Source organism: Massilia sp. TWP1-3-3 (genome assembly GCF_049897805.1).
In the GTDB taxonomy this organism is placed as follows: domain Bacteria; phylum Pseudomonadota; class Gammaproteobacteria; order Burkholderiales; family Burkholderiaceae_D; genus Telluria_A.
Map to the genome: position 1 here is coordinate 57,414 of NZ_JAFCWX010000021.1, position 48,822 is coordinate 106,235.

General features: G+C 60.3%; 37 protein-coding genes and 1 pseudogene (1 of these 38 cut by a window edge). 15 read left to right on the plus strand and 23 right to left on the minus strand.

The features are described from left to right. Nucleotides 1–1,263, plus strand: the 3' end of a protein-coding gene (locus ACP7D4_RS19150; RefSeq protein ID WP_426210791.1) for a diguanylate cyclase domain-containing protein. Its footprint begins 1,812 nt before the window's first position; only the last 1,263 of its 3,075 coding nucleotides appear in the window; the start codon falls outside the window, past its left edge; the stop codon is at nucleotides 1,261–1,263. Between the two features lie 248 nt (nucleotides 1,264–1,511). Here ACP7D4_RS19150 and ACP7D4_RS19155 read toward each other — a convergent pair whose 3' ends face one another. Further along, nucleotides 1,512–2,264, minus strand: coding sequence for an anti-sigma factor family protein (locus ACP7D4_RS19155; protein ID WP_426102952.1), 753 nt, complete (start codon nucleotides 2,262–2,264; stop codon nucleotides 1,512–1,514). Then, nucleotides 2,261–2,767, minus strand: coding sequence for an RNA polymerase sigma factor (locus ACP7D4_RS19160; RefSeq protein ID WP_426102954.1), 507 nt, complete (start codon nucleotides 2,765–2,767; stop codon nucleotides 2,261–2,263). Before ACP7D4_RS19160 ends, ACP7D4_RS19155 begins: the two co-directional genes overlap by 4 nt. Nucleotides 2,768–2,963: 196 nt before the next feature. Between ACP7D4_RS19160 and ACP7D4_RS19165 the strand changes: the two genes are divergently transcribed. Both ACP7D4_RS19165 and ACP7D4_RS19170 read left to right on the plus strand, forming a co-directional pair. Further along, nucleotides 2,964–4,202: a S8 family serine peptidase gene (locus tag ACP7D4_RS19165; RefSeq protein ID WP_426210744.1), complete on the plus strand. Its 1,239-nt coding sequence runs from the start codon at nucleotides 2,964–2,966 to the stop codon at nucleotides 4,200–4,202. Between the two features lie 92 nt (nucleotides 4,203–4,294). Next, nucleotides 4,295–4,837, plus strand: coding sequence for a hypothetical protein (locus ACP7D4_RS19170; protein ID WP_426210745.1), 543 nt, complete (start codon nucleotides 4,295–4,297; stop codon nucleotides 4,835–4,837). Nucleotides 4,838–4,883: 46 nt separating this feature from the next. On the opposite strand, the gene ACP7D4_RS19175 is transcribed toward ACP7D4_RS19170, so the two are convergent. The 3 genes from ACP7D4_RS19175 to ACP7D4_RS19185 are packed head-to-tail and all read right to left on the minus strand — an operon-like array spanning nucleotide 4,884 to nucleotide 6,769. Next, entirely contained in the window at nucleotides 4,884–5,501 is a 618-nt protein-coding gene (locus tag ACP7D4_RS19175) for an LON peptidase substrate-binding domain-containing protein (RefSeq protein ID WP_426210747.1), read from the minus strand. A gap of 39 nt (nucleotides 5,502–5,540) precedes the next feature. Beyond that, nucleotides 5,541–6,047: a cupredoxin domain-containing protein gene (locus ACP7D4_RS19180; RefSeq protein ID WP_426210749.1), complete on the minus strand. Its 507-nt coding sequence runs from the start codon at nucleotides 6,045–6,047 to the stop codon at nucleotides 5,541–5,543. Further along, a complete protein-coding gene (locus ACP7D4_RS19185) occupies nucleotides 6,047–6,769 on the minus strand; it encodes a substrate-binding periplasmic protein (protein WP_426102964.1) in 723 nt (240 codons plus the stop codon). The genes ACP7D4_RS19180 and ACP7D4_RS19185 overlap by 1 nt, the downstream gene beginning before the upstream one ends. A 138-nt stretch (nucleotides 6,770–6,907) precedes the next feature. On the opposite strand from ACP7D4_RS19185, the gene ACP7D4_RS19190 reads away from it, so the two are divergent. Then, nucleotides 6,908–7,666 carry a hypothetical protein gene (locus tag ACP7D4_RS19190; RefSeq protein WP_426102966.1) on the plus strand — a complete coding sequence of 253 codons (759 nt, stop codon included), beginning with the start codon at nucleotides 6,908–6,910 and terminating at the stop codon, nucleotides 7,664–7,666. A gap of 249 nt (nucleotides 7,667–7,915) precedes the next feature. Further along, a complete protein-coding gene (locus ACP7D4_RS19195; protein WP_426210750.1) occupies nucleotides 7,916–9,865 on the plus strand; it encodes a prolyl oligopeptidase family serine peptidase in 1,950 nt (649 codons plus the stop codon). Between the two features lie 24 nt (nucleotides 9,866–9,889). On the opposite strand, the gene ACP7D4_RS19200 is transcribed toward ACP7D4_RS19195, so the two are convergent. From ACP7D4_RS19200 to ACP7D4_RS19220, 5 genes are all read right to left on the minus strand, one after another. Beyond that, complete coding sequence (locus tag ACP7D4_RS19200; protein WP_426210752.1) at nucleotides 9,890–10,147, minus strand: hypothetical protein; 258 nt, start codon at nucleotides 10,145–10,147, stop codon at nucleotides 9,890–9,892. After that, nucleotides 10,144–10,488 carry a DUF5710 domain-containing protein gene (locus tag ACP7D4_RS19205; protein WP_426210754.1) on the minus strand — a complete coding sequence of 115 codons (345 nt, stop codon included), beginning with the start codon at nucleotides 10,486–10,488 and terminating at the stop codon, nucleotides 10,144–10,146. Before ACP7D4_RS19205 ends, ACP7D4_RS19200 begins: the two co-directional genes overlap by 4 nt. Nucleotides 10,489–10,536: 48 nt before the next feature. Continuing rightward, a complete protein-coding gene (locus ACP7D4_RS19210) occupies nucleotides 10,537–11,382 on the minus strand; it encodes a hypothetical protein (protein WP_426210756.1) in 846 nt (281 codons plus the stop codon). Next, nucleotides 11,367–18,182, minus strand: coding sequence for a HAMP domain-containing protein (locus ACP7D4_RS19215; RefSeq protein ID WP_426210758.1), 6,816 nt, complete (start codon nucleotides 18,180–18,182; stop codon nucleotides 11,367–11,369). The genes ACP7D4_RS19210 and ACP7D4_RS19215 overlap by 16 nt, the downstream gene beginning before the upstream one ends. Nucleotides 18,183–18,371: 189 nt before the next feature. Continuing rightward, nucleotides 18,372–19,337 carry an extracellular catalytic domain type 1 short-chain-length polyhydroxyalkanoate depolymerase gene (locus ACP7D4_RS19220; RefSeq protein ID WP_426210760.1) on the minus strand — a complete coding sequence of 322 codons (966 nt, stop codon included), beginning with the start codon at nucleotides 19,335–19,337 and terminating at the stop codon, nucleotides 18,372–18,374. Nucleotides 19,338–19,500: 163 nt separating this feature from the next. Between ACP7D4_RS19220 and ACP7D4_RS19225 the strand changes: the two genes are divergently transcribed. Further along, on the plus strand, nucleotides 19,501–20,775 hold the full coding sequence (locus tag ACP7D4_RS19225) for a ferritin-like domain-containing protein (RefSeq protein WP_426210762.1): 1,275 nt from the start codon (nucleotides 19,501–19,503) through the stop codon (nucleotides 20,773–20,775). Between the two features lie 78 nt (nucleotides 20,776–20,853). Beyond that, nucleotides 20,854–22,146, plus strand: coding sequence for an ATP-binding protein (locus ACP7D4_RS19230; RefSeq protein ID WP_426210764.1), 1,293 nt, complete (start codon nucleotides 20,854–20,856; stop codon nucleotides 22,144–22,146). Here the strand turns inward: ACP7D4_RS19230 and ACP7D4_RS19235 are convergent. The 5 genes from ACP7D4_RS19235 to ACP7D4_RS19255 form a co-directional block, all read right to left on the minus strand. Next, nucleotides 22,143–23,648: a tryptophan halogenase family protein gene (locus tag ACP7D4_RS19235; RefSeq protein ID WP_426102984.1), complete on the minus strand. Its 1,506-nt coding sequence runs from the start codon at nucleotides 23,646–23,648 to the stop codon at nucleotides 22,143–22,145. The genes ACP7D4_RS19230 and ACP7D4_RS19235 overlap by 4 nt on opposite strands. Nucleotides 23,649–23,659: 11 nt before the next feature. Next, nucleotides 23,660–24,652 carry a cupin-like domain-containing protein gene (locus tag ACP7D4_RS19240; protein ID WP_426210766.1) on the minus strand — a complete coding sequence of 331 codons (993 nt, stop codon included), beginning with the start codon at nucleotides 24,650–24,652 and terminating at the stop codon, nucleotides 23,660–23,662. Next, on the minus strand, nucleotides 24,645–25,343 hold the full coding sequence (locus ACP7D4_RS19245; RefSeq protein WP_426102988.1) for a SapC family protein: 699 nt from the start codon (nucleotides 25,341–25,343) through the stop codon (nucleotides 24,645–24,647). The genes ACP7D4_RS19240 and ACP7D4_RS19245 overlap by 8 nt, the downstream gene beginning before the upstream one ends. Nucleotides 25,344–25,367: 24 nt before the next feature. After that, nucleotides 25,368–26,879, minus strand: a complete 1,512-nt coding sequence (locus ACP7D4_RS19250; RefSeq protein WP_426210768.1) for a tryptophan halogenase family protein — start codon at nucleotides 26,877–26,879, stop codon at nucleotides 25,368–25,370. A gap of 122 nt (nucleotides 26,880–27,001) precedes the next feature. Then, entirely contained in the window at nucleotides 27,002–29,968 is a 2,967-nt protein-coding gene (locus ACP7D4_RS19255; RefSeq protein ID WP_426210770.1) for a TonB-dependent receptor, read from the minus strand. A 614-nt stretch (nucleotides 29,969–30,582) separates the two neighbouring features. Between ACP7D4_RS19255 and ACP7D4_RS19260 the strand changes: the two genes are divergently transcribed. Further along, nucleotides 30,583–31,512 (plus strand): prolipoprotein diacylglyceryl transferase, encoded by a 930-nt coding sequence (locus tag ACP7D4_RS19260; RefSeq protein WP_426210772.1) that lies wholly within the window; start codon nucleotides 30,583–30,585, stop codon nucleotides 31,510–31,512. Here the strand turns inward: ACP7D4_RS19260 and ACP7D4_RS19265 are convergent. Further along, nucleotides 31,490–31,921, minus strand: coding sequence for a DUF1801 domain-containing protein (locus tag ACP7D4_RS19265; RefSeq protein WP_426210792.1), 432 nt, complete (start codon nucleotides 31,919–31,921; stop codon nucleotides 31,490–31,492). The genes ACP7D4_RS19260 and ACP7D4_RS19265 overlap by 23 nt on opposite strands. Nucleotides 31,922–31,950: 29 nt before the next feature. Continuing rightward, a complete protein-coding gene (locus tag ACP7D4_RS19270; RefSeq protein WP_426210774.1) occupies nucleotides 31,951–33,852 on the minus strand; it encodes a PAS domain S-box protein in 1,902 nt (633 codons plus the stop codon). A 160-nt stretch (nucleotides 33,853–34,012) separates the two neighbouring features. Between ACP7D4_RS19270 and ACP7D4_RS19275 the strand changes: the two genes are divergently transcribed. Further along, complete coding sequence (locus ACP7D4_RS19275) at nucleotides 34,013–34,684, plus strand: tetratricopeptide repeat protein (RefSeq protein WP_426210776.1); 672 nt, start codon at nucleotides 34,013–34,015, stop codon at nucleotides 34,682–34,684. 47 nt (nucleotides 34,685–34,731) lie between these two features. Next, nucleotides 34,732–34,890: a hypothetical protein gene (locus ACP7D4_RS19280; protein ID WP_426210778.1), complete on the plus strand. Its 159-nt coding sequence runs from the start codon at nucleotides 34,732–34,734 to the stop codon at nucleotides 34,888–34,890. 238 nt (nucleotides 34,891–35,128) lie between these two features. Here the strand turns inward: ACP7D4_RS19280 and ACP7D4_RS19285 are convergent, their stop codons facing one another. After that, nucleotides 35,129–36,268 (minus strand): glutathione-independent formaldehyde dehydrogenase, encoded by a 1,140-nt coding sequence (locus ACP7D4_RS19285; RefSeq protein WP_426103002.1) that lies wholly within the window; start codon nucleotides 36,266–36,268, stop codon nucleotides 35,129–35,131. 888 nt (nucleotides 36,269–37,156) lie between these two features. Between ACP7D4_RS19285 and ACP7D4_RS19290 the strand changes: the two genes are divergently transcribed. Together ACP7D4_RS19290 and ACP7D4_RS19295 are read left to right on the plus strand one after the other, a co-directional pair. Next, complete coding sequence (locus ACP7D4_RS19290; protein WP_426103004.1) at nucleotides 37,157–38,227, plus strand: flavodoxin family protein; 1,071 nt, start codon at nucleotides 37,157–37,159, stop codon at nucleotides 38,225–38,227. A 51-nt stretch (nucleotides 38,228–38,278) separates the two neighbouring features. Next, nucleotides 38,279–38,743 (plus strand): EAL domain-containing protein, encoded by a 465-nt coding sequence (locus tag ACP7D4_RS19295; RefSeq protein ID WP_426210794.1) that lies wholly within the window; start codon nucleotides 38,279–38,281, stop codon nucleotides 38,741–38,743. A 497-nt stretch (nucleotides 38,744–39,240) separates the two neighbouring features. On the opposite strand, the gene ACP7D4_RS19300 is transcribed toward ACP7D4_RS19295, so the two are convergent. The 3 genes from ACP7D4_RS19300 to ACP7D4_RS19310 all read right to left on the minus strand — a co-directional run bounded on the left by ACP7D4_RS19300 (nucleotide 39,241) and on the right by ACP7D4_RS19310 (nucleotide 42,373). Continuing rightward, nucleotides 39,241–40,104, minus strand: a complete 864-nt coding sequence (locus tag ACP7D4_RS19300) for a hypothetical protein (protein ID WP_426210779.1) — start codon at nucleotides 40,102–40,104, stop codon at nucleotides 39,241–39,243. Further along, nucleotides 40,101–40,958 carry a hypothetical protein gene (locus ACP7D4_RS19305; RefSeq protein ID WP_426210780.1) on the minus strand — a complete coding sequence of 286 codons (858 nt, stop codon included), beginning with the start codon at nucleotides 40,956–40,958 and terminating at the stop codon, nucleotides 40,101–40,103. The genes ACP7D4_RS19300 and ACP7D4_RS19305 overlap by 4 nt, the downstream gene beginning before the upstream one ends. A 266-nt stretch (nucleotides 40,959–41,224) precedes the next feature. Next, on the minus strand, nucleotides 41,225–42,373 hold the full coding sequence (locus ACP7D4_RS19310; protein ID WP_426210782.1) for a hypothetical protein: 1,149 nt from the start codon (nucleotides 42,371–42,373) through the stop codon (nucleotides 41,225–41,227). A 107-nt stretch (nucleotides 42,374–42,480) separates the two neighbouring features. Between ACP7D4_RS19310 and ACP7D4_RS19315 the strand changes: the two genes are divergently transcribed. The 3 genes from ACP7D4_RS19315 (at nucleotide 42,481) to ACP7D4_RS19325 (ending at nucleotide 46,898) form a co-directional block, all read left to right on the plus strand. Beyond that, nucleotides 42,481–43,635: a tyrosine-type recombinase/integrase gene (locus ACP7D4_RS19315; RefSeq protein WP_426210783.1), complete on the plus strand. Its 1,155-nt coding sequence runs from the start codon at nucleotides 42,481–42,483 to the stop codon at nucleotides 43,633–43,635. Between the two features lie 75 nt (nucleotides 43,636–43,710). Continuing rightward, nucleotides 43,711–44,076 carry a hypothetical protein gene (locus tag ACP7D4_RS19320; protein ID WP_426210785.1) on the plus strand — a complete coding sequence of 122 codons (366 nt, stop codon included), beginning with the start codon at nucleotides 43,711–43,713 and terminating at the stop codon, nucleotides 44,074–44,076. Nucleotides 44,077–44,156: 80 nt separating this feature from the next. Then, nucleotides 44,157–46,898 carry a DNA polymerase gene (locus ACP7D4_RS19325; RefSeq protein WP_426210787.1) on the plus strand — a complete coding sequence of 914 codons (2,742 nt, stop codon included), beginning with the start codon at nucleotides 44,157–44,159 and terminating at the stop codon, nucleotides 46,896–46,898. A gap of 72 nt (nucleotides 46,899–46,970) precedes the next feature. Here the strand turns inward: ACP7D4_RS19325 and ACP7D4_RS19330 are convergent, their stop codons facing one another. Together ACP7D4_RS19330 and ACP7D4_RS19335 are read right to left on the minus strand one after the other, a co-directional pair. Then, nucleotides 46,971–48,182, minus strand: a complete 1,212-nt coding sequence (locus tag ACP7D4_RS19330; RefSeq protein WP_426210789.1) for a tyrosine-type recombinase/integrase — start codon at nucleotides 48,180–48,182, stop codon at nucleotides 46,971–46,973. A gap of 433 nt (nucleotides 48,183–48,615) precedes the next feature. Further along, a pseudogene (locus tag ACP7D4_RS19335) lies at nucleotides 48,616–48,822 on the minus strand (IS4 family transposase); the annotation flags it as partial.

The following is a 48,822-nucleotide window of genomic DNA, read 5'->3' on the forward strand; positions in this document are numbered from 1 at the left end:
GCCATGCGCAGCGACAAGGCCGGCAAGTTGTGGATGAGCACGGCCGGCGGCTTGCTGCGGGTCGATCCCGACTCCGGCAAGGTCAGCCGCTACACCAATGCGGATGGCCTGTCGGAGGGCTATTCGGTGTCCACCGCCTACGCCGCGCCCGACGGCAAGCTGTATTTTGGCGGCGTCAAGGGCATGACCGGCATCACCCCTGAACTGGTGCGCAGCGACTCGGTCAAACCGCAGGTGGCCTTCACCGACATTGGCGTGTTCAACCATTCGCTCAAAAATGGGCAGCCGGTGCCCGGCATCAAGCTCGAAGGCGGCGTCACGTCGCCGTCGGCGCTCACGCTGTCGGTGCAGGAATCGGTGTTCACGATTGAATTTGCGGCCTTGCATTACACCGATCCGGCGCGCAATACCTATGCCTACCGGCTCGACGGCTTCGACCGCGACTGGGTGCGGACCGACGCCACGCGGCGCAGCGCCACCTATACCAATCTGGATCCGGGCCGCTACACCTTCATGGTCAAGGCCGCCAATCACCAGGGGGTGTGGAATGACGAGCCGACCAGTTTGAGGATCGAGATTTTGCCGCCCTGGTACCACACCTGGTGGTTCCGCCTGCTGGCCAGCTTTGCGGCAGTGAGCCTGCTGTCGACGGCTTACCGCGCGCGCGTGCGGCACCTGACGCGGCGCCAGGTCCAGCTCGAAGCGATGGTGGCGGCCCGCACGCACGAACTGGAAGACAGCAATGCCAAGCTGGCTGAACTGTCGAGCACCGACGGCCTGACCGGCATTAACAACCGGCGCGGTTTTGATGCCGCGCTTGAGAGCGAATGGCGGCGCGCGGCCCGCAACGGCTATCCGCTGGCGCTGGCAATGCTCGACGTTGACCATTTCAAGGCCTATAACGACCATTATGGCCACCAGGCGGGCGACCGTTGCCTGCGCCGCGTGGCGGACCTGATTGCCGCGCACGGACGGCGCACCAGCGACCTGGTGGCCCGTTACGGCGGCGAGGAATTCGCCTTGCTGGCGCCGGCGACCGATGCCGCGCACGCGCTGGCGATCGCCCAGGAAATTTGCGAAGAGCTGGCGCGCCTGGCGCTGCCGCATGCCAAGTCGCCACATGGCGTGGTGACGATCAGTATTGGCGTGGCAACGTCGATGCCGGATGAAGCGCTCAGCTGGAGCACGCTGATCGAGCAGGCGGACAAGGCGCTGTATCGGGCCAAGCAGGCGGGGCGGAACCGGGCGGTGCTGGGGGAGTGATGCTGAAATCACCCGGGAGCGCCGTCGAGACGCATGGCGCAATGCGGGCTAGCCCTTTTCCGCCCTACTGCCCTTGGCAGTGCAAAGTATCCTCCCACAATCCTTGTGCAACGGCCACAACCGCGGGGACGATGCAGTGTGGGGTTTGCACATTTCGTGGTGTTTGTGCAGTCAACTGGTGGCAAAACGCTTTGCAACATCCGCGTTCGCGACACCGCTGTAGCATTATTTTTGCATGCCTATCCCATTCAGCGCTTCCAGAGCTGCGCCGCCGCCGCGCGCTCGCCCGCCGCATCGAGCGCCTTGCCGGCAATGCGTTCATCGATCGCCTCGAGCACTGCCGGCGGCAATTGGCTCCCGGCTTGCCGGTACGCCCCGGGCGCGACTGCAGCGGCGCCCGCCATCACGGGAATGCGCCATTCGTCGCCGCTGCGGCAGGCCAGCCCCGCCATGTTGGACAGCATGAAACTGCGGCAATAATGACCATCCTTGGCCACGAAGCTGAGCCCGACCCGTACCGGCGCATCGGCCGCCACCGGCCCGGCCTGCGCAGTTAGCGCCTGCGCCAGCCGGCCTTGCGCCTTCAGCGCCCCGCTGCCGGCGTCCAACCCGGCCAGCTGCGCGCCACCGCCCAAGCCTTGCGCACCAAACACCCCGGCCAGTACGCCCACCACCAGCGTGGCCGCCAGCGCACCCCATTCGGGCCAGCGCCAGCCGTGCTTGTCGGGCGCAGGCCGCGGCGGCGGCGGCGTGCGCAACTGGCGCACGCTGTCGAGATGGATCACCTTGCCCGAGCGCGTGGCCGCCTGCAGCCGCTGGGGCACCTCCTCGGCCAGCGTGCCGGCAAAGGCGCCAAACACGTGCGACCGCAGCACCTGGTGCTGGCGGATCTTTTCGGCCAGGGCCGGGTCCTGGCGCATGGCCAGCTCCACCTGGAACCGCGTTGTGTCGTCGAGCTCGCCGTCGGCGTAGGCCATTATGATTTCTTCGGTAAATCTCATGCTACAGTCCTCGCTTGATCTGACAACAATCCCTGCAGCGCCTCGCGCGCTCGCGCCAGCCTGCTGGTCAGGGTACCCATGGGAATTTCCAGGACCTCGGCCGCTTCCTTGTAGGCCATGCCGTCCACCAGCACCAGGGCGATCACGACCCGGTGGTCGTCCGAGAGCAGGCTGATCGCTTTGCGGATCGCCAGGCGCTGCTGGTGCGCCTCGGCGGAATTGTCGCCCACATGCTCGCCCGACTCTTCGGGGGCGAACACCTGGTCGCGCCGGATCCGGCTGCGCACTTCGTCAATCCAGGCATTTTTCATGATGCGGAAAAGCCAGCTGTCCAGGCGCGTCCCCGCTTCCCATTGTTCGCTGCGCTTGAGCGCGCGCTCCACCGCCACCTGCACCAGGTCGTCGCCATCTTCCGTGTTGAAGGTGATGGAACGCGCAAAGCGGCGCAGCCGGGGCAGCAAGGCCCCGATGTCAGCGTGGATGGTGGTGGCGTCAAGTGTCATAAACATTCATAGATAGCGGGTAAACGTTGGGGCGAGGGATTTTAATCCCAGTCCCGTTCGTTTAATTAACAAGACCATGAATCCCTATACTATCATCCGACGAATGAAGACAAAATCCCCGTTTCGTGCGCCTCGCGCCTGGCGCCTGGTGTTAGCGCTTACTCTCGCGGCGACTGCCTCCCGCGCTAGCGCCCAGTTGCGCCTTCCCTCACTGGCCTTGCCGCACCCTCAGGCCGGCTTGCCCTGGGGCAGCGGTCTGCCGGGCATTGCCGCGGCAAGCCCGGGTCCGCTGCGCGCCCTGCCCGACTTGCGGCACGTGCGCTTGGACCAGGTAAAAATCTTGCTCGGACAACATCGCGATGTGCTCGAAGCCGACCCGCGCGGCGAGCCCGTCGTGCGGCGCGAGATTTTGGCCTGGTCGCCCGGTCCGGCAGGCCTGGCGGCGGCGCAGGCAGCCGGCCTGACGGTGCTGCGCGAGCGGCGCCTGGGCGGCCTGGACGAAGTGATCGTGGTGCTGGGCGTGCCCGAACAGGCCGATACCGCGCGCGTGCTGGAGCAGTTACGCGCACTGGACCCGGACGGCGCGTATGACTTCAACCATCTGTATATGGGCAGCGGCGGCGCAAACGCGGCAGCCGCGCCGGCGGAGGCCGGGTCCGAGTCCGGGTCCGCAAGCGCTTCGCTCGGCGCGGTCAGCGTGGGTCTGGTCGACAGCGGCGTCGACACGCGACACGATGTGTTTCGCGATGCGCGCATCCGGCGCTGGGGCTGCGGCGATGTGGTGCGCCCCGCTGCCCACGGCACTGCCGTGGCGGCGTTGATGGTGGGCCAGTCGCCCCGCTTTCGCGGCGTGGCGCCGCAGGCGCACTTGTTTGCCGCCGATATTTATTGCGACAGCGCCAGTGGCGGCTCGGCCGACAAGATCGCCGGCGCGCTGGCCTGGCTGGCCACGGAACAGGTTGGCGTGATCAACCTGAGCATCGTCGGCCCCGCCAACCGGACGCTCGAACGCGTGGTCGCGGCGATGGTGCGGCGCGGCCACCTGCTGGTGGCGGCGGTCGGCAACGACGGGCCCGCCGCCGCCCCGCTGTATCCGGCCAGCTATCCGGGCGTGGTGGGTGTGAGCGCGGTGGACAAGCGCGGGCGCGTATTGCCCGAAGCGGGGCGCGGGCCGCAAGTCATGTTCGCCGCGCCGGGCAACAATATGGTCAGCGCCGCGCCGGGCGAGCCGCCCTACCGGCAAGTGCGCGGCACCTCGTTCGCCGCCCCCATCGTGGCGGCCATGCTGGCGAGCGCGCTGCCGCGTCCTGACCAGGGGCGCTCGGCGCTCGCACTGGCGGCGCTGGCCGCGCAGGCGGTCAAGGCTGGCGCTGCGGACAGCGGCCATGGGGTGGTGGGACAGGCGTTCCGGGTTGATCCGGAAACGCTGCGCTAACTTTTTTTTCGGACGCAGGGAATAAACCGTCGAGCCCGCTCGTTTTCCTTGTAACGGTTGCAGACAGGCTGCACCGCTTACAGGAGAACATCATGAAAATCAAACACATCGCCATCCACATCGCCCTCATCGCATCCTTTGGCATGGCCGCTTCGGCCCAGGCCCAATTACTGGGCGGCGGCGGCCGCGGCCTTGGCGGATCGCTGGGCGGCATGCTAGGCGGCAGCGGCGGCATGGGCGGCAGCATGGGCGGCGGTATGGGCGGCAGCATGGGCGGCGGCATGGGCAGCCAGGGTGGGGGCAACGGCGCTCTTTCCGGTGCGCTTTCGGGCTCGGCATCAAGCGGCATGAATGCGGACCTTGCCGGCGGCGGGCGCCGCACGGCGGGCACCGTGCGCGATGCGGCGCGCGCTCAGGCCGACAGCACGGGCGGCTACGCGCGTTCGACTGTGGGCAACGCACGCGGCGCAGCGCAGAACGGTGCACGCCAGGCAGGCGACGCGGCAGGTTCGGTTCAGGTCGACAAATCGGTCAATATCAATGCGGGCGGTTCGGCCTACAGCAGCGGCGCCGCCGGCGGCAACGGCACGGCCGGGGGCGAGAGCGAGAGCGAGACCAAGTCCACGAGCCAGTAAGCGACGCAGCACGATCCTGCCGCCGCTGGCACGGCCGCCTTGCTATTTACGAGGTGATCAGGCCGTGCTCGTCGAGCATGTCATGCATCAGTTCGAGGCGGATGACGGGATTGTCGAGCATCAGCAGGCTGTGCTTTTGCGGATTGGGCAAGGGCAGCAGGTCGCACCAGCGGTTGGCCACCCAGCCGCAGTCGTCAAGCCGGAATGGCGGCAGCACCGGCCAGCGCTGCTCGGGTACTTCGTGCAGCGACGCGAGCACCTTGTCGAGCGCGTCGGCGGCGCCTTGCAGTTCGGACGGGATCGGGATGCTGCGGTCGTCTTCCACCAGCTCGGTGTTGGCCATCCACAGGCCGTTGGCGCGCCGTTCGCTGGAAAGAATGCGAAAGCGCGCGCCGCCGCGACAGCTAACGTGCAGCAAGCCCGGCGCGGACGCGGTGGTGTCCTGGACCGAGGCCAGGGTGCCCGTTGGCAGGAAGCGTTCCTGCCCCTCGGGCGTGCGCACCTCGCCGCCCTCGGTCAGCAACACCACGCCGAACGGCGTGCCGTCGGCGATGCAGCGGCCGATCATGTCGAGGTAGCGCACCTCGAAAATTTGCAGCGGCAACACGCCGTCTGGAAACAGCACGGTGCCAAGCGGGAACAGGGGAAAAGTAAGAGCGGCCATGCGTCCATCATGCCAGAATCCGCGCATGGCGGCGCACCATTAATAGTGGCGGACAGCCTGCACCAGTGCGCGCAGGCGCCAGCGCAGGCGCGCGGTGCCGGGATCGGGCCAGGGTTCGACCAGCACCGTCAGCTTGCCCCCGGGATGCGCGCTTGAGGTGAACTCTTCGCTGCCGGCCTGCTCAAACGGCAGGTGCATTTCTCGCCCCGGCTTGACCAAGATGGCGCCCAGGAAGTGCGGGGCCGTGTCATTGTTTTTTATGTGCAGCACGTCGCGCACGCCCAGCGTCAGGCGCACTGTCGGGGGCAAGGCGCCGGTCATGTCGCCAGACTGGCGCCGTGTCTGTGTGCCTGGCGCAATCTCGAGCAGGAGAGTGCGCTCGCGTGCGCCCAGCGGCGCCAACGCGGCCCAGGCGAGTGCGATCACGGCGATCAACAACAGCAGCGAGAGCAGCGCATGGCGGCGCGCGTGTTCGAGCGCAGCGTGCGGTAGCGGCGCTGGCGGCGGCGCTGGCGGCGGTGGTTGCGCCGGTGGTTGCGACGACACTAGCGATACCTCGCCAGAATCCGCTGCACGCTGCCGTCTGCAATGAGGCCATTGATCGCCTTGTCGACGTCGGCGAACGGCAGGTGGCTGCGGCGCGAAAATGCGCATTGCGCCGAAAAGGAAGCAACCGTGAGGTCGGGTCGCAGCTTCAGGGATTTGTTCATCTTTGCATGGTACGCCAGCGTAGACTGCACGATCACGGTGTAACGCGCGTGGCCCAGCATGAGCTTGTGCAGGTTCTCTTCCATGGTGGGCGAATCGCTGCGCAGAAAACGCAAACCGAGCACTTGCTCGACGCGCGGGTAGCGGTAGCCGGTGACGGTGCCTACCGGACGGTCGCGCAAGTCCAACAGCGAACGCAGCACCGGCATGTCGGGGTGGGAAGCGACGACTTCGGTATCGGGCAGCAGCGGAGCGCTCCAGTCAAAATCGCCGTCGATCCAGAACGGCCGCACATAACAGACACCGTCGGCCTTGCCGTCCGAAAGTGCGGCGCCGACCTGGTCGCCTGCTACACTAATAAAGATGATGCTGCGGCCGAGGCGGCGCGCGATGGCCTCGCCCAGGTCCTTCAAAATACCCCCGCTCAGCTTGTCGCTTTTGAAACTGGCCAGCGGCATGGCATGGTTGAGCGGCGCGATCATACGCAATTGGTCGTTGCCGGCGGTGGCCGTGCCTGCTGCCGCCAGCGCGGCGAGGATGCAAACGATGTGCTTGAACATGCTTGATTGCTCACATAAGATAATTTGTACAACGAGCGAAATGGTAACACCGACAAAACCACACACTCCACGAATTTGCCGAAGTCCATGCTCAAATGAAATACAATTGAGGTTTCTTCGCGCTAACATTAGTTTCTTATGAACTATATATTAAAAATTGTCGTGCCCACGGTGCCCCCTTACAACCATGATGCCTATGGATTTGCGGACAACTTGCTGCGCGAGTCAGCAGGGCTGGCGCCGTCGCCCCGGCTGATTCAGTTCCACGATGCACTCACGGCCCGTTTTCCGTGCCCGTCGACTGGCATTTACGACAACGCCGAAGGCAGCCCGGTGTGTCCGTGGGGCCACGTACCGCTGATGGAAGGGTTCACCGGCGACGCCGGCGCCATACAGATTGTCGCGCGCAACGTGGAAGTCATTCCCTTCCTGCTGCGCCGGGCGGGTGCGCTCGCGCTGACCGTGCTGGACGAGCAGGCCGACAAGGTGCACCGCCCGGCGACGTTCAGCATCACGCTCGACAGCATCCAGAAAAATGTCGACCGCGAAGCAATCGTGGCCAAGCTGGTGCCGCTGTTCAAGCGCTCGCCCGAAGAAGTGCGCGAGGTGCTGGCCATGCCCAAGGCGGTGCTCAAGCGCCGGCTGGACCACGTGACGGCGCAGCGCTTCTCGCGCACGCTCGACCTGATCGGCTGCAACTGCACGGTAGAAAAGGAAATGCCCGAACTGGGCGTGACGATCCCGATCAGCGGGCCGGGCGTAGTGGCGATCCAGCCGAGCGCCCAGAACGAGCAGTTCGATTCCCGCTCCCCGCACGAAAAAAGCGCGGGCGTTTCATGGCAGCCAAGCTGGGTCTCGCGGGTATGGGACAAGGTCGCCCGGCGGCGCCACTACTAAACCCTCACCCGGGGCAAACAGTCAGGAACGCTGCCTTCAAGTAACGGTTCATTGGTAACTCTTTTACAGGTGTAGCGAGCTCATGTATAAACTTATCATATCAATAATATGTAAATTTGGATAATTCTTGTCGCCTGCAGATCGTGGAGTACAAATTGTTGCAAAAAGAAAACCATGCCAAAACAAAATCTCGATCATCGCCAATAAACAATGTTACCATCGGTTAATTACTTTTTTGATAACCGAACCATGAGATCTTGCCTTATCCCCTGTCTGCTGTCGCTCGCGGTCTTAGACGCGGCTGCGGCCGACGCGCTCGTCCCCGTCCAGAATTTTACTGAGGCCGCCACTTACAGCCAGGCCCGCCTTGCGCCCGATGGCAAGCATGTCGCCATCAATGTCAGGATGGAACGCAATGGCAGGATGATTCCGACGCTGTCGGTCTACACCGTACCTGAACTGAAACACGTCAGCTCGATCGGCTTGCCCGCTTTCGAAATCCCCGCGGATTTTCTCTGGCTTACCAACAAGCGGCTGGCCGTCAAGAAGGGCCGGGAAATCGGCCTGCGCGAAAAACCAGTTGCAACCGGTGAGGTCGTTGCCGTCAATCTCGACGGCACGCAACAGCAATATCTATTCGGCTATAAAGGATTCAGGCAGTCGAGCAAGGGCGACCGCTATGGCGACGATTATGGCTATGCGCATGTAACCCACATCCCGGAGCAGCGCGATGGCCATGTGCTGCTGGGCAGCCATTATTGGGATAGCAAGCGCAGCATGCTGTACGACATCGATTCCGTGACCTCGGCCCGCAAATTGCTTGCTGACATACCGGCGGAGGATCTTGATTTTGAAGTCCAGCATGATGGCAAGCCGCGTTTTGCCTCGGGCGTAAACGAGAACAACCAGGCGGTGCTGTTCCGCCTCGACGACGGCAGCAGCCAATGGCGCCCGGTCAGCTTTGAGACGCCAGGTTCACGCTACCACCCGTTCGCGTTCACGCCGGACGACAAGGCGGTGTACGTCAGCCAGGCCCAAAATGGCGGGCCATACAGCATCTTGCGCGAAGACATGGCAAGCGGAGCGCGCACCCCGATTGCCAGCGATGCGCTAGGCAATATCGACCGTTTTGAATACACCGCCAGGCCCAGCGTGCCGTTCGCCTACTCGTCGGCCGTGGGCATTCCGCGCGCGCGCTACCTCGACGACAAGCTGCCCGACGCCGTGCTGCACAAGACACTCAGTGCCGCTTTTCCCAACGCCTACGTTTCCTTCATCAACTTCAGCGACGACGGCCAGCATTTGCTCTTTAGCGTGCGCAGCGACCGCGATCCCGGCACCTACTATCTGTACGACAAAAAGACGGCGCAAGCGGACGCATTGTTTTCCAACATGGAGAAAATCGATCCCGCCCAGATGGCCGAGCGGCGCCCGTTCACCTTCACCGCCCGCGACGGCCTGCCGGTGTCCGGTTTCATCACGCTGCCGGCCAATCCGGGCAAGGGCAAATTGCCGATGGTGCTGCTGCCCCATGGGGGACCGATCGGCATTGCCGACGACTGGTACTTCGATACCGACGCGCAATTTCTGGCCAGCCGAGGCTACGCAGTACTGCAAGTCAATTTCCGCGGCTCGGGCGGGCGCGGCAAGCGCTTCGAAGCGGCCGGCCACAAAGAATGGGGCGGCAAGATGATGGACGATCTGATCGACGGCGTGAAATGGGCCGGCGCCCAAAGCGAGATCGACGCCAGTCGGGTATGCGTGTTCGGCGCCAGCTTCGGCGGCTACGCGGCGCTGATGCTGCCGGTCCGCGCACCTGCCATGTTCAAATGCGCGGTCGGTTACTCGGGCATCTACTACTTGCCCCACGCTTATACAACGGACCGCTTGATCGGTGACAAGCAAGCCAAGAACTACCTGGCCAAGGTAATGGGTAGTGACGAAGCGCAGCTGCGCCAGCAGTCGCCCGCAACGCTCGCTGCCAACATTACCGTGCCAGTCTTGCTGGTCCACGGCGGCAATGACAAGGTCACTGAACTGAACCAGGCATTGATGATGCGCGAGGCGCTCATCAAGGCTGGCCGTCCGCCGGAGTGGATCCTGGAAAAGGATGAGGGCCATGGCTTTTACGACGCCAAGCGCCAGCAGGAATTCTACGAACGGCTGGAAGCTTTCCTGGGCAAGCACCTGGCCAAATAGGCTTGCTGCACCCTTGCTGCCCCCTTACTGTACCTTGAGCTGGGTGAAGGCAAAGCCGATCTGCTCGAGCGCCTGGACCGCCTGGTCCAGGCTGGCAAACACTTGTGGCGCGAGGTTCTTGACCTCAAGCAGCATGCCGGCGTCGCCCTTGGCGCCCACCAGCCGCACGTTCCAGTGGCCTGCGGTCATCGGCACGCGCAGCAACATCACGCCGCTCAGGCGCCCGAGCGCAAAGTCGCGCCGTGCCTGTTCCATGGTGCGGTTGCACTCGGGCGCGCTCATCTGGCCGGCATGGCCGCCAGCATGGTCCGCACGGCATCATTGGCCGCGCTCCAGCCGGCCTTGGCCAGCACCGGCGCGCACTGGGCGCAGGCGCTGAAGGGATTGCAGTCATGCTCCAGTTCAAAGTATTGCTTGCCGACGACGGGTTTGTCCGAATAGGTGTCAAGCTTGGCCGCCTTTTCTTTCACGGGCGGCGCCTCGCCTCCCGCCGTGAGCCAGCGCGCAAAGGGTGCGTCGGCCACGCCGTCGGGCACGTACCAGGCCTTGCGGTCCTGGTTCCAGCGCGCGCCCAGGGATTTTGCTTCGTCTTTTTCCGCGAACGGAACTTTCAAGAATTTCATGTGGTCGCTTTCATGTAGTCGCCCCTGACAGGATGCCGTATTGTCCCACTATGGCAGGCGCCGGTACACCCCTTGCTCGCCGAGCACGCAACTGAAGTCCTTGGCGAACTCCGTGCCCAGCAAGTCGCTGGGCGGCTCCACCTGCAAGATGCCGAAGTTGCACAGGCTTTCGCTGAACAGGCCGAGCGCGCGCCACTGCAGCGGCACGTCGAAATCTTTGAGCGGACGCTGGCACACGATCAGGTGGAACTCATTGAAGGAGGCGTCGCTCGCCAGGTCGTACTGGCCCCACACGATGTTCTGGCGCAAATCCGCGCGCAGCTTGTAGTGCTCGCCCACGCGCTCGCAGTACGCCAGCAGCGAATGGCGCCCGCCCCCTTTCAAATGGCGCTCGTCGCGCTCAAGCATGCTCGCGCCGGTGACGGCAAGAGCCGCCACCTCGCCCAGCACGTCGTCATTGGCGCTGGTGACAAACAGCTGCGTCTTGCCGAGCAAGCCTTCCTCCTCGAGCATGACGGCCAGCTGCAGCACCAGGCCAGGGTCCGCGCATTCTGCCAGCCACACCACCGGCCAGGACGCTGAACGCAGCACCGGCAAGGCCGCGCAGCGCATCGCCATGAAGCACTGCGGCCCCGTGAAAAAACCACTGGCGCCCTGGCTCAGGTGGCGCATCGTTTCCCTGGCAAAGCCGACATCGTACAGCACCCTGCCCTGCAAGGCCGAGATGCTGTCAACGCCGGCGTGCGCCACGAACGCGTCGATCCTGCGCTCCAGGGCCACCGGTTCGAAGCCCCGAAAGTCCACACCGTAGCGCCGGTACATGCCTTCGACCAGCAGGCTCGTTTCCAGCTGCGCGACGCTGGCCTCGTCGGCCACTGTCAATGACCGAGCCATACGCGGATCAGCGAGAGCAGTTGCGCCACGTCGACCGGCTTGGTGATGTAGTCGGATGCGCCGGCGGCGATGCACTTGTCGCGGTCGCCCTTCATGGCCTTGGCCGTCAAGGTGATGATCGGCAGCGTCTTGAAGCGGGCGATCTTGCGGATCGCGCGCATCGTGTCGTAGCCGTCCATCTCCGGCATCATGATGTCCATCAGGACGATCTCGATGCCCTCGGTTTCTTCCAGCATCTTGATGCCGTCCTTGCCGTTTTCGGCGAAGTGCACCTTCATCTGGTAGCGTTCGAGCACGGTGGTCAGCGCGAAGATGTTGCGCAGGTCGTCATCGACCACGAGTACGCTGCGGCCCACCAGGTCGCCCTCGGAAGCCTGCACCTGCTCGAGCATGCGGCGCTGCTCGTCGGGCAGGCGCGCCGGCGAACGGTGCAGGAACAGCGCCGTTTCGTCCAGCAGGCGCTCGCGCGAACGCGCATCCTTGACCACGATGGTCTTGGCAAAGCGTTTGAGCTTGGTCACTTCCTTGCGCGAGAGTTCGGCGGCGGTGTAGACCACCACCGGCAGGTCGCGCAAATTCGGGTCCTTGCTAATGGTGTCCAACAGCGTGAAGCCGTCCATGTCCGGCAGCGACAGGTCCAGCACCACGCAGTCGAAGCGGCGCTCCTTGAGTACTTGCAGCGCCTTGGCGCCGGTGTCGACGGCCACCAGTTCCAGGTCCGAGTCGCCGATCAGCTGGGTGATGTCGAGCCGCTGCACTTCGTCGTCCTCGATGATCAACAGGCTGCGCCGGGTATGGCTCATGAAGCGCAGGATCTGGCTGAATTCCTCGTCCAGGCGCTCCGGCTTGACCGGCTTGTTCAGGTACGAGATGGCGCCGGCACGCAGCGCCTTTTCGCGCTCGCGCATGCTCGACATCACGTGCACGGGAATGTGGCGCGTGGTCGGGTCGCGCTTCAAGCGGTCGAGTACCGTAAAGCCGTCGGTGTCGGGCAAGTCCAGGTCGAGCAGGATGGCGATCGGCAGGTAGTCGCGCGCCAGCGTGAGCACCGATTCGCCGCTGAAGGTGACGATGCCTTTCAGGCCGCGCGCGCGCGCCTGCGAGAGCACGATGTTGGCAAAGCGCGAGTCATCCTCGACGATCAGCACCGACTGGTCGCCCGAGGACACCAGGTTGCGGTCGTCGAAGTCCGGATCGTGCAGGTTCACGCGCGGCGTGGTGCCGTTGAACGGCAGCGTGACCACGCCCGGAATCGGCATGGGCGCCAGCTCGTTGGCGATCTGGCGCAGCGGCGCCGGCTCCATGGACAGCTGGTAGGCGCCAAAGCCGGAATGGTTATACGGCAGGAACAAGGTAAAGGTACTGCCGCTGCCGACCACCGAGCTGACCCGGATTTCGCCGCCCAGCAAACGCGCCAGTTCGCGCGAGATCGACAGGCCAAGGCCGGTGCCGCCGTAGCGGCGCGCGGTCGAACCGTCGGCCTGCTGGAACGCTTCGAAGATCAGCTGCAGCTTGTCGGCCGAAATGCCCACGCCGGTGTCGGTGACGGAGAACGACACCACCGCGTCGGCGCGGTCGAGCGTGGGGTGTTCCGGGGTCCAGCCGCTTTGCACCATGCCGATGCGCAGCGTGACTTCGCCGTTGGCGGTGAACTTGAACGCGTTCGACAGCAGGTTTTTCAGGATCTGCTGCAAGCGCGTGGTGTCGGTCATCATTGCCAGCGGCAGGCTCGGATCCATCTCGATGAAGAACTTGACCAGTTTGGCTTCGGCCATGTGGCGGAAGGTGCGCTCCACGTAGGTGGCCAGCACCGGGAAACGCGACTCCGACACTTCCAGCGTCACCGTGCCGGACTCGATCTTGGACAAGTCGAGAATGTCGTTGATCAGGGTGAGCAGGTCGGAGCCGGAGCCGTGGATGGTTTTGGCATACTCGACCTGGTTCTTGGACAGGTTGCCGTTCGGGTTGTCGCCCAGCTGCTGCGCCAGGATCAACAGGCTGTTCAGGGGCGTTCTCAGCTCGTGCGACATATTGGCCAAGAACTCGGACTTGTACTTGGACGACAGCGCCAGCTGCGTGGCCTTGTCTTCCAGCGCCAGCTTGGCCTGTTCCACCTCGCGGTTCTTGCGTTCCACCTCGCTGTTCTGGTCCGACAGCAAGCGCGCCTTTTCGGCCAGCTCCTGGTTGGTCTGCTGCAGTTCTTGCGCCAGCGACTGCGACTGCGTCAGCAGCGACTCGGTGCGGCTGTTGGCCTCGATCGTATTCAACACCGCGCCAATCGAACCCATCAACTGGTCCAGAAAGCCCATGTGGGTTTGCGTGAAGCGGTCGAGCGAGGCGATCTCGATGACGGCCTTGACTTCCTGCTCGAACAGGATCGGCAACACCACGATGTTGGTGGGCGGCGCGGAACCGAGGCCAGACGACACCACGACATAATCGCGCGGCACGTTGGTCAGCCACATGCGCTGCTTTTCAATGGCGCACTGGCCAACCAACCCTTCGCCGGGAGCGAACGAGGTAGGCAGCTCGCGGTCGGACCGGTAGCCGTAGCTGGCGATCATTTTCAGGCGCGGCTTGAGGTCATGGGCGTCCATCATGAAGAACACGCCATGGTGGGCCGAGACCAGCGGGGCAAGCTCCGAGAGAATCAGCTTGGTCACTTCCTCGATGTCGCGCTGGCCTTGCAACAAGCGCGTAAAGCGCGCCAGGTTGGTCTTGAGCCAATCCTGCTCGGCGTTCTTTTGCGTGGTCTCTTTCAGGTTGCGGATCATCTCGTTGATGTTGTCCTTCAGGTCGGACACTTCGCCGCGCGCTTCGACCTGGATCGAGCGCGACAAGTCGCCGCGCGTCACCGCCGTGGCCACTTCGGCAATCGCGCGCACCTGGGTCGTCAAGTTCGCCGCCAGCTGGTTCACGTTTTCGGTCAAGTCTTTCCACGTGCCCGAGGCGCCCGGCACCGATGCCTGGCCGCCCAGCTTTCCTTCCACGCCCACGTCGCGCGCTACGCCCGTCACCTGGTCGGCAAACACGGCCAGCGTATCGGTCATTTCATTGATGGTGTTGGCCAGCGATGCGATCTCGCCTTGCGCCGCGACCGTCAGCTTTTTCTTCATGTCGCCTTTTGCCACGGCGGTCACCACGCCGGCGATACCGCGCACCTGCGCCGTCAGGTTGGCGGCCATGAAGTTCACGTTCTCGGTCAAGTCTTTCCAGGTGCCGCCCACGCCCTTCACCTGCGCCTGGCCGCCGAGTTTTCCTTCGGTGCCCACTTCGCGCGCCACGCGCGTCACTTCCGACGCAAAGGAGGACAGTTGATCGACCATCACGTTGATGGTGTCTTTCAGTTCGAGGATCTCGCCCTTGACGTCCACGGTGATCTTCTTGGACAAGTCGCCGTTTGCCACCGCGGTGGTCACTTCAGCGATGTTACGCACCTGGCCGGTGAGATTGGACGCCATGAAGTTCACGTTGTCGGTCAAGTCTTTCCAGGTGCCCGAGGCGCCCGGTACATTGGCCTGGCCGCCCAGGCGCCCTTCGGTACCGACTTCACGCGCTACGCGCGTCACTTCCGAGGCAAACGAGCGCAATTGGTCGACCATGGTGTTGATGGTGTCTTTCAGCTGCAAGATCTCGCCGCGCACGTCCACCGTGATCTTCTTGGACAAGTCGCCGTTCGCCACCGCAGTCGTCACGTCTGCAATGTTACGCACCTGCGAGGTCAGGTTACCGGCCATCGAGTTGACCGAGTCGGTCAAGTCTTTCCAGGTACCTGCAACGCCCGGCACGTTGGCCTGCCCGCCCAATTTACCCTCGGTGCCGACCTCGCGCGCCACGCGCGTCACTTCCGAGGCAAAGGAGGATAATTGGTCCACCATCACGTTGATGGTGTCTTTCATTTCCAGGATCTCGCCCTTGACGTCGGCGGTGATCTTCTTGGACAAGTCGCCGTTCGCCACCGCCGTGGTCACCTCGGCGATGTTGCGCACCTGGCCGGTAAGGTTGGAGGCCATGAAGTTCACGTTGTCGGTCAAGTCTTTCCAGGTGCCGGCCACGCCCTTCACCTGCGCCTGGCCGCCGAGTTTTCCTTCGGTGCCCACTTCGCGCGCCACGCGCGTCACTTCCGAGGCGAACGAGGAGAGCTGGTCCACCATCACGTTGATGGTGTCTTTCAGTTCCAGGATCTCGCCCTTGGCGTCTGCCGTGATTTTTTTGGACAAGTCGCCCGTTGCCACCGCCGTCGTCACGTCCGCAATATTGCGCACCTGGCCGGTCAGGTTACCGGCCATCGAATTCACCGAGTCGGTCAAGTCTTTCCAGGTGCCTGCCACGCCGGGCACATTGGCCTGGCCGCCCAGCTTGCCTTCGGTACCCACCTCGCGCGCCACGCGCGTCACTTCCGAGGCGAAGGAATTGAGCTGGTCCACCATCACGTTAATCGTATTCTTGAGCTCGAGAATTTCGCCTTTTGCGTCCGCCGTGATGGTTTTGGACAGCTCGCCGTTGGCCACTGCGGTGGTCACTTCCGCGATATTGCGCACCTGGCCCGTCAAGTTCGAGGCCATGAAGTTCACGTTGTCGGTCAAGTCTTTCCAGGTACCGGCCACGCCCTTTACCTGCGCCTGGCCGCCCAGCTTGCCTTCGGTGCCCACCTCGCGCGCAACGCGCGTCACTTCGGATGCGAACGAAGACAATTGGTCCACCATCACGTTGATCGTGTCTTTCAACTGCAAAATCTCGCCCTGGGCGTCGGCCGCAATTTTTTTGGACAAGTCGCCGTTCGCCACCGCCGTGGTCACCTCGGCGATGTTGCGCACCTGCCCCGTCAAGTTACCCGCCATCGAGTTCACCGAGTCGGTCAAGTCTTTCCAGGTACCCGCAACGCCCGGCACGTTTGCCTGGCCGCCCAGCTTGCCTTCGGTACCGACCTCGCGCGCCACCCGCGTGACTTCCGAGGCGAAGGAAGACAATTGATCCACCATCACGTTGATCGTGTCTTTCAGCTGCAAGATTTCGCCCTGGGCGTCGGCCGCGATTTTTTTCGACAAGTCGCCGTTCGCCACCGCCGTCGTCACCTCGGCAATGTTACGCACCTGGCCCGTCAAGTTACCCGCCATCGAGTTGACCGAGTCGGTCAAGTCTTTCCAGGTACCGGCCACGCCGGGCACGTGCGCCTGGCCGCCCAGTTTGCCTTCGGTGCCCACTTCGCGCGCCACGCGCGTGACTTCCGAGGCGAAAGAAGACAATTGATCCACCATCACGTTAATCGTGTCTTTCAGCTCCAGGATCTCGCCCTTGGCGTCCGCCGTGATTTTCTTCGAGAGGTTGCCGTTTGCCACCGCCGTCGTCACCTCCGCGATGTTACGCACCTGGCGCGTCAGGTTACCGGCCATCGAGTTGACGTTTTCGGTCAAGTCTTTCCAGGTACCGCCCACGCCTTTTACCTGCGCCTGGCCGCCCAGCTTGCCTTCGGTACCGACTTCGCGCGCCACCCGCGTGACCTCGGACGCAAAGGAAGACAATTGATCCACCATCACGTTAATCGTATTTTTGAGCTCGAGAATTTCGCCCTTGGCGTCTGCGGTGATTTTCTTCGACAGGTTGCCGTTCGCCACCGCCGTCGTCACCTCGGCAATATTGCGCACCTGGCCGGTCAGGTTACCGGCCATGGAGTTCACCGAGTCGGTCAAGTCTTTCCAGGTGCCGCCCACGCCCTTCACCTGCGCCTGGCCGCCCAGCTTGCCTTCGGTACCCACTTCGCGCGCCACACGCGTCACTTCCGAGGCGAACGAGGATAGCTGGTCCACCATCACGTTGATGGTGTCCTTCAACTGCAAGATTTCACCCTTGGCGTCGGCGGCGATCTTTTTGGACAAGTCGCCATTCGCCACCGCGGTCGTCACTTCGGCAATGTTACGCACCTGGCCCGTCAGGTTGGACGCCATGAAGTTCACGTTGTCGGTCAAATCCTTCCAGGTGCCGCCCACGCCGGGCACGTAAGCTTGGCCGCCCAGTTTGCCTTCGGTGCCGACCTCGCGCGCCACGCGCGTCACTTCCGAGGCGAACGAGCGCAGCTGGTCCACCATGGTGTTGATCGTGTCTTTCAGCTGCAAGATTTCGCCACGCACGTCGACCGTGATTTTTTTGGACAAGTCGCCGTTGGCCACCGCGGTCGTGACTTCCGCAATATTGCGCACCTGGGAAGTGAGGTTACCGGCCATCGAGTTGACCGAGTCGGTCAAGTCTTTCCAGGTACCGGCAACGCCCGGCACATTGGCCTGGCCGCCCAATTTACCTTCGGTACCCACCTCGCGCGCCACGCGCGTGACTTCCGAGGCGAAAGAAGACAGCTGGTCCACCATCGTGTTCGCGGTCGATGCGGCGCGCAGGAACTGACCGCGCAAGGGGCGCCCGTCCACTTCCAGCGCCATGTTTTGCGACAGGTCGCCTTTTGCCACGGCGCCAATGACGCGCGCCATTTCAGTGGTCGGGCGCACCAGGTCGTCGATCAAGGCATTGACCGAATTGATGATCGTGGCCCAGCCGCCGCCCACGGTGGGCGAGGCTGCGCGCTGCAGCAGGCGGCCGTCATGGCCGACCACGCGGCTCACGCTGACAATTTCCTGCGCGATCTTGTCGCTGTTTTCAATAATGTCGTTGAGGGTATCGGCGATCTTGCCGTTCATGCCCGTCAAGTCGGAGGGGAGCCGCACGGAGAAATCGCCTCGGCGCAACGCTACCAAAGCAGTCAGCAGTAACTTTGAATCGAGAACTTCGTTTGATTCTGCTATGACATCCATGTGACCGCTCCTTGTTTGTGAGCAGACATTTTGAATGTCAATCTTTATGCTTGCAAGCAATGTTCTATTGAAACTAGCCCTTTTTTGGGATGAAGCGGCAGACAAAACCTGCGTCCAGCGGCGCGAGCGCCGCATTCAGCCGGAATTGCCTGCAGGTTGGCGCCTTGACAGCGTAATCCAAGGAAAACTCTATTGCCGCTGGTCACTCACCTCCATGAAAAAGCGCATCATTTCGCCACTCGCATCCGGTCCGCTGGCGTCCGTGTAACTGCCCTGGCGCCTGCCGCCCGACCATGCGTGGCCGCTGCCGTGCACGGTCCAGTGTTCCGCCATCACGGCGCCCGAGGGGCCGCGGTGAATCGTGCGCGTAAAGCTGCGCCCGGTGGCTTGGCCCGTCTGCACCGTGCCCGGCCGCAACCGGCTCAGATCGACCGACTGTGCAATGACGCCATCGCCGTTACGTGGATGGACGGTGCTGTCCATGTCGCCATGGAACACAATCAGCGGCAAGGCGCCCGCCAGCGGCGCGGCGCCGGCCGCTTCGCCGTATTGCATTGCCTGCATGGCTTGGCCGGTGCCAACTGCGCACCCGTGCGCCAGGCCCGAGTGGCAGCCAACCGCGCAAAACAGGTCCGGATACGTTCTGCCCAGTACCACGGCCATGGCGCCGCCGGCCGACAAACCGGCGATGAAGACTTTGGCGGGGTCAATCACGTACTCGTCCATCACCTTGTTCGCAACGCCGGCGATCAGGGCAGGTTCGCCGCCGCCGCGGTGGTGGTGGGCAGGCTCGAACCAGTTCCAGCATTTGCCGCCGTTGCTGGAAGACGACTGTTCCGGATACGCCACCAGGCACTGGTACTGTTCGGCAAGCTCGTTCATGCCGGTGCCGCGCGCAAAATCGGCGCCGTCCTGGCTGCAACCGTGCAGCATTACCAGCAAGGCCGCAGGACGCCCCGTATAGCTGGCCGGCACATACAATTTATAGTCCAGCGAGCCGGCGTCCGTGACGAGGCGTTGCGCGATCAGCGAAGGCGGCAACTTGGCCGCCCTGGCGCGGCTTGGTGCGACAGCGACATCAAGCTGGCCGCAATCCCACGCAAAAGGGTTGACGGAGCACAGGCTGGCCCAGGCATCGAACATTGGATTTAACATTGATAACGCTCCAGAAGAAAGGCGACAGATGAGTCCCCAATGTTTTTTGATGAGTATGCACGGCGCTTGCTGCCTTCTACGTCGGCGTTTGTCGCGAATCGGTGTAGGAGAACGACTAAGCGCGCTGGCAGATCAGCGCTGTTAGATCAGGTATACTTCGCCCATGGAAAAGCCATTCAATACCGACCAGCATGATGTGCGGGTCAACGACCGTGAACAGCTCATTTACCTGCTGACCGAAGCGGCGGAAATCGAGCACGGCCTGATGTGCACTTACCTGTACGCCGGCTGGTCGCTCAAGCGAACCGTCGACGAAGGCGTCACGCCCGAGCAATTGGCCAGCATCGAACGCTGGCGCAAGCAAATACGCGGCGTTGCCATGGAAGAAATGGTGCACTTGGCGATGGTCAACAACATGCTCATGAGCATAGGCTCGCCGCCCCACTTCCGGCGCCAGAATTTCCCGGTGCCGCCCGGCTACCATCCGTCCAGCCTGGTGGTGCGGCTGGCGCCGTTAACGCGCGATACGCTGGCGCATTTTATTTACCTGGAGCGTCCCGAAGGCATGGAAATGGCGCAGGCGCGCGGCTTTGAATCGCCCCTGGACTATGAACGGCGCAGCCCCACCGCCACGTTCACGCCCACCGCCGAAGACTACGATACCGTCGGCCACTTGTACCGCGGCATCGAGCAAGGCTTTGAGCAATTATCGGCAAGCATGGGTGAGGCAATCCTGTTTATCGGCAACCCGGAAGCACAGCTCGGGCGCGACCTGATGGACCTGGACGGCCTGTTCGCCGTCACCGACCTGGCCAGCGCGCGCAAGGCCATCGAGGTGATCATCGAGCAAGGTGAAGGCGGCCGGGAAAGCCGGCGGCCGGACGCCGCCGAATCGCACTTCGCGCGCTTTTCGGCCATGGGCGAGCAATACGATGCCTTCCTGCGCGAGGACCCCGGCTTCGTGCCGCACCGCGCGCTGGCCAGCGTCCCTGTCATGCTGGCGCCAATTGATCCTTGCGGCACCACGCATGTCGAGGCGCTAGAGGCGGCGCGCGTGCTCGACCTGGCGAACGCCGTGTATGGCCTGATGCTGCGCCTGCTGGCCAGCGGCACCGGCATGGAACGCGGCACGGCCGCGCGATGCCGGGTGGATATCGACGGCGCCGTCGGCCTGATGCATGTGATCAATTCACTGGCAGTCGCCCTGACCACGCTGCCGGCCGATGACCAAGGCACTGTGTGCGCGGGCATGAACTTTCACTTGCCCCGCTCCGCGCTGGCCTTGCCGCAACGCCATGCGGGCACCCTGCTTATGGCCGAGCGCGCCAACGAAATCGCGCTCGCACTCGATACTGCGGCCGCCGCCTGGCCGGCTGTCGACGCCAGCCTCGGCGGCCAGCTGCGCGCACTGGCCGCGCAGCTGCAGGAGCTTACCTAGTCGCGTTACGATACTTTACTTCTGGGAAACGAAATTGCCTGTATATTCCCGAGAATTATTTAAGTGAAATTGTAGAGCATGCCCCATTCGATCCTGACTGTTGCCGTGAAAGCCGAACTGGAGGTTGTCGCAGCGCGCCAGCGCGCGCGGCAGATCGCGTCGCTGGCCGGCCTGCTGCCGCGCGACCAGGCGCGCATCTCGACGGCCGTGTCTGAACTGGCGCGCAACATCATCAACGATTCCGGAGCGGGCAGTGTCGCGTTCGCCGTGGAAGACGCGCTACTGCCGCAGTTGCTGGTGGTGTCGATCAAGGAACCGGGCGCGCGCCGCCGCAGCGAGGACGACACCGCCGGCGTGCGGCGTCTGATCGACCAATACGACATCAGCACCGATGCAGAAGGCGGCACTACGATCGTGCTGCAGGTGCCGCTGCCGCAGGACGGCGCCTTGCTTACGCCGGCCGTGATTGAAGCGTTTAGCCGGCAACTGGCGCAGCTGCCCGGCCACGTGGTGTTGTCGGGAGTCCAGGACCAGAACAAGGAACTGACCAGCACCGTGGAAGCGTTGCAGGAAAAGCAGGAAGAACTGGTCTTGCTCACCGAAACGCTGGAAACGTCCAACAGCACGGTCTTGGCGCTAAATGCCAGCCTGGATGAAAAAGCGGCCACGCTGGAACTGGCCGACTTGCGCAAGGATGAATTTCTGGCCATCCTGAGCCACGAGCTGCGCGGTCCGCTGTCGGCGGTCGGCATGGCGGCCCAGATGCTGGAGACGCCGTCGGTGCCGCCCGAGCGCCAGGCCCAGCTGGCCCAATTGATTTCGCGCCAGGTCACGCACATGACGCGCGTGGTGGAAGACTTGCTTGACGTGTCGCGCATCAGCCGCGGCACGGTGCTGCTGAAAAAGTCGCCGGTCGACATGCGCGAGGTGGTCCAGTACGCCATTGAACAGCATACGGCGGGGGCCGCAGCCAAGCACCACACGCTCGACGTCGCCTTGCCCGATCACGCCTGCATGGTATCGGGCGAAGCGGTGCGCCTAGTGCAAGTGACGGGCAACCTGCTGGCGAACGCGATCCGGTATACGCCCGATGGGGGCGCCATCACGGTGGCGCTGACGCGCAGCGCCGGCATGGTCGAACTGAGCATTACCGACAATGGCATCGGCATCACCAAGGAATTGATTCCGCGCCTGTTCGACCTGTACGTCCAGGCAGAACAGAGCACGCAGCGCGGCAGCAGCGGCCTGGGCCTGGGCCTGGCGCTGGTCAAAAGCTTGCTGGAAGCGCATGGCGGCTCCGTCAGCGCCGCCAGCGACGGCATGGGGCACGGCGGCACCTTCCTGGTGCGCGTCCCGCACAGCGCGGCTTAAGGGCGCGCTCCGCAGTAAGTCTCCATGTACGATTGATGCGGTGGCAATTGCGCCACCGTCCTGTTGATGCCGTCGCGTATCGCGCCCAGAAATTGCCCGAGTTCTTCGTCGCCCATCAAGTCGGCCGTTTGATGGTGCTGCTGCGGCATGATGCCCTGCCCCAGCATGACCTGGATCCAGGAGTTTTCCGCAAATAATTCGTTGGGAATGCGAAATACCCGCCCCGTTTCGCGGAACAGCTCGATGCGGTGGCGCAGCGAAGCAGGAATGTCCATGCCGGCCGCGTCGCGCCAGAACGGCGTGTCGCGCCGGTTCGTGACGTGATAGTGCAGGATGATGAAGTCGCGGATGTGCCGGATTTCACTGCTGGTCTGGAAATTGTATTCGTCCACGTCGCTCTGGCGAATGCCATCGGTCGGGAACATTTGCAGCAGGCGAATAATGCCGCGCTGGATCAGGTGAATGCTGGTCGATTCGATCGGCTCCAGAAAGCCGCTGGCAAGACCAATGCCCACGCAATTGCCGCGCCAGGTCTTGCGCCGTTGTCCCGGCGTAAAGCGGATCACGCGCGGCTCAGTCAATGCCATGCCTTCAATATTGCCGAGTAACGTTGCGCGGGCCGTGTCGTCGTCCGTGTAGCGGCGCGAAAACACGATGCCATTGCCCACGCGGTGTTGCAGCGGAATGCGCCACTGCCAGCCGGCATCATGGGCGATCGAACGCGTCAGCGGTATGGCCGGGCCCACCGATTCGGTCTGCACGGCAATGGCGCTGTCGCAAAACAGCCAGTGCGACCAGTCCTCGTATGCTTCCTTCATGGCCTCGCCCAGTAGCAGCGCCCGGAAACCCGTGCAATCGATGAACAGGTCGCCTTCGATCAGCGCGCCCGAGGCGAGCAGCAGCGAGGTGATGTCGCCGCTCAGCGCATCGGTGTTGACCTTGGCAATCTTGCCTTCAATGCGCTGCACGCCGAACGGCTCGGAAAATGTGCGAAGGTAACGCGCGTAGCGGCTCGCATCCAGGTGGTACGCGTAATTCATGCCATTGCGCGGCAAGTGCGCAAAGCGGTTCGCCTGCGACGCTTTCAGTTCCAGGCAGTAGTCGCCATAGTCGCCTGCCAGCCCCCGTTCGCGACCTTTCATCCAGAAGTGCTGGAAACCCGCAGTCCAGTGATCGGTGCCGGTCAGGCCGAAAGAATGGATATAGTCTTCCTTGCAGTTGCGCCAGTTTTCAAAACTGATGCCCAGTTTAAAGGTCGCCTGGGTGGCGGCCATGAATTCCTGTTCGTTAATTTCCAGCAAGCTGTGGAAGTTCATCAAGGTGGGAATGGTTGCTTCGCCCACGCCCACGGTGCCGATCTCGTCAGACTCGATCAGCTTGATATCGAGCAGCTTGCCCAGCACCTTGGACAGGCCGGCCGCGACCATCCAGCCGGCAGTGCCCCCGCCGGCGATGACGACGCGCCGCACGGGACGGTGTTGTGGCCTGGATTGCTCTTGCATTGCAGTCTCCTTCAACGATTCATTTTCTTGATCAACTGCGCGCGCAACATCCGGGCAGTGTCTTCGTTCAGTGGCGCCAGCACGCGCTGCGCGTCTTTGCCGATATGGGCGGAGGTGGCCGCGTCGGCTTCAAATACGTAATGGCGAAAAATTTCCTGCCACGCTGCGCGCTGTTCGCGCGGCAAGTCGCGCATGCTCATCAAGGCCATCATCAGCGTATTGGTGGGCGTATCCATGTAGTCGGGCGACTGGCGCCACCAGTAGTTGACCAGCACATTGAAGTTGTCTTGCGCCTCGACGTGGTGCCACCACATGCTCGGAATAAAAATAGCGTCGCCGGGACCGAGTTCGGCGACCTGCGCGTGCTCGATGGCGTCGGCGAACTTCGGGAAACGTTGCAGGTCCGGCTTTTTGAAGTCGACCAGGCTGATGGCTTGCCCGGCGGGCGTAAAGTCGAGCGGACCGATGTACAGATTAGTTAACTGGTCTGGCGGGAACAGCGTAAAGCGCCGGTGGCCGGCGACGATGCAAGCCAGGTTGTCGGGCAAGTCGTAGTGCGCGGCAATGCGCGTCTGGTTGCCGATCCAGATGCTGGCAAGCGCATCGCGCTGGCCCAGCGTGACGTCGTTTTCATCGCGAAACCCTGGCAGGCAGGTGTCGATGGTGGTCGAGCCGACATAGACCGAGGGCGGCTTGTCGTCGTTGCGGTGGGCGGTTATTTCATCGAGGATGGCGTCGAGCCGGGCCCGGATCGGGGCGAAATTAAAACCACTCAAGTCCTCGTTATAGAAAAAGCGGCCATCGATATCCGGTGCGCCCAGGAAAGCGACCACGGTGGCGTCGCGGTAGAAGCGGCGCACATATTGCTCGGCGCCGTGCTCCGACGCCAGGCTGGCCCGCACCGCCGGCCAGGCGGCGACCAGGCCGCGCAGCACGACCGGTTCCGTCGACTGCAGCAATTGTTCGCTGAGCGAATGCGCATCGACGCCATGCAGCTCACGCATGGCGGTTCTTGCGCGCGATGAGCGCGCGGAAATTCGACATCGATGCGAGCACCATGTAAATGGCTTGCAGGTAGCCGGCCTGGTGCAAGCGCGCGACGGCGTCGCCGGGAAGTGCGCCCAGCTTGTCTTCATTGATCGTGTAGAAGCCGGCCAGCCGGTTTTGCGATCCATCGTCAAGTTCGATGTCGACAACGAACGATTCGAGCAAGGCATGCTCGAGCAAGGCGGTGATAAAGGGCGCCGTTGCCTGCACGCCCTGGTAAATGCCCAGCAAGATGGAATTGATTTGTTCCAGGAACTCCGTATTGCCGCCATGGGCCAGGAAAATTGCTTCGCCATCGGCCGCGCTCACGCGCGGGCTGGCCAGGTCAATGTGCACCATCGGTTCGCCGTTGGTGATGCCGATCAGGAAGGGTTGACGCTCAATTGCTAGCGGCACATAGCTTGCGTCCCAGCCGTTCGGACCGAGGAACAGGTTTTCCCGTTCCTGAAAACCAAACAGCACTACCGGCTCGAAACCCGTGCCGTCGGGCGTCTTGCGAAAGACGATCGGATAATGCGCCTGCAAGTCGCGAAATTCCGCCGGGAAGGTGATGGCGAGCATGACATCGTCCCCATGGGCGGCGCCGCGGCGGGTGACGATGCGCACATCCTTGTGCTCGATATTGTTTAGCAAAACATGGTGTGGCATGGTGGTGTCCCGGCGTTTAGTTAGTCAAATGGTCTGCAGACCGTGGCGTTGTATATGGTCGATCAGCGCCCGGTTGCCCGGCAACGCGCCCAGCATGCTCGCGGTCAGCGCGGCGGCTTGACGAAAATAGCCGTCCGCCTGTTCCGGGTTGTGGCGGCTGGCGGCGTGTTCCGTGTGAAAGAGCATGCCGTACAACACGTATTGGTAACTGGCCGACGGAAACACTTCATCGATGCGGCCAAAGTCGTTGCGCGACGGCGGCCGGTGGCGCCACAGCGCGAGCAGTTCGGCCAGGCGCTCGGGCGCGACCCGGTTGTCGATCCAGTAGTCGGCGTCACGGCGTTCGCTCAGCACGTAGTGCAGCTTGAGGAAATCGATCACCCGTTCCCAGCGATACGTAAAGGCTTCATTGAAGCGGCGCGCGACAATGTCCATCACGGCGCGCGTGGCCGGCATGTCGTCGCTGAGCATGGCGGCCGACAACTCCACCAGCGCCAGCGCGGACGCTTCGAGCGGCTCGATAAAGCCGGCCGACAAGCCGATCGCCACACAGTTGCGGTGCCAGAACTGGCGCCGGTAGCCGGGCTGAAAGCTGAGCTTGCGCACTGCCGCGTCCTGGCCTGGGCCGATGTAGCGGTGCAAGACTTGCTGGGCCGCTTGATCGCTGGTATGGGCGCTGGAATACACGTAGCCAATCCCGCGCCGCGTGGGCAGGCCGATGTCCCAAATCCAGCCGGCGCTTTGGGCGGTGGAGGTGGTGTGCGAACTGATCGGACTGTCTTCGCGCGGATAGGGAAGCTGGATCGCCAGTGCCGTGTCGTTGAACAGCACGTGTTTTTGCGACAGGAACGCGACGCCGAAATGCTGGCCTAACAAGAGCGACTGCATGCCGCTGCAATCGACGAACAGGTCGCCGGCAAGTCGGCCGTGGGCGCGCGTCTGCAGGGCAGCAATGTCGCCGTTCTCATGCGAATCGATGCCCGTGACATGGTCGGCGATATAGGTTACGCCCAGCTTGTCGGTGCAGTGCTTGCGCAGGAACACGCCGAACTTGCCGGCGTCCAGATGGTAGCCATAGTTGGCCACGGCGGCGTATTCCGGCGTGCTGGCTTGCTTGGGCGCCTTGCCGTGCGCGCACAGGTGCGGCTGGAAGCTGACCAGGTCGGCAAAGGGTACGTGCGCGTGGCACGCTTGCCAGCGGGCAGCCAGGTTGGTCTCTCCGTAGCCTTGCGGCAGCACGAAGGGATGAAAATAGTAATCGCTTTCTTGCCCGGTACGCCAGCCGCAAAATTTGGAACCTTGCTTAAAGGAGGCGTCGCACTCGCGGAAGAAATCGCTTTCGGATACACCGATCTTGCGCAGCGTATCGCGCATGGTGGGCCAGGTGCCCTCGCCCACCCCGATCGGGGCCACATCGGGCGATTCGATGACCGTCACTTTCAAGTGCGGATGGTCGGCGGCGATCACGCCGGCGCTCAGCCAGCCGGCCGAGCCGCCGCCCACAATGACGATGTGTTCAATGGTGCTGCTTGCCATGCGATGTTCCATGTCGTTACTTAATGTTCGCAGGAAAGTCTAACCGAAAAGGCCGCTGACGGGCAGCGGCCTTGTTTCAGAAGAGCACATTTCGTCCAGGAACAGAAGAAATGTGCTGCCGATCAGAACTTGTAGCGTCCGCCCAGCATGTAGCGTGGCCCGCCCTGGGTCACGAACAAGGCTTGCCGTTCGTTACGGCCATGCACGCGCACAGTGGCGTTGGTGGCATTGATCACCTCGAACTGCAGGCTGGTCTTCTCATCGATCGCATAACCGACCGACACGTCGAGCTGGCCGAACGATTCGACGTAGTTCGGATTGAAGCCGGAACCGTCACGGGTCGCCGACAAGAAATTGCCGCGCCAGTTGTAGGCAGTGCGCACTGTCCACTTGGCATCCTCGTAGATCCCCACCAGGTTGCCCGAGTTGCTCAAACCGGGCAGCGCGAACTGGTCGCCTTTGCTCGCATTGTTGTACTCCAGCCCCGAGCGCACAAAAGTATAGTTCGCTTGCAGGCCAAAGCCGGTGTTGCCAAACATGTGCTGCAGGTTGACTTCCACGCCGTGCACATTGGTCGCATCCTTGTTCGCCGTGGTGGTGATGACGAAGTTGGCGATCGGATCGTTAGGCTGGCCGAGGATGGTGCCCGTTGCGTTGCCGCTCGGATCGTTTGCACCACGCGTCACCCCCGGTGCCGTCGGATGGTTGCGGAAGATAAAGTTACGGATGCATACCGTATCCGAGCCGCACCCGGACGCCACCGCTTCGGTCCACAGCGGTCCGCCCACGGGCGTATGCAAGTTGAACGGCGTGGCGGTCAGTTCCGACTGGCCAGGGAAGTTTTCAACGTTCTTGCGGAACAAGCCAAGCGACAGATAGCTCTGCTTGCCGTAATACCACTCGTACGACAAGTCCAGGTTTTTCGACTTGACTGGCAGCAGCGCCGGGTTACCCTGCGAGCCGGTGCCGCCGTTGATGCGCGCGCCCGCGTTGAGCACTTGTCCGCCGGCGATCTGGTCGTAACGCGGACGGCCGATCGTGACGCCGTAGCTGGCGCGCAGTTTCATGTCCTTCCTGACGTCGACATCGAAGTCGAAGCTTGGCAGCACGTGCTTGTAAGAACCGGTCAGCGTGGTGAAGGTCGGCGCGCCGAAGCCGACCGAAAATTCATTGGCCGAGACCATCGTGATCCCGGTGGCGCTTGGCACCAGCGCGGTCGAGACAACGTCCGTCTTTTCGTAGCGCAGGCCGATAGCCGTGTGCATCGGCAAGCGCGTATCCCAGTCGGTATTGAGCTGCAGATACGCGCTCTTCGATTTTTCGGCGGTGCGCTGGTCGGTGTCGTAGGTGGACTTGGGCAGGTACAGCTCCGGTTTGCCGGAGGCGGCAGCGGCGAGCGCGCGCACTTCTTCAAAGTTAAAGGTATTGAACTGGTTGAACAGGGCCGGATTGTCGCTGCCGTCGAGCTTGTTGAAGTACTGGCGAATCGTATCCGCGTGGAACACACTGCTCGGATAATCGGCCGGGCTGGTGGCGCCACCCCAGGTGTCGCGCTGCTGGTTCGAAAAAGCGGAGCGGTTCTCGACCTTGGTCGCGGCCAGGCCGAACTTGAGGTTGGACGATTCCAGCATCTTCAAGCGCCCGCTGACCTGCTCCTGCTCGACTTCGCCTTTCATGTAACCGTTTTGAAATGTCGAGCCGGTCACTTGCTGCGGTGCGCGCAGATAGTCGGCGCCCTTGATGCTCAGCACCGGGAAATCCTTGGTGAAGTCGGCGGTGGTGTCGCCGCGGCTGAAGCTGGCGGTGCCGAGCGTGTTGTTCGAACCATACGGGCTGTCCGGCGTCGATTCGGCGGTCGACTTGTGGGCATCGAATTCGAGCTTCAAGTCGTTGCTCACGCGCCAGGCGGCGTTAAAGCCGATGGCCTTGTTTTGGGTCTTGGTCGCGAAATTGGCGGCACCCATGGCGATGTCGCTGTTTGCCGTCGGAATCAGTTCGGTGTAGACCAGGGGAGCGGCAACCGGGCCGTTCGTCCAGGAACTGGTCGACGGGCCGAAATTGAACCAGGCCGACAGATCGCTGCGCTTGGTCTGGATCTTGTTTTCGGAATAGGTGTAGTCGAGCGTTGTCACGAACGACTTAATCGGTGCAAATTGCAGCGTCAACTGGCCGTTGGTGCGCTGGCGCTTCACGCCGCTCATGCTGTAATTCAAGTTTTGCGGGACGCTGTAGATGTCGGTCGGCTTCGGACGGTTGGTAACGCCCGTTACCCCTGGGCCTGGCTGGGGAATCGTGCCCCAGTTGTTCTCGTCGCCGCGGAACGGACCGCGCCAGCCGTTCGACACGGCCGCCGTGTTGTAGCCGAGATTGCGTTCCTGGTAGCTGGCGCTGAGCGCCACGCCGAACTTGCCGTCCGCATAGGTATTGCTAAAGATTCCGGAAAACTCCGGCGTCGTCGATGTGCCGGCCTTGACGTCGGCCGGCAGGTTGTTGTTGGACGTGTCGTGCACCAGCTTGAAGCCCACGCTCGAATGCAAGCCTGGCGCATCGAAGGGACGCGCTGTCATGACGTTCAGGGTGGCGCCGATGCCGCCGGCCGGTGTTTCCGCACGGCTGGTCTTGTAGACCTGGATTTGCGAGATGGCTTCGGACGCCAGGTTGGCGAAATCGAAGGCGCGCCCGTTCAGGTCGCCCAAATTGGAGGTGGCCATCTGGCGGCCATTGAGCAGCACCATGTTGAAATCGGGACCGACGCCGCGCACGGTGACCTTGGAGCCTTCGCCGATGGTGCGGTCGATCGAGACGCCGGTGATGCGCTGCAGCGATTCGGCCAGGTTGGTGTCCGGGAACTTGCCGATATCGGCGGCGATGATGCCGTCGACGATGCCGTCTGAACTGCGCTTGAGGTTCATCGATGAACCCAGGCTGTTACGCAGGCCGACAACCGTTACGGACTGCAGTACTGGTGCGGTGGCGGTGGTGTTGGTCGATGCGGCTACGGTTGCTTCCTGGGCATAGCCTGGCAGCGTCAGCGTTGCGCAGGCGCTGGCCACAGCCAAACATAACAATTTCTGTTTTGGGTAATACATTCGGTCTCCTCTGATTTTAAGAACATGGCCTGTAGCCACATTTCCCTTGTCCCGCACGCGCTCCGCTTGCCCGGACCGCGCTTGCCGCCACTACTGCTGCCCGCCTGCCCTTCCCGCCGCCGGTCTGCGACCGATCTGGAAAATGCCTGCCTTGGAAACGATTCCACACTCAAGCGTGCGCCATATCGTCCGCACACTCTCCCGGACGACATCACCTGCCAACAAGCGCGGCGTACTGCACGCAAACGACACAGTGGGCAACCGGCCCCGCCTTGCCGAACGCGTTCGTGGCGCTTGTCTTGCCTCATCCCTGATGATTTAGAGCCGAGTGGAAGCGTTTCCATGCCACGTCTAAATATTGCGGGCTAACAAACAATTTGTCAATAAAATATTGATCTGCAACCGCCTTTTACAACGGTGTTGCATCGATACACCACAAAGGGGCAGTAGCGCCGCTTGCTGATGGGAGCGGCCGACGCGGGGGCTGGGAGCTGCACACAGGCAGTTTTCCGCGCTCAATTTGGTAAGGTTTCCACGTTGAGCGGCTTTACGTTGAACTTGTTCGGTGTCACCATAGCCGTCCTTGCGTTAAAGCATTACGAAGAAAGCCGTCGATGTCGTATCCGTACCTGAGTGATGTAGTGCGCGCCCTGACCGGGCTTGACCTGCCCTTGCCTATTCCCTTGTTCGGCATGCTGGTGGTGTGCGCCATGTTCGCCGCTGCCGCCTGCCTGTCCGCGCAGTTGCGGCGCATGCACGCCGCAGGTCAGATCGGCAACGCCAGGCGCAAGCTTGTTGCCGCCGACGGCAGCGTGACGTGGATCGAGATCGCGCCGCAAGAGATCGTCTCCGACCTGACCACCATCGTCATGCTGACGGGCGTGGTGGGCGCGCGGCTGTTTCATATCGTCGAGCATCTGGATGCATTCGCGGCTGCGCCGTGGGACATGATCTTCAGCCGCTCCGGTTTCAGCGTGTTCGGCGGCTTGATCCTGGGCACGATCGCGGGATTGCTCTTCATCCGGCGCTGGCACATAAGCGCCGCCGCGATGCTCGACGCCGTCGCGCCGGCCATGATGCTGGGCTACGCCATCGGGCGGATCGGTTGCCAGATCTCCGGCGACGGCGACTGGGGAACGGCGGCCAACATGGCTTTGAAGCCGGACTGGCTGCCGACCTGGTTCTGGGCGCAGACCTATCAAAACAATATTTTTGGCGAAGTTATTGCAGCGCCGGGCGTGTATCCAACGTCCATTTACGAAACGGTGATGGCGCTCGCCTGCTTTGGCGTGCTGTGGGCGCTGCGCAAGCATCCCTTCAAAACCGGGTGGCTGTTTGCCGTGTACCTGTTGCTGGCAGGCGTGGAGCGCTTCGCGATCGAACAGTTGCGCGTCAACCCAAAATTCGATGTGCTCGGTTTCCAGTTGACGCAAGCGGAAGTGATCGCCATTGTGCTGATCGTGCTGGGGCTCAATTTCATCGGCGTGCTGGGCCGGCGCGACCGCACTGGTGCGCCGCAGACTAAGGCGTCGTTGGACGCTTGACCGCGCGCTTGGCAACTGTTGCCTGGTTCAGCTCGACGGCGGCGCGGATCAAGGCTTGCAATGCGGCCTCGTCGATGGTTTCGCCTTCATGCATGTCGATCGCGCGCCGCGTGTTTCCCTCCAGGCTGGCGTTGAACAAGCCGGCAGTGTCGTCCAGCGACGCGCCCTTGGCAAACGTCATTTTGACCGTGCTCTTGTACGTTTCGCCGGTGCAGATGATGCCATCGTGCGACCAGACCGGAACGCCGCGCCATTTGACTTCCTCGAGCACGCCGGGGTCGGCCTGCCGAATCAGGGCGCGGATGCGCGCCAGCGTGGCGCCCCGCCAGTCGCCCAGTGCGGCAATTTTCTCGTCAATCAGCGTGGCAGCATCTTGCGAAACATGATTGTCCGGGCTAGTCTTGTTCACGTTCACGGTGGCCCCCGTCGGTTGAATGTTTACCGCAACTGGCGCAGGATTTGTGCCATCGAATACGGTTTGGTAATGATAGGAAATTGCGGCGCTTCACCGTCCAGTTCTTTCAGCGCCGCCGTTGCGTAGCCCGATGCCAGGATAATTTTCATGTCGGGATACAGGCGCCGCGCCTGGGCGCCCAGTTCGATACCGCTCATGCCGGGCATGACCACGTCTGAAAACAGTACGTCAATCCCGCTCGTGCGTTGCAAGATGGCCAAGGCTTCCGCCCCGTTATTGGCAGAAAGCACGTCATAGCCAAGCGTGCGGAATAACTCGACCGCCATGTCCAGCACGTCAATCTGATCATCGACCACGAGCGCCTTTTCGCGCCCGGTGTCGCCGGACGACTCTTCGGCATCGGCGGCAAGTGCGGGAAAATAAAGCGCCACGGAAGTGCCCGCACCGGGCGTTGACGTAATGGCAAGATCACCTCCGGACTGGTGCATGAGACCATACACGTGGCTAAGACCAAGGCCCGTTCCCTTGCCGATAGGCTTGGTCGTAAAGAAGGGTTCGACGGCGTGCGAGATAACGTCCGCGCTCATGCCCTCGCCCGTATCGTCAACCCGGATGGTGACATAGGATCCGGCCGGAAGATTGCCTACCTGTAGTTCGCGCAGTGCCGTCACGCGGGTCGAGACCGTGATCCGGCCGCCGTCGGGCGTTGCGTCGCGCGCATTGACGATCAAATTGAGAATTGCCGCCTCCACTTGCGGGGCGTCGACCAGCACCAGCGGCAGGTCGGCGCCCAACTGCAAGTCGAAGCCAACCGAGCCGCGCACCGCGCGCCGCAGCACCGCCTCGAATGAGGCGATGACTTCGTTGAGATCGTAGTTGTCCTGCTTGAGGGGCTGCTGGCGCGCGAAGGTCAGCAGTTGCTGGGTCAGCGTGGCACCGCGCGAGGCGGCCCGGTCCATGGCCTCGAGCACGCGCCAGTCGGCCGGATCGGTCAGGCGCGTCTTGAGCACGGTCAGCCCGTTGGAAATAACGCTGAGTAAATTGTTGAAGTCGTGCGCCACGCCGCCGGTCAGTTTGCCGATCGCTTCCAGTTTCTGCGACTGGAACAAGGCTTCCGACGCCTTTTCAATCGTGATCGCCGCGTCGCGCCGCTCGGTGATGTCGCGCGTCACCTTGGCAAAGCCGATCAGCTCGCCGAGCTCGTTATGGATCGGATCGATGACCACGTGCGCCCAAAACCGTTCGCCGCTCTTGCGCATGCGCCAGCCTTCACTTTCGAAGCGGCCATCCTTGACGGCCGTCGCCAGGGCGATCATCGGCAAACCATGCGCCCGGTCTTCCGGGGTATAGAACCTTGAAAAATGACTGCCGATCACTTCATTGTCGTCAAAACCCTTGATGCGCCGCGCACCGGCGTTCCAGTTGGTGATCTCGCCCTTGGGCGAAAGCATGTAGATGGCGTAGTCGGTGACGCCTTGCACCAACAGACGGAAACGTTCCTCGCTCGCATGCAGGGCTTCCGAGGCACGCTTGCGCTCGGTAATATCGCGCGTCACTTTCGCAAAGCCGATCAGCTCGCCGTCTTGCGCGCGTACCGGATCGATCACCACGCTGGCCCAGAAACGGGTGCCATCCTTACGCACGCGCCATCCTTCATCTTCGAAGCGCCCTTCGTTTCTGGCAGTTGCCAGCGCACGGGCGGGCAGATTGGTTGCCAGGTCGTCCGGCGTGTAGAAACGGGAAAAATGCTGCCCGATGATTTCTTCTGGGGTGTAGCCTTTGAACCGCTGGGCGCCAGCGTTCCAGGTGTTGATCACCCCTTCCGGGGACAGCATGTAGATGGCGTAATCCGTGACGCTGGCAACCAGTTGCTGGAAGCGGTCGGAGGTGGCGGGCGGCGGCGTGGAAGCGGGTGATTTAATCATGTCGCTGGCGAGCTTTAGCGCCCCGGCAATTGGGCCGCATCTATGGGAAGAACAACTATATCCCAGTTCGAAAAGTGGGCGCGCTATTCGTTGCGCATCGCCGTTTTTTCACGGGCGCCTGGGGCGACTGGCGCCAGGACAACCGGTTTGAACGCTACTTGTGGCCCCTGAGCGTATTGCGCGCGGTTACTATTCCGGCGGCGACTACCGGCAAGCCATTCAATATTGGGATCGTTGCATTGACGTGTCCACCAAGGCAGGCGGTGATGCCGAAACATGGATTTTGGCAAAAGTCGGCTTGGCGCAAGTCTACCAAGGCGCAGGCGATCACGCCAACAGCCTGACGATGCTGGCCGAGGCGCAGTCCAGGACGGAAGAAGTGGGCGATCAGCACTTGAACGCCAAAGTTAAGATCAACCTGGGCGTGGTCCTGATCGACAGCGCACGCCTCGACGAAGCCGCGACAGTATTGCAGGAAGCATTCACCATTTGCGCTGTACATGGCTTGTCGGACTATTTAGCAGCGTCAAATTTTTATCTTGGCAAGCTAGCCTTGGCGCGTAGCGAACTGGGGCGGGCAATGGCCTATCTCGACGCTGGGCTCGTGGCCGCCAGGCAAGTGAACTTCCGCTGGTGCGAAGGTCACATCCGCGCCACCCAAGTCGAGGTGTTTGCACGGGGCGCCAATCACTCCATGGCCTTGCAAGTGGTACAAAAGGCGCAGACGTTTGCCGCAATGGACGGCTTTTTTGACATGCTGATCCAGCAGCATTTCGCCGCAGCGCAGTATGCGGCCTCCTTGAATGACTTCGCGACCGCGTTAGCGAATTAAATAAAGGCCGGCCGTGACAGTTTTTCATCACCTATGTGGCCGGGCTGGTGCTGGAGAAAAGCGGCGTGACGCCCGAGCTCATGTTGGGAAATCATTTTCAGGATTTGTCTGCCGCCAACCTCGGCAAGGCCGAGTGGGAAGCCCACCTGGCGCAACTGCAAAGGCATGAGTCACGCGGCCGGCGCATTAACTCTGCGCCATCGTAATAGACCCCGTCCCAGGATCGGTTGCGGAAAAGGACTTTCGAAAAAACATCGAGACAAGTCCGAAAATTCACCCTCGAATAGGATGGGATGCCGCCCCTAAAATGCTGCGGAAAGTAACAACACTGGCTTCCATGGCAACCAAATTTCCCCCGCAAGACGAAACCCCACACGCCGAACTGATCCATGCCTTAGGCATGACAAAGGTTGGCGTTTTTGTTTCCGGCATCCGGGAAGCGCTTTATTTGCCTGGCTTGAGCACCACTTTGGTCCACCCAGCTGTGCGCTTGTCGAACTGTTGATAGCCCTTCGGCGCCTCGTCCAGCGCGAGTTCGTGCGAAATGATCGTCGACGGTTTGGCGCGGCCCGCCTGGATCAGCTTGGAAAGGTGGCGATTGTAGGCTTTGACGTTGGCCTGGCCGGTGGCGATACGCTGCCCTTTTAACCAAAGTTGGCCGAAGTCGAAGGCCAATTTGCCTTCCTTGGCGAGTTCATCTTTGGCGCCTGGATCCTGCGGCAAGAACACGCCCACCACGCCGATGCCGCCGGTGGCCTTGACCGATTGGACCAGATTGTTCATCGTCAGGTTCGGCACTTCCTTGCCATGCTTGTCGCAGCACTGGTAGCCGACACATTCGCAGCCGCAATCGGCACCCTTGCCATCGGTCAGGTCAAGAATTTGCTGCACGCCGCCCTGCTCGGTATCGTCGATCGCGATCGCGCCCATTTTTACGGCCAGCTTCAGGCGGTCCTTGTGGGTATCGACCACGAACACTCTGCTGGCGCCTTTTAGGTAGGCCGACATGGTCGCCATCAGGCCGACAGGGCCGGCTCCGTAGACCACGACCGAGTCGCCGGGTCGCATACCGGCCAGCTCCGTGGCGTGGTAGCCGGTCGGAAAAATGTCGGACAACATGACATAATCGTTTTCCTTTTCCTGCGCATCGTCCGGCAGCACGAGGCAGTTGTAGTCAGCGTAGGGGACGCGCAGCAGTTCGGCCTGGCCGCCGCTGTATGGGCCCATGCCGGCGAAGCCGTAGGCCGCGCCGGCAGTCCCTGGATTGGCCGTCAGGCAGAATCCGGACAAGCCGCGCTCGCAGTTCTCGCAAAATCCGCAGCCAATATTGAATGGTAGACACACCATGTCACCGACCTTGACGCGGTCGACTGCCTTGCCGACTTCGATCACCTCGCCCATGTTCTCGTGACCGAGGATGCGGCCGCTCTCCATGCTGGTGCGACCTTCATACATGTGCAGGTCAGATCCGCAAATATTGGTCGTGGTAATGCGCACCAGCACGTCAGTCGGCTTTTCGATTTTTGCATCCGGCACCTCCATGACCTGGACGTCGCAGGGTCCGTTATATACGAGTGCTTTCATGATAATCCTTTGGCGTAAAAATTTTGGGTCGCGGCAGGGTGCCGCCACCCAAGCTGACCACTGTGGGGCACGTGCCCAATTGGCGCGGTGCGCTAACTAACAGAGGCATTGATTTCAGTGTTGCCAAGATCGCGGTTCAGTTGTCGGGACAGTTCATTGAAAAACCGTGTGTCGGTGCGCCGGTGGTTCGATTCCGCTCCGGGCCACCAAGAACATCGTTCTCGCAGCGCCAACCATCATAGGTTGGCGCTATGGTTTCTGGGACCCACGGTCCTAGTGTCCGGTCTTTTTCCGGACCATAATCGACACAAAAGCGAAAACTTCCTGGAACACGATTGCTACCTCTGCAGCTCTTCGTTGCCGCCTACAACTGCGTGACACAGCCCTTTCGGTGTCCAGTGTTTTACCAACATTGTCGGCGGGAGTGAACTGTCTTGCAGTATCATCGCGAAGCCTTTGCGCGGTTGCGGACCAGCGCCATGAGAAGCATTGGTGGACCCTGTCGGACCACAATGCTGTTGCCTGAACCATGACCCGCTGAACACCTATCCGAGGTTCCCAGTCACGTGTCGCCGCTAACGGCATACAACGCCTTGGACTTGGGATGCACATAAACCGGCGCGCGCATTCCCGGGCTGACGTAGATTTCAGGAACTCTGCGTCAATATTTTGCTGCCGATACACGTTCGGTCCTGCCAATGCTCCAAGCGGCTGATGCGCAATGAGCATGCGGGGCCAGATTGCTTCGAACCGAGCGCTTCGCCGACGTCATTACTGTTACGATCACGAATCCCTCCCCAAATGCGCCCCATGCCGAATGGGGGATCGGGCCATCTGCAACAGCCGCGTTGCTTCGTACGCTTACCTATTCTTAGGCAGAGGTTCTCCATGATTCAAGTACGCAAAGGCCAAGCTCCAGCGCCGCTAGAACGGAATGAATTTCATCTGCAATTTTTTCGCTCGTTCGTCGACCCCGCGTTTGATACAGTCAAGGATGCGCTGTCCAAAGTGGAGGAAGTCGCGTGGGACAACTACAGCAAAGGACGAAAAGCGCCGATTACGGAAAAGGCTGGCGAGGAGTTTGTCGATCCAGACTACGATCTGTCAGCGGAATGGAAAGCCACGCGTGACCGCCTTTTGGTCGCGGAGAAAATTCAGAAAGACCCCACGACCAAATCGCGCGTACTCTTGATTTGTGGAGCGGCGCGCAACGACGGAAGCTGCCCAGGCGAAATTTCGAAATCTTTCCGGATGACGTCGTGGGCAAGCGAAATTCTTCACGCTGGTGGTATCGAAGTAGATGTTCTCGATTTAAGCTTGCTGACCTCCGGTTATGATCAGCACATTTATCCATGTAAAGGTTGTGTCTCCACTGCAATGCCGTTGTGTCATTGGCCTTGCAGCTGCTATCCAAATCACGGCCAACGCCAAACCAATGATTGGATGGCAGAGATTTACGAAAAGTGGACGGCGGCGCACGCCATCATTATTTTTACGCCCGTGTACTGGTATCAGACGCCGAGCGTGTTGAAATTAATGATAGACCGTTTGGTCTGCGCTGATGGCGGCAATTCCGACCCAACCACCACGGCTGGCAAGAACGCACAATTAGCTAAGGACTTGGAACTGCGTGGCTGGGACTATCCCAAGCACCTTGCGGGTCGGGCGTATGGATTGGTGGTGCATGGCGACGTTGCCGGGATCGAGGGTGTCCGCCGCGGCCTGTCTGATTGGCTCGACTGGATGGGCCTGATAGACTCCGGCCCTCGATCACGGCTCGACCGTTTTATCGGCTATTACGAGTCATATGCTGAAAGCCACGAGGCACTTGATCGCGACACCGCGGTGCAGGAAGAAGTCCGTAATGTTGCTCGTGCTGTGACCCATGCCGTTGGACAATTGCGAGGAGGAACTCTTCTCAAACCGGATAGAAATTTACATTCCCCTCGCCCGAAATGACTTCTTCGGTAAGTGATCCATTAACCCCAAACTGTTCAGGACGTCGCTCCGCTGGTTAAATCCGGGTATGCAAATCCTTCATGTTCGACCGCAGCAGCGCCGCGACGTCATCCACGATTTTCGTCGCAAGAACTAAAAACTGGTGCGTTTACCGGCGTTGAAGCCCTGATTCGGTGGCAGCATCCGGATCTTGGCGAGCTTTTACCGGCGCTATTTCTGCGCCTTGCCGGGGATATCGGTGTGCTCATTTCAAGCGGCCGCTGGGTGCTCCGCGAAGCTTGTACGCAAAACGTGGCCTGGCAGCGAATGGGCGTTCCACCAATTAGCATGGGGATCAATTTGTCTGCGCTCCAATTCGGCAATGCTTCGCTGCTGGCGGACATCCGCAGCGCGCTGCTTCATTCTGGCATGGACCTATCCTTGCTCGAGCTTGAATTGACCGAGCACATGGTGATCCAGAACCTGGAACAGGTAATGGACATCCTTGGCGCGATCAAGAGGGAGGGAGGATGTTGACGGCGCAGCGCATGCCGGCAGCGCCGCGCTGCGTATTCTCGATGCACGCGGTCGTGCCGCCGCGCAAAGCGTCGCACGCCGATCGCATAATCGCAATGGTACGGTGAGACTCGCGTAGGGTGAACCCAACAGATAGGAACAACTACGCCGCCGATGGACGTACGAAAGGCGATAAGCGGATGCTTTCTCCCTCTCGCCTTCGAGAACAAAACGCAGGTGGACCAGGCATAGGCGGTCTACCATTTGCTGCGCTAAGTCCGTGGTTTTTTTGGTGGGCCTCCCGTGAGTCGAACACGGCACCAACGGATTATGAGTCAGTGAAGCCCAGGCTCACAGCCCTCGTCCCGCACAGAAATTTTCAAGTAAAAACAAGTACTTGAAGCAGCCGCACGCCTCAATGTGCGTGCGACTACGCTACGATACCGGCACCAGAACTCCACCAGACGACCGCAAAAGACAGGAGCCCGACCGGAAACGGTGCGCACAGATCATCGAACCTATGCAACTCCAACGTGCGCCCACTCAACAATTTTGTCTGCTAACTGTACAGGATCTTCCTCAATTTGGATGTTCCAATTCCTTGGGGCACGCCAAAGTACATCATCGATAGTGTTATCGAGAAAAAGCAGGCTTTTTTGTGATAGACCCTTGGTCGGGCGCAGAACAAACATCCCCGTATGCTTAACATCGTTGGCACTTGCATACGCTTGCAGATCTAGCATTGCGTCCATCAAATGCGCTTTGACAGTTGCAGTAGTGTAACACGCAGACTCCAACCCAGCCGCGCCGCCTAAGGGCTGTAAGGGAACTTTGACTGATTTTGCAGCCCCTTGCTTTGTCTTGACGTTTATGTCCTGCGCTTGCGGAATCAAAAAATTGGCACTGTTGGCAGACACTCGCTCGCGAATCAGTTGGTAGACTTTGTCGCGGGTTTCCTCCCGCGTAAGCCATCCGGCAGGCCTTGCGGCTTCAACACGTTGAGGCAACGCGAATGTAACCTGATCAAAGAAAAGCTCATCGAGAGCGACCGTTGGGGCTCGATTTAGCAACGGCACTGGCACATCGAATAAGACGTTCTGAAACAGGGGCGCTGTCCCAGCTTCGAAGCATTTCTTAGCAATGTCCGCCATCATTAAAATGGATTCGGCGTCGCTGGCCCCAAAAGCGCACTCTAAACGGCCCCTCTCAGTAATCACACGTGCAAGTCTATTGCCGGCGTTGTCAACAATGCCCACTCCAACGTTGAAGCGTTCGCCAGTGAACGTATCAGGCTCAGCCACAATCCGGCACCAATACCCCGTCTGCGACTGATCGTTGGCGAAGTCTGGTGGTTCATACCCAAGATATGATGACGTAATCATGTTACTAAGCCTGTTCTCTGACGCATGTGCGCTTGGATTCCGCTTGCTCTCGCCTGCAAGAACGCATGTGCCTTTTGAAATGCTGGTCCACGGGAATGATGCAACGTTGCGGCAAGCCACGGAAGGGCACCATTGTAAGCGTCCCCGAGCTGCTCACACTCCTTAACAATAGCATTTTTAGCTGGGAGCGAGAGCGTCTTTTCGGGCGGGTCGAAGATCCCGTCTAAAATTATCGTCGGTACATAATTGTCTGGAGCATCGTGCATCAAGGGCGGCCAAGCCCACCCACCGAGGACCTGTCCATGATCAATGATCACGAACGAGTCTGCACTGACGAGTAGCACATTTCCTACATTCCGGTCGACATTGGCGACCCATGCATCAAACGCAATGAGCCTTCCAAGTAATTTAAATTTTAGAAAAATTTTCTTCAGACTGTCCATCACCGGCGCGGGGATAACTCCTTGCCCGATCTTAAGCTTTGCCTTGACTGTTGGCGCAGGCTTCCCAAGACGATCCTTTGCTTCATGGGTAACCCAGCACAAGGCGTGCCGCAGCGGGTCCGGCCAACGAACGGGATCGAAGCCATGAAGGACTGCGCCATTTATCCAAATTTTGGCCGCATGTGGCTGAGGCAATTTAGCCGCACGCGCCAGTACGTAGCCGATCTCCTCGTTCAGCATCGCGTAACCCGCTGGATCAGTTTTGAAATACGCGCGGCGCCGCCCTTCCGGCAACAACAAATACCCTTCAAAGCATAGCGAAAGCTGCCCGTCACCGGGGCGCCCGATCACGCCGCCAAAGCAATTGGGCGCAAGTAGGGGAATTTGCATTGTCCCTGCCATCGCACTCATCGTGGCGACCAGATCTGTTTTTTAGCGAAGGAAAATTTCAGATCATAGTTGATGTAATGTTGCAAAGTATTCACCCTGTATATCAGACACTAAATTGCTGAAGTTGTCAGCCTACCATCAATCGAAATTGTTTTGGAACATTGTGTATATTACTAGGCATGCTGTACGGAAATTTCACCGAAAGTTTTATGAAGCGTGGCCCTTGCTCGGCAGCTCCGCCTGCTGCATACCGACTTGGCCGCACCTCGGTTGCGGTATAGCCGAATCTATTTCGTGGTCGGGTATGCGTTCGCGTTTAGATGGCTAATGCCAACGTCTTGAAGGTTGACAATCTCCGTACTGGATATGCGTTTCCGATAGCAGACGGACCGAATCGTCGCCTCTAGTGCGGCCCGCTGCCTTACTTCGTCGTCCCTGTCGGCAGGGAAATAACAAAGCCTAGCGATCCAAAGACGAAGCGCGGGACTAAGTTCACTTCCGTCTGTTCCGACCGCAGTGTTGTAGCGGTCCAGTCTTTCCCTTAACTGTCTCGTCAGCGTATGCATCGCCCACCCCTTACCGCACGGCTTCGTCAAATCGAGCAATACCGATCCATGCTGCGGGGGAAAATCCATTCTGAAAATTGATACGTCTGGCCGAATCTTGTGCCCTACCGCCCCCCACTTTGCCTTGTTGATCACGCATTCCGAGAACAACTTGAATCGCTCCTCTAAAGTCGCTTCTAAGCTATTCGGTTGAGGTACGCCAAGCCATGCGCTGACAAGCCCCGTCGCCTTTGCTCGACCAGGGCTTCGGGCAAAAGTGATCGCCGGGAAATGTATTGCCGAGCACTTGAGGCCAGGAAGCGAGATCGATCGCGCAACGAACTCGACCAGCGACTCTTCGGAAAGCCCATAGATATCGCTTCTGGTCGTTACGTCGCCCAGTAGTACCTCGGCCCTCAGCAGGCCCGAACATAATTCTTGAACTAGCCCTAATATGCCAAACCCTAGAGTTTGCTTCGAGTCAGGAACCGGCTCGTCCACCGACGCCTTTAACTGACGAATATAGAACGATATCGGCACTAGCCGCACGGAAAATTGTACGCGGGCACTCGATCCCAAGCGGCATTTGGAAAGGTCAGGCGCTACTTCCCTGCTTAACTGCTCTCTTTTGTAATGACTGCCGATCTGCAGCCGCCAGTTTTGTCGGGTCACATGGTAGTGAAAGCTATCCCTCCTCACAGTGGCCGGATCGATCAAGCCGAGCTTTACGCCAGCCGAATATAGCTTCCCATTGGAACCGCAGCTCAACTCAAAAAGTTGTCGAATCGCGGTGTCAGCTGTCGCTCCCCATGTCACAACCATAAATTTCCTAAAAATAAAGTACTGAATACCGCAAATAGCGAAACGCTGACGGCGCACATGATTCAGCATTCTACACACTATGGGAATCCATATTTTTACTTAAACCATCGGACGTATTCGCCTTCAACTACAGCGTATAAAGTTCGCTCATTGATGACTAACCCACCGAGATGTTCGTGAAAAAAGCCCTACCACTAGAAGCGATGCTGATGCAACAACTGGAAGCCAAAAAGGCTGGTTCCTCGGCGAAGCAATGCGAGGTGCCCGTCTCGCTGATGAAAAATATGTTTATCGTCGGGTATGCAAATAGTGCTAGCTGGATTTCTCGTCACGTCGATGCGGTTACCGGAAAGTGGACAGCAAAGACAGTTGGCAAGGTCACCGACACGACGCTGACCGAAGCGTTGGCGCGCGTAGCCATCCTGCGCCATGGCCTGGCTGCCGGTCGCTCGCCTAACGATGCGATGCTGACAGTGGGCCACTTAGTCGAACGCATGTACCCGGACTCAGAAGAAAATAAGCAGCGTGCGAAAGACGCGTTCAGCCGTTTCAACTGCCACATTCGCGGCGCTCTTGGACACATGCTCGTGCAAGCCGTGCAGGAATACCACCTTGCCAGCTGCATCGAAAAAATGCCTAAGCACCTGTCCGTTGCTACCCGGAATCGCGTCCTTGCATTGCTCAAAACGATCTTCGGCTACGCGATGGATGTCGGGCTGATCGACAAAAATCCCGCTGCACGCCTCAAGTTAAAGCGCGAAAACAACGCCCGTCAACGCGTTCTGGACGCATCGGAGATCCGCGCCGTTACCGCGCCAGATGAGACCGATGCATGTCCGCTGCCGCGCTTGCTCAATCGCTTCCTGCTTTCGACCGCCCTCCGCCTGAGCGAAGCTCTGACGGCGAAATTCTCACAATTGGACCTGGATACTCGTTTCCTCCACCTGCCCACTAGCAAAAACGGTAAGCCTCGTGCCGTACCCCTTTCAGCCGAGGCGCTCGACGTTATCAAAACGCTAGTAGAAATCCGCCGTAACGAATTTCTCTTCCCGGGTCGTCTCGGTGGCCACTTGACCCGACCGTCGAGCGCGCTCAAGCGCATGCAAGAAAAAAACGGCGTCGAGGGCTTTTGCTTTCACGACATGCGCCGAACCGCTTGCTCAATCGCCCTCAACGCCGGCATCCCTTTGCTGGACGCATCCCGCCTGCTTGGACATTCGAGTACGGCGGTCACACAGACCCACTACGCAGTGCTGCATTCCGACCGCCTGCACGCCGCAGCCGACACGATCAGCAAAGCGCTACGTGCCGCCGTGGGCAACGCCGAATGAAAACGACTTGGGCACCGATCCGCGCACCGCCGCCAATTTGACGCCGCAATAAATGTAGTCACTACCGGCGGAGTAATGCCCCGCTTCAATTTGAAACTGAAAAAGAAGGAAAATAAAATGACACATCGCGCAACAATGCCAAGCGGAAACGTCTACACCGAGTACGCCATCCACATCGTCAAATGGTACGAGGGCAAGGGCGTCTTGTGCCTTGACGCACGAAACAAACCACTTGAGTGGATTCCAGTGACGGATATCGAAAAAGGTCGTCGCGTCCGCGACATGATCAACGGCGCACTCGCCGGTGATCCCCACTATCGCAAACTCGGCTGGGCGTTTTTGAATGAAGCCGTCCTGCCAGAGGCGGCCCAACCTCAGCCGATGCCTGCCAAAGAGGAGACGATTTCCGCGCCGCCTTCGCAAACGAAGGCAATCAAGTAAAAAATCCAAAGAAAAAAAAACTATTGCAGGGCGGATCTCGGTCCGCCCTCTTTTTTCACCGAACGCGCTAGAGGTCCATCGTGGAAGCAGCTATTTCAGAAGCATCATCCGTTGATTGTAAATTGCCCGCAGGGGACTATATACCGCAAAGTTACAATGACTTGCCGTTCAACAACGACGACGATTTCATCCCTCCGGACATCGACAAGGAGATTGCCGAACTTGAGGTCAAGATGCTGCGCCAGATCAGCATGTACTGCAAAGACCCAACCAAGCCTTTTGTCAACAAGGCAGGCCCAAAGGTCCGCGTCGGCTTCGACAGCGAGTTTACGAAGAATCCGACGACCGGCGAAAACGACATCCTGTCTGTCCAGTTCCATCTGGTTGGTGACGAGGGCGAGCTGAAGAAGATCATCTACCCCAAGAGCGCCAACAAGGTCGATCGTCCAAGCTTCTCGCGCCTGTTGCTCAATCTGATCATCGAAGGTATTGACGACGGTTATATATCAGAGTGGCCCAGTTGCGTGATTCTTGCCGGGTTCTTCCTGCGCCTCGACCTCGCTGCGTTTGCCGACCTTGGCGACTTCAAGAACGAGTTGGACAGCGCTGGCGGCAAGGTAGCCACTATCGGCCAGGGTATCAATTTCGCTTTCAATCAGACCGGCGTCAGCATGCCGCGCAAAAAGACTGCGGTAGTCAGTGACGGCGCGGGCCTGTTCATCCTGACTACTAACTTTATCGACCTTGGCCGCCATGTAGTGGAGGGCACCACGCTTGACCGCATTGGCGCATGGCTGGACCTGCCCAAACTGGATCTGCCTGAAGGTTATGCTAAGGACCGCATGGACCTGCTGTTGCAAGGGAACAAGCCTGCGTTTGAGGCTTATGCGATGCGCGATGCCGAGATCACTGTTCGCTTTCTCCAGCACCTGGAAAAGTTCGCTGCTACCGAAGTTGGCTGTGATGTGCTGCCCGCCACGGTAAGCAGTCTTGCCATCCGCTTGCTTACCAAGGTAATCAAAGAGGCTGATCTCGATTTCGATAAATCATGGGGCCTGGTGGCGACCAAGACGACGGCATGGAACGATAATAAAGGCAAGGTTTGCAGCAAAACCGAAATTACCCCTTGTCCTTTCCGAAAGATCGTTGATCCGTTCGTAATCATGACATACCACGGCGGCCGGAACGAATGCTTCCATGGTGGCCCTACCCATATTGGCGACTGGTACGACTACGACTTGGCGGGTGCCTATACGACAGGTCTGGTCGACCTTCGTCAGATTGACTATAACGGCATGCGCCACAGTACCGAGCCTTTGGATTTCGTCGGCCATGTGCTTGGCTTTGCGATGGTCGAGTTTGAATTTCCGACTGACTGCCGTTTCCCATCATTGCCTGTTGAGATGGGTGTCAAGGGACTCTATTTTCCGCTGGCGGGCACGTCGTACTGCACCGCGCCCGAGATCGAGGTCGCTCTCAATCAGGGCTGTAAGGTCAAAATTCTTTACGGTATCGTGTTCCCCTGGATCACCGGAGACCAGCGTGTGTTCGAACCCTTTGTCACAAAAATTCGTGACCTGCGCGCGCGATTTAAACGCGACCGCATCGATCCCCATGTGGCAACGCTGGCGGAAGAGTATGCGAAGCTGGCGGGCAACTCCGCCTACGGCAAGCTGGCGCAAGGTCTGAAGGAAAAGACCGTGTTCGATACGCGTGGCATGCAAAGCGTCAAGCTGCCGGGTTCCGCTATCACGAATGCGATTATGGCCTCGCATGTCACTGGCCTTGTTCGCGCCGTCATGGCTGAGCAACTGGTTGGCGTGCCTGCTGACTATGCTGTCGTCAGCGTGACGACAGATGGCTTCTTGACCGATGCGCCGTTCGACAAACTTGACCATGATGGACCAATGGCGCGTCGTTTCCAGGCGCTTTGCAATCGCGTCGCCCCTGGCACCGCGATGCTCGAATGCAAGCATCGCGTTCGCCAGTTGATCGCCATGAAAACGCGTGGTCAGATGACGGCTCTGCCATGGCTTGACGCTGACGGCAACCCGACGCCGGTCGTGCTTGCCAAGGCGGGCGTTTCACCACCCTTGCCGAAGGCTGAACATAATGCTTACATTTGCGATCTATACCTTAATCGCTATCCGGGTAAGATGACGACGTCACGCCCGTTCACGTCCCTGCGAGACCAGTGGGTACACAGTCTTGATGTCACCAAGACCGAACGTACGTCGTTGCTGAGCTTGGAATTCGACTTCAAGCGTATGCCGATCAGCCCGCGCATGGTCGGCGTGCTCGGCATGGAACATATTGCGTTCGACACGGCTCCCTGGCCGAGGCCTGAAATTGGCGAACGTGCTCGCGCCTACTTTGATGGCTGGCGTCGGCAGAATTGCATGAAGACGCTTTCCGATTGGGATGCCTGGCACGCCAACTACCAGTTCAGCGCGGCACGCGGCAAGCGCATCAGCGCTGGCGTCGCGGGCACGACGCGCAGCATCAATATGACGAAGGATGGTCCGGTGGGCGTAATGAAGCGACTATTCTTACGCGCGTTCACCCAGAAATTGCTGGGCGTCATTACAGAAGGCAAGATGACGCATCTGGATATGGCAAACTGGCTGACCTCTCTGGGCTACGAAACGAATAAAACCGCCGTCAGCAATGCAGGCCGCGCAGCGATGGCCGAACAGGCCGTGCCGCCCACCGGCGATGTGCTGGCCTTCGTTGCGGCGGTTAAGGCGCGCTTCTCTTCGATGCAGGTTGAGCGCTTCCTGATCGCGGCAGATGTGTCGATGCCAGCACAGTGCCCCACTTAGCCGCCGGTCGCCAATAAAAATAGAGGGGACATGCGCCGGCCCGCACATGTCCCCTTCTACACCATGCTCCGCTTACTGATGCACGTCCTCTGAAGCTTGACATGCGCCGGCAGTACCCTTGGTTGCCCTACTTACTACATCAGCCACCGACTCCGAAGCATTGCGCAACGTGCTGTTCATCAAATGACTGTACCGCATCGTTTGGACCGGCGATTGGTGATTTAGCAATCCCTGAATGATTGACAAAGATACACCAGCATTGACTGCCAAACTTGCAAAAGAATGACGAAGGTCATGCAACCTAAAATGCTCTTCTATCCCGGCCAATGCGAGCGCTCTATCAAGTGCTCCACGAGGCGAATATATGGGCTTGGATGGATCACGTCCAGGAAAAAGCCAAGGGCTGTTCTGAATGCGCGGCGCAGAGCGAAGCAGCATTTGAGCCTCACTATTTAGCTGAACATAACGCCCCCTGCCTGACTTGGTTTGAGGCAAGAACCAAACACCGTTGTCCAAATCAACGTCTTGCCACTTGGCCTGCAAGGCCTCCTCTCGCCTGGCCCCCGTTACAAGAAGAAATTTCAACGCAGCGACAGCTACCTTATTTGGCTCCGCCTCCATGGCTTTATACATCCGTTGAATTTCCTCCGGCTTCAAAAATCTTTGGCGCATATTATTCTCCTTGAATTTCGAAATTCCTGCGCACGGATTACGCTCGGCGCGGCCCCACTGAACTGCCAAGTTATACATCCGCGAGAGCAAGGACAGATGACGATTTGCGGTCGCTGCACAGTGCGACTCCTTAATATCTGCATGGAACTGTTGAACCTCCCTTGTTTGAATATCAGCCAGCTTACGCGAACCAAATCGTGGATAAATTTGCACTTTTAGGCGGCAAAGATCGTCAGATGCACTTTTTTTCGTCTGGCGCGCAAAGGGCATGTATTCTGCTGTGCCAAACGCCTCGAACGTAGGCGAGGCCTGCGCGCGATCATGGACCTCTTGCGGATTAATACCTCGATCTACCTTGCTGCGCATTTCAAGCGCCAGTTTTCGAACGTCCGCCACCTCCAAGGCCGGAAACTCGCCAAGTTTCGCCGCCCGCTTTTGGCCGTCAAAGACGAAGCGAAAATAGAAATATTTCCGCCCCTGCTTGTTGACCAGCACGCGCAATCCGATCACGTCCGCATCACTGTACTCGGCCGACCGCGATGGCGATGAGGCGTCGTGCACAGGCAGTTGGACCAGCGCGCGGTTTGTGAACCTGAATTTGTTTTTCTTCATTGTTTTCTCTTCGATGGTTGTTGAAGTGGCGTGTTCGCGCGGCGAGGTGAGAACACCGTCTTCTAAGTCCGTTGCGCTTGAAAGCGCGTCGAGGTCGCGACGGACAGGAAGCCTTGTAGGGACTGGCGCTATGTAGTACTGGCAACATTGCAGTTGACTGCTCCCGTTGCGGACGGTCACCCTCCGGTAATTTGTGCGCAGTTCCCGCCCGGTTCGACGAAACCGCCCGACGCGCCGAACACAGTCGTTGCGACGCCTTGGAATGTGGCCGGCGGCAGACCCGCTGTTTCGGAAGCGATGCTGCCCCTCCCGATATCAACTGTGTTACAAGTAAAGAACGATCCACCTTTTCGAGACAGGTTGAGAATCTTTCTTCCGCAAATTTCGACCCGCTGTTCCCGGTGGTAAGGCAATCCACCCAAGTTAAGACATTTCAACAGTTTTTCTGAGTCATCTTCTTGTGTGGTTTTACGCCGGGCTTCCTGGGCTTCGAACGATTCTCTCGATGTCGATAGGTCTTTCCGGCAATTAGCCGCAGCAGGTCGCGCAGCAGCGTTCCAACCTTTCTGCCGATTTTCCCACCGAGCAGAAGTATGGGCATCAGCGGCTTGAGCGCGGTGTGGGCGTAGGCATGGTTAAT

Bases quoted from the DNA above. Each gene is read 5' to 3' on its own strand.
- ACP7D4_RS19225 (WP_426210762.1), top strand. From the start codon at position 19,501: ATGGAAAAGCCATTCAATACCGACCAGCATGATGTGCGGGTCAACGAC.
- ACP7D4_RS19210 (WP_426210756.1), bottom strand. From the start codon at position 11,382: ATGGCTCGGTCATTGACAGTGGCCGACGAGGCCAGCGTCGCGCAGCTG.
- ACP7D4_RS19330 (WP_426210789.1), bottom strand. From the start codon at position 48,182: ATGAAGAAAAACAAATTCAGGTTCACAAACCGCGCGCTGGTCCAACTG.
- ACP7D4_RS19170 (WP_426210745.1), top strand. From the start codon at position 4,295: ATGAAAATCAAACACATCGCCATCCACATCGCCCTCATCGCATCCTTT.
- ACP7D4_RS19235 (WP_426102984.1), bottom strand. From the start codon at position 23,648: ATGCAAGAGCAATCCAGGCCACAACACCGTCCCGTGCGGCGCGTCGTC.
- ACP7D4_RS19245 (WP_426102988.1), bottom strand. From the start codon at position 25,343: ATGCCACACCATGTTTTGCTAAACAATATCGAGCACAAGGATGTGCGC.
- ACP7D4_RS19285 (WP_426103002.1), bottom strand. From the start codon at position 36,268: ATGAAAGCACTCGTATATAACGGACCCTGCGACGTCCAGGTCATGGAG.
- ACP7D4_RS19220 (WP_426210760.1), bottom strand. From the start codon at position 19,337: ATGTTAAATCCAATGTTCGATGCCTGGGCCAGCCTGTGCTCCGTCAAC.
- ACP7D4_RS19200 (WP_426210752.1), bottom strand. From the start codon at position 10,147: ATGAGCGCGCCCGAGTGCAACCGCACCATGGAACAGGCACGGCGCGAC.
- ACP7D4_RS19190 (WP_426102966.1), top strand. From the start codon at position 6,908: ATGAACTATATATTAAAAATTGTCGTGCCCACGGTGCCCCCTTACAAC.
- ACP7D4_RS19155 (WP_426102952.1), bottom strand. From the start codon at position 2,264: ATGAGATTTACCGAAGAAATCATAATGGCCTACGCCGACGGCGAGCTC.
- ACP7D4_RS19230 (WP_426210764.1), top strand. From the start codon at position 20,854: ATGCCCCATTCGATCCTGACTGTTGCCGTGAAAGCCGAACTGGAGGTT.
- ACP7D4_RS19205 (WP_426210754.1), bottom strand. From the start codon at position 10,488: ATGAAATTCTTGAAAGTTCCGTTCGCGGAAAAAGACGAAGCAAAATCC.
- ACP7D4_RS19300 (WP_426210779.1), bottom strand. From the start codon at position 40,104: ATGATTACGTCATCATATCTTGGGTATGAACCACCAGACTTCGCCAAC.
- ACP7D4_RS19160 (WP_426102954.1), bottom strand. From the start codon at position 2,767: ATGACACTTGACGCCACCACCATCCACGCTGACATCGGGGCCTTGCTG.
- ACP7D4_RS19320 (WP_426210785.1), top strand. From the start codon at position 43,711: ATGCCCCGCTTCAATTTGAAACTGAAAAAGAAGGAAAATAAAATGACA.
- ACP7D4_RS19255 (WP_426210770.1), bottom strand. From the start codon at position 29,968: ATGTATTACCCAAAACAGAAATTGTTATGTTTGGCTGTGGCCAGCGCC.
- ACP7D4_RS19240 (WP_426210766.1), bottom strand. From the start codon at position 24,652: ATGCGTGAGCTGCATGGCGTCGATGCGCATTCGCTCAGCGAACAATTG.
- ACP7D4_RS19195 (WP_426210750.1), top strand. From the start codon at position 7,916: ATGAGATCTTGCCTTATCCCCTGTCTGCTGTCGCTCGCGGTCTTAGAC.
- ACP7D4_RS19270 (WP_426210774.1), bottom strand. From the start codon at position 33,852: ATGATTAAATCACCCGCTTCCACGCCGCCGCCCGCCACCTCCGACCGC.
- ACP7D4_RS19250 (WP_426210768.1), bottom strand. From the start codon at position 26,879: ATGGCAAGCAGCACCATTGAACACATCGTCATTGTGGGCGGCGGCTCG.
- ACP7D4_RS19260 (WP_426210772.1), top strand. From the start codon at position 30,583: ATGTCGTATCCGTACCTGAGTGATGTAGTGCGCGCCCTGACCGGGCTT.
- ACP7D4_RS19175 (WP_426210747.1), bottom strand. From the start codon at position 5,501: ATGGCCGCTCTTACTTTTCCCCTGTTCCCGCTTGGCACCGTGCTGTTT.
- ACP7D4_RS19185 (WP_426102964.1), bottom strand. From the start codon at position 6,769: ATGTTCAAGCACATCGTTTGCATCCTCGCCGCGCTGGCGGCAGCAGGC.
- ACP7D4_RS19310 (WP_426210782.1), bottom strand. From the start codon at position 42,373: ATGCTGAATCATGTGCGCCGTCAGCGTTTCGCTATTTGCGGTATTCAG.
- ACP7D4_RS19290 (WP_426103004.1), top strand. From the start codon at position 37,157: ATGATTCAAGTACGCAAAGGCCAAGCTCCAGCGCCGCTAGAACGGAAT.
- ACP7D4_RS19215 (WP_426210758.1), bottom strand. From the start codon at position 18,182: ATGGATGTCATAGCAGAATCAAACGAAGTTCTCGATTCAAAGTTACTG.
- ACP7D4_RS19305 (WP_426210780.1), bottom strand. From the start codon at position 40,958: ATGAGTGCGATGGCAGGGACAATGCAAATTCCCCTACTTGCGCCCAAT.